The organism is Segatella maculosa OT 289, assembly GCF_000243015.1.
Classification (GTDB): Bacteria; Bacteroidota; Bacteroidia; order Bacteroidales; family Bacteroidaceae; genus Prevotella; species Prevotella maculosa.
Genome location: NZ_JH594507.1, coordinates 71,620 through 124,593, shown reverse-complemented (window position 1 = coordinate 124,593; position 52,974 = coordinate 71,620). Strand labels below are relative to the sequence as shown.

The following is a 52,974-nucleotide window of genomic DNA, read 5'->3' as shown; positions in this document are numbered from 1 at the left end:
ATAATTAATAATTAACAATCAATAATCATCATGCTCACGAATCCCGGTTGGTTGCTGTCCAAGACCTGGGCTTGGGGAGCCCGGCTTCCTTTTTCTCTATAATACAAAACAGGTCCGTGAGTACAAGAAGACGGTGGAAGGACGAACGCTTAAGGAATGCTCTGACCTTTACAAATGCCGAACATACGGCAGAATGGAATATCGTCTCCAGAAAGGAGGTGTTCCAGCCGCACCTTCCGGTACGGCTACCTTGTTACGACTTAGCCCCAATCACCGGTTTTGCCTTAGGCCGACCCTCGCGGTAACGGACTTCAGGCACCCCCGGCTTTCATGGCTTGACGGGCGGTGTGTACAAGGCCCGGGAACGTATTCACCGCGCCATGGCTGATGCGCGATTACTAGCGAATCCGGCTTCGCGGGGTCGGGTTGCAGACCCCGGTCCGAACTGGGACCGGCTTTCAGGATTGGACCGCATTTGCATGCGGCCGACTCGCTGTACCGGCCATTGTAACACGTGTGTAGCCCCGGACGTAAGGGCCGTGCTGATTTGACGTCGTCCCCACCTTCCTCACACCTTACGGTGGCAGTCTCCACGGAGTGCCCGGCATTACCCGATGGCAACCGAGAATAGGGGTTGCGCTCGTTATGGCACTTAAGCCGACACCTCACGGCACGAGCTGACGACAACCATGCAGCACCTTCACAGACGCCCCGAAGGGCCTCTTCATCTCTGAATCGTTCGTCTGCAATTCAAGCCCGGGTAAGGTTCCTCGCGTATCATCGAATTAAACCACATGTTCCTCCGCTTGTGCGGGCCCCCGTCAATTCCTTTGAGTTTCACCGTTGCCGGCGTACTCCCCAGGTGGGATGCTTAATGCTTTCGCTTGGTCACCAGACTGATACAGCCTGACAACGGGCATCCATCGTTTACCGTGCGGACTACCAGGGTATCTAATCCTGTTCGATACCCGCACTTTCGAGCTTCAGCGTCAGTCGTGCTCCCGCAAGCTGCCTTCGCAATCGGGGTTCTTCGTCATATCTAAGCATTTCACCGCTACACGACGAATTCCGCCTGCGTTGTGCACACTCAAGTGGACCAGTTCGCGCTGCAAGTCAGACGTTGAGCGTCTACATTTCACAACACGCTTAATCCACGGCCTACGCTCCCTTTAAACCCAATAAATCCGGATAACGCCCGGACCTTCCGTATTACCGCGGCTGCTGGCACGGAATTAGCCGGTCCTTATTCATGCGGTACCTGCAATGAAGGACACGTCCCTCACTTTATCCCCGCATAAAAGCAGTTTACAACCCATAGGGCCGTCATCCTGCACGCTACTTGGCTGGTTCAGGCTCGCGCCCATTGACCAATATTCCTCACTGCTGCCTCCCGTAGGAGTTTGGACCGTGTCTCAGTTCCAATGTGGGGGACCTTCCTCTCAGAACCCCTACTGATCGTTGCCTTGGTGGGCCGTTACCCCGCCAACAAGCTAATCAGACGCATCCCCATCCCTCACCGATGAAATCTTTCGTCGTCATCAGATGACTTCCGACGACTGCATAAGGTATTAGTCCGACTTTCGACGGGTTATCCCTTGGTCAGAGGCAGGTTGGATACGCGTTACTCACCCGTGCGCCGGTCGACACCTAAGAGAGCAAGCTCTCTCATCGTTTCCCCTCGACTTGCATGTGTTAAGCCTGTAGCTAGCGTTCATCCTGAGCCAGGATCAAACTCTCCATTGTAAAATAGAAATCATAAGGTAAATAGCCAAAGAATAAAAAGCACGAATACTCCTACTCTACCAATCTACCTCAAGTTAATCTGTCCAGAACGAATTCCTTCATTAGTATCGAAGTCTAAAGCAAAACCTTTCCAAAATAATTGAACGGCTCGTTTCTTCTACCCAAGGTACGCACCCAAAAAAGGCACGCACCTCGCTTCTTGTACTACTTCTCTGTTTATCTTAATCCTATCAAAGAACGCTATTTCATCTCGCTACCGAACAACATCAGGCTCGGAAAGCGAATGCAAAAGTAATACTATTATTAATTACAACCAAATCTTTTTAAAGAAAAGTTTAAATAATAATAGTATTTTTCTTTTTATATTACAATTCACATATTTTCAAAATTATACTTATATATATTAGACCTCCACACACATAACAACTCTTTCGAGGCAAGAAGATGACTTTGACAGATATAATACCCACGCAAAGGAAACATTCCTAATTGGTCATTATAAATGCTCGTATTCAAATATTCTAATAACCAATTTAGGATAAAGTTTAAACAACTAAATCGTTTGACAATAAGTAACTGAGAATGATTATAATAGTGATTGAAGATAATTACGAAGATCTTTCCAATGATAATAAGGGAAAACATCTGTGCGTAATGCAAGATGTGCCTCTTTTTCGTTATGGAGGACCTTCACCAAGATATCATTCTTTTTATTCTTATAGAAAACAAACTGAACGTTGCCTGCCATGGGTACAGCCTTGAAATCACTCCACACCTTATAGACTTCATAAGGATTACTAACACTGACATCAAAGTGCTCAAGTTTGATGAATGCCAGCAATGGAATGATATTGCCATCATGACCGAATCTCAAGGTGGCTGCAATATTTTTATTGGCAATTGCCTCATCGGCACTTTCTATGATATTCTTTACCAACGGCGCAGCTTTACCCGGACAAGCACCTTTTCCTTCTGCATGGTTGGCACCATCAACATAAAACTTATAGTTGATGACCTGCCACAGGTCGAACAACTCACGATTGGTCAGCACTTGAGGCAACTGAATAGCGGTATCAATGTCCTGCATGTCAACAACTATCCAATAGAGTCCCCACATGAGTTCGCTTGGATTTACTTTCTTCAACACGTAGTTGCTATCGCTAAAAAGTGACTGACACATGCGTTCGGGGCGCGTTTGGGCGAGTGAGAACTTGCGATATTCTTCCACCCAGGGGCCATGCTTGCCATCGGCAAATGCATTGGAAGCTTTCGACTGCCAGTTCAAATATCTCACATATTTTTCACTGGCTTCAAGGTGCATGTCAAGTCCTGGTGACAATCCTTTGAGCTCATCGCAGAAGGCTGCCATGCTCATTGCACACCGCAAGGACATGGTAGATCTTGCAGAAACCTTCTTTGCCTTTCGAAAAACTTCAGGGTAATGGGCATACATGCGATGTGCAATTCCACGATGCTGACGCTCACCTACTGACGTGAGGTCACCACCTCTGCCCTCTACCACAGGCCACAGTTCTTCGAGTTTGGCAAGCAAGTCACGCCCCAAGTCGGTCAGTGCCTGCTGCGCCTGTGCATCCTTGAGCAGGTCTATAATCCATTTGTAGTCTCTATCGCCCAAGAGAAAACGAGAACCATGTCGGCCATAGTGGCTGATATAGAATGGCTGATAGCCTTTCGGAGCAGGTGTCTGCAAATGTTCTTCTACAGGATAAGCCAGGTAGACTCCTCCTGCCTTGGCAGGGTTGGCATCAATCTCCTCGAAAGAAGTCTGAGCCCAAGCCCTACCAAGGGGCAGGAGAAGCATGATAAGCAGGTATATTTTAATAGTTTTCATTCTGTTTCAAAGTTGGGTTATTGGTGAGTTCGGTTTCTGGTATTGGGAATAAGATGTATTTATCATCAACATCTGCACCTTGCTGTTGGGCAGCCTTCCAATCCCAGTTCTTTCCTTTTGTAAACTTTCCGAATCGAATGAGATCCGTACGACGCACAAGTTCTGACGCCAATTCGCGCTGACGCTCTGCAAGAATGAAATCAAGCGTAAGCTGTGAGGCCGTAATGTCACCACTCACATCAGAACGAACACCTGACTTGGCATATCTGCCACTCATATAAGCACGCTCACGAATTTCGTTTACATAGTTGAGAGCATCTGCCATTGACCCACCTTGTGCACCGCGCAGGATTGCTTCTGCAGCAATAAGGTAAGCCTCACCGGTACGGAACATAGGGAAGTTGATAGAGGTATAAGCTTCACCTTGTGTCGGAAGCTGATTCTCCTTGGTAACATTGCGCCATTTGATATAGCCATAACCACAGGTGAATGTGCTTGTCATTGCGCCCTTGTTATCATAGGTTTCCTTCTTTTGATTAGGGAGTGCGGTCATGAACTGTGCACGCTTGTCCTTCTTCTGATTGCCCCACACATCGGTCTTGTCAAACAAAACATCATCAGAATCAAACGCATCTACAAGGGTTGCCTTGGCACGCACATTGCCCCAGCCACGTGAACCGACACCAGTCTTATAGAGTTCGTTCATCGGACCATTTACAAAAGCCTTAACATAGAAGTTGGTTCCTGCAGAGCTCTGCGCTTTCTGTCCGTCCTGACAAAGAGGCCAAATGATTTCAGAACACTGGTCATTATCAGCAAGGAAGATGTGACGATAGTCTGGAGCCAGTGGATAACCACCTTCATTGATGACTTTCTTGGCATAAGCAAGAGCATCAGTATAACGGTTTTCGCCTATCCATGTCTGTGCATTGAGATACATTCTCGATAGCAGGAACCATGCTGCTACCTGGTCTATTCTGCCATATTCATTCCTGTGTGGTGCCTTCAAATCAGCATCAATGGCTTTTAGTTCACTTTCAGCAAATTCAAAGATTTGTTTTCTCTGCCACTGCACAGGGATTTCCTTTACACCCGTGTTCTCGTCGATATAAGGAACATTACCAAAAAGGTCGCACAAGGTTGCATAGCAGTAAGCCCGAATGAAACGAGCCTCAGCGCGGTAACTTGCATATTCACCTGACATTTTATCCCAGAGCCCACGCTTTTTCAGCTTGTCCTCCGTGCATTCACGCAACACTTCATTGCAATAGGCAATACTCATGTAGAGGCGCTGATAGGTCCAGGTGACTACAGGAGCATTGGAAGCATCCCATGACAGATTGAGCATTTTGCGAAGACCATTGGAAGAAGAAGGCATGAGAAAATTGTCGGTGTTCAGTTCCTGGAGATAGAACAACAGACGCACATACCCTGAATAGCCTTCGTTTGCACCTTGCAAATCGCCATCTCCCCCATCACCACCTTTCTGACCAGTTAGAATCATTGAGCCGTAACACTTTGCAAGCATACCGGCATATCCGTCTGTTGTGCTGTAGACTTCTTCGCTAACAATCTGGTTATCATCAAGTGGCATGGTGTTAAGATCATTGAAACATGATGTAAATCCTAAACAAAATAGGATTGATATGACTGCGATAATTTTATTCTTATTCATAGTTATATATTCTTGGGTAATTAGAAATTCAGATTCACTGATAAAGAGAATGTGCGTGGACGCGGGTAGACATCACGGTCGATACCATTTGCCAACTCGGGATCGATACCCTTATAGCCTGTAAGCGTACAGACATTCTGTATGGCAAAAGCCAAACGGAGATCAGACTTATCGTTCCATAATTTCTTAAAGGTATATCCCAATGTAATGTTGTCTAAACGGAAGAAATCACCTTTTTCAAGGAAGTAATCTGAATAGAGCTGCTGTACATCAAAGCCCAAATCCCGAGTAGAAGGAAGAATGTTAGAGAAGCTTCCTTGATCACTATACACCTGCTGCAAATATTGGTCAGCACGAATATAGTTATAAACATAAGCTCCGAAAGCACCATGAGCATTCAAACCCAAATACCAGTTCTTATAGTTCACATGAGTATTAAAGCCTAAATATGCCTTGGGAAGTGCACTCTTGTCAGTAGCATAGCGAGTTTCTGTAGAGGATATTGAACCATCAGGCTGCACATATTTCCCCTCTAAAGGCTTACCGTTATTATCGTATGCCTGCTTGGCAAGATAGAAGGTATATGGACGCTTGTTTACCATGAACACTTGAACATATTTTCCTGTACCTGAGATTGCACCCGTTTGAACGAAGTTAGACTCAGAGTCAATGGTATTCAGTTTCGTAATCTTAGAAGTATTCCATGTGTAGTTCAGCCCTAAATCCCAAGTAAGATCTTTCGTACGGATAGGTTGTGTATTGATAGAAAACTCTATACCTTTATTGTTCATCTCGCCGATATTCGTAGTGAGAATAGAAGAGAAATTAGTTCCTGAAATAACGTTGATGGTATTCAAGAGGTCTGTTGTATGGCGCTTATACAAATCAACAGTTCCATAGATTCGGTTATCCAAGAAACCATAGTCAAAACCTACATTCCAAGTTGCTGTTGTTTCCCACTTGATATCCGTATCGTAAGCATTCGGACGATAAGTACGATACCATTTATCTCCAAAACGATAGCTTGCCTCAGGATAAGAAATTGTAAAAGTAGTCATGTAAGGATAGTCGTTGAGGATATCCTGTTGACCGGTTTCACCATAACTCAGACGCAGTTTCAAATTGCTCAAGACACGGTTGTCCTTGAGGAAATCCTCGCTGCTTACACGCCATGCCAATGCAACAGAAGGAAAGTAACCCCAACGATTGTCCTTAGCGAAACGTGATGATGCATCAGAACGCAAGGTGGCTGTCAGCATATACTTTTCATCATAGGTGTAGTTGACACGGCCATATAAAGAAAGCAAGTAATATTCAGACTCATAATGCGATGGAGAGAACAGTTCCTTACCTGTAGGTGAAAGTGTGGTATCATCGTATTTCTTCCAAAAATGCTGCCATCCATAACCCGCCATGGCACTGAAATCATGCTTCTTATCAAACACATGCCGATAGTTGGCATAGATGTCTAAAAGCGTGTTGCGCTTATTCTGCGTACCATCATAATCCAATCCTGTCCCATCCTTCATGTTTGAAGTGTACATCGGTCCTGCCTTATCTGAGACATCCTTTGTATAAATGCTTTTGAGAATATCAAAACCAAGGTTTGCATTCAACTGCAAGTCTTCAAAACCATGCATTTTATAGTTTACGGTGGCATTACCAATCGCACGGGATAGCTTATTGTTGAACTTCTGAAGTTCAAGTTGTGCCACAGGATTATCAGTCTGAATAGCCATTGGGGAACCGCCATTCATCCAAATAAAATATCCCAATCCAGGAGTGTTGCTGCCTCTTGCTCCAGTCATAACCGGACGCGTTGGGTCATACCGTAACGCATTATTTACAACATCGCCACTTACCATTGCATTATCTTCATACGAAGCCTTCAACTTCAAACCAACGGTGAGATGATTATCAAAGAATGTAGGATTAATACCACCATCAAACGTATAACGGCTATAGTGATTGGTTCTGATGATACCACTCTGGTTTGTATAACCTACAGAAACACGATACGGAGCCTTTTTCATCACATTGCCTGAAAGCGAAACATTGTGCTCTGTACCAATAGCCGTACGGAAGATTTCATCTTGCCAATCAGTATTTGCAGTACCAAACGAAACACCGGAAGGGACACCAGTTACTGTTGGCACAAAGCGACGAAACTCGTCAGCTGTCAGTGGAGTAAGACGCTTGGCAATAACGCCCACTGAAACATTTCCATTATAATTCACCTTTATACCGCCTTCACTTCCCTTCTTGGTGGTAATCACAATTACACCATTCGAAGCTCGTGAACCATAGATAGCCGTAGCTGAAGCATCTTTCAATACAGTGAATGTCTCTATATCATTAGGGTTGATACCACCCAAAACATTGCCTCCACCCTCTATCGTTGAATTATCAACAGGAACGCCATCAATAACAATCAATGGGTCGTTGCTTGCAGAAAGCGAAGCACCACTACGTATTCTGATAGTAGAACCTGCTCCGGGAGCACCCGAATTTGTGATAACATTCACACCAGCAATCTTCCCCACAAGAGCTTCCTGAGCAGTGTTCTGCACACCTTTATTAAGATCATCGCGATTGATTGCCGTTACAGAACCCGTAAGGTCCTTCTTTTTCACCTGACCATAACCAATCACTACGAGTTCGTTCAGCGTATTACTGTCTTCATTTAGTTTAAAGTTATAACTACGCTGATTACCTACCTTGAACTCCTGTTGGTTATAACCTACATAAGAGATTACGAGCGTTGCGCCATTAGGAACTTCCAATTGGAAATTACCATCCATGTCTGTAACGGTAGCAATAGTATTGCCTTTAACCATTACCGTAGCACCAATGAGAGGTTCACCGCTGGCGTCGGTGACATTTCCACTAATCTTCTTTCCATCTTGCACAGCTGCAGCCATTGAGGTTATACCGCCATGTGTATGGCTTGAGGCAAAAGTACCTACAGGAATAATAAGCAATCCTGCCATACATAGCAAATGGAAGACATGCACATTTTGCCAAATAGAATCCGATTTTTTCATCGTCATAAATTTAAGATATAAAATATTAATAGTATATTCAATTGTATTTAGGTTTCAGCTTTTTTCAAATAAATTAGCCGAAACAAAAATACATCAAATATGAATCGTTGTCAAGTGGTATTTGATAAAAAGTAAGTATATAAAGAATGTTCCTTTACTAAATATCAATAACTTATATATTCAGGCTATAAACAAAATAGTAACTTTAAAGTAAGTCTTACTTTTCATAAAAGTCTTACCTTTTCAATCAATTTTTCACGAGAAGCACCAATATGTGAACGCACTTTCTGTCGATAGTTATATACCGTTTGCTTCGAGTAACCAAGAAATGAAGCTATCCGAATACTATCGGTAATCCCCAAACGAACCAATGCATAAATCCTCAACTCAGGCGAAAGGATTTCACCTTCCTTGGGCAGGAACGTCGTTCCATCAGTGATGAGTCTATTGAAATCAGTAATAAAATCGGGAAACAACTTTAGGAAGATTGTATCGAAAAGACGATAAAGTTCCTTCTTATACTTCAATGCTACAGGTGATTCAAGAGTTACCAGCAGTTCATGAGTTTTACGCGTTTTCATTTTTGTAAGCAAACTAAGACGATAAGCCTCCAACTCATTAATATATATAGAACAAATATTAAAAAGCTGAGCAATATATTCTTCTTTGAGGTTATTATCTTCTTGAAGTTGTTCGTTTAACGAAGCAAGTTCTTTGTTCTTAGCCTCAATAAAGACATCATTCTCTTGCAATTTAATATTCTTTACTTCAAGTTCATTTCGCAAAATAGACAAGCTTCGGTTTCGTCTTAAAACAAGGATAACCATGATTACTAACACCAAAAGCAAAAAGCCAAGCGTTACAATATAAATGATGAATGTCGTACGTTTCTCTTCCACCACCTTATCATGAGCAGCTGTAATAATTGGAAGAAGGCCTGCCACATTGGTTAACCTACTCTTAGCCTTACTTTGCATAATATCATTCATGCAAACCGTCATATACCGGTAAGCACGGTCTATATCCCCTCTCTCATAAAGCATTCGGGAAAGGTCCTGGAGAGCAGTATAACTCTTGTTCCCCACCAATTTATCCAAAATTGCAGCCTTGGCAAGAAAACACATACTATTATTTTTATATCCCGCAGCAGCATATAACTCTGAAGCCACTGCACACGCTGAAGCATCATTCCAAACACTATCAGGATATTTCTTTTCATAACTGCGAAATAAGTTTATCGCTTGATTATACCGCCCATCTAAGCGCAGGATCATACTCTGATTGCATACAGACATCATCGTGTTTGGAATCTCATAGACAGCCATTGAATCCCTATACCGACGTTGCATAAGGCGATAAAACCTTTGTTCTTCGCTACTCCTCCCCTCTTTCAGCAAAGAAAAATAGATTCCATGAAGCATATTGTAATATTGTTTGCCATGTGTACGGATATAGCTTCTATCCATATTCCGCAGAACATTCAGCGCCTCATCATATCTTGCAAGCTTCTTATATGCATCGGCAATATCCAGCATGGAACTCTGTATCTTCTCATAATCACCCATCTTCTTTGCTAACAACCAACCTTCTTTTGCATAGATAAACATCGAATCAAGATTATACTTCTTGTATTGGCTGAAAAGGTCCACGCAAATCTCATACCGATTCTTGTCGTTCACTGCTTCATCAAACATCCTAAGCGACTTTTCTATTGATTTCCTCTGTTTACGGTCTATGTCACTTGATAATGCTATGGCCTCATCAAGTTTATACAACAATGATTGTAAATTATGCTCTTCACATTGCATTGGCAACGAGAACAAGCAAAATATCATAGCAATTAGAATTCTTTTCATCAGTACATCAAAGTTATTGGACGTAAGATACTTTTGGTATTACTTTCATCTACCTACAAATATAACAACATTTCCGCCAAACATCAAATCATCATGGCGCTATATGTCCCCAATTAATGATTTTTATATTCTAAAAAGCACAATGCATAAGCTTATTCCGAATAAGTACTGACTTCACCGATACCAACAACAACGACCTTATGTAGGAAGAAATATAGGAGAACAACAACTGTATCAAGACAGAGATGAAACAGATTGTAAAAGATGGGGCAGAGCGGACTGAAAATCATTCAAAGCTTGCACATTAGCGCAAAAGTAAGAAAAGTTTACTCATGCTTGTATTTCATGTAGAACGAGCAATGTTATTTGAGAGAAAAAAACATAGTTAAAAACTTGCAAATCGAGTGCAGAATTTTGTATCTTTACATTCAGCAAAAATATATTAAAAATTCCACGAAAAAAGAAAACTCAAATAGAAGTTTAAATAAATTAACAAATGAGACCATTGATAATCAACTTGTTAACGTTCCTAAGAACTATGAACAAGAACAAGAACAAAAAAAGACGACGAAAAGAGTAGAAAAAGTCGACGTCGACGACGACGTTGTTCTCGAAGAAAAGGAATACCTCTTCCAACCCCTCAGATACCTCCCCCCAACCCCTCCGAAGGAGGGGAGCACAAACCACTTACAAACCTAATATTCCTCCCCAGATATTGCTACAAACGAGCCCTAAAATACGGGCACAAAAGCGGCTTGCTTGCTCGATACCTCTCACTGTATTCACGGCGAGAGCAGACGCTGTATTACGTCCGCCATGCCCACAAGGTCGGTCTCCCTCCCTTTGGGAGGGTCGGGATAGGTTTTGGGGGAGGGACAGGGTTGATATTGAAGAGCCGAGATGGGTTTCTCCCCTCCTTTGGAGGTATTGGGAGAGATTTTCCGATAGGTGCCGGCTTACAATCTCAGACACTTTGCCGTACAATCTCAACCATTCCACGCATCAATCTCAGCCACTTTACAAGGCGATATAGCCTACACTGGCAGTGATGAATTCAAGTATGAGTGCATGTTGCGACTCAAGTTACCGTATAGTCTTTTCAATCTGATGGCTCCGATTGTCGTTACAACAAACCGTCCTTTACATCAGTGTTCAGCCTTATGTTAAATTTCACATTGATGTACATAAATGTCAGCTTCTTAATTATGATTTTACGAAATAATGACTATATTTGCAACATATACAAATAGCTGGTTTATGAAGAAAAAGGCACCTAAATTAAGTCGCAGGACTCTGAAGAAAGCTGTCAAGACCTTACGGTTCATTTCTTGGTTCTGCTTTATTGCGGCCGTCTTGCTTACCCGTATGGACTTGACGTTTGAAAATTTCATGATGACAGGTGCACTGCTTTTCATCAGCTTTGTTTCTTACATACTGAAAGTAGGTGCAAAGACCGAAATAGAACTTTTAGATATCGAAGAAGGGAAAGACTGTCCGTGGTGGTATGCGCCACTCACTCCTTGGTGGAATGGTGCACTGTAAGTCGGTTGTTATTTGATTCCACTCTTTCCTAAAAACTCTTCTTTGATTCGTTCCAAACACAAATCATCTGAAAACTCCAAACGACGGAAGATATTAAGCAACTCATTACTGATATTATCGAGTTGCAAATTCGTCCTCAGGACTTCAGTTGTTCGACCTTTGAGACGTTCTTTGTCAATATCCTAAAGAGACTTCAAAACAGAGATTCCCGTTGATCCGATCGAGAGACGCTCATTATTGAGATAGATTCTCAACATCACAGGATTCTTCCCTTCTTTGTTCACATAATTACTTCTAAGATAGAAGGTTGACTTAAAAGTTTACTTTATAAATATTTGTTTTTAATTGTAACCATAGTATGGATTTTGTGTATCTACACTACTCCAAAAGAAGGAAATGGTACAAAACAAAAATGTCATAACTCCTTGAAGTTATGATATTTATTGTTTTCTTTAGAAATCTCTACTATTATTTCAGAGTACTTAAAGCGGTGCGTACGAGATTCGAACTCGTGACCTCCTGCGTGACAGGCAGGCATTCTAACCAACTGAACTAACGCACCAAGGTGCTGATTGCGGCAAAATAAAGGCGGTGCGTACGAGATTCGAACTCGTGACCTCCTGCGTGACAGGCAGGCATTCTAACCAACTGAACTAACGCACCAAATGGCCTTGCGCTAAATTGCGAGTGCAAAAGTAATGATAATATTTTATTCCGCAAAACTTTTTATGCCCTTTTTTGGAAAAAATATTGCAGCAAATAGGCTTCCCGATACGTATCATTGGCATGTAGCCAATCTTTCAATACGGCACCATCTTCGAACCCCAAGGATCTGAAAAGTTTTAAGGAGACTTCGTTCTCCACGGAAACAACGCCATAGACTTGATGCAGATGGACCACTTCGCGGGCATAATCCAACGCAAGCCGCAAGGCTTCGGTGGCATACCCCCGGCGACGGTAACGCTCTTGAATAACTACACCCACTTCCGCCCTACTGTGCCGTGGGTCGAAATTCACCAAATCCACCATTCCGACGCAAGCTCCTTCGACATTCTCTATCATCAGTCTCACCTGTTTATCCGCATAAATATCACCCGTAGCATTGGCGATATAATCATGCAGAAGATAGCGGGAATATGGCACATTGACAACGCCCACACACCACGTTCCCGGGTCGTTCTCAATCTGATAAAGCACATCGAGGTCCTCTGGCTCCATGGCCCTTAGTCGTATTCTACCCTTCATAACATATCACTTCTTTTGCCGTAATCAGCGTTCCATGGCGATAAGTGCCCAACGAACAGCGGCCGTCGAAACGCAAAACCATGTCTTTTAGAATGAAAGCATAGTCGAAAGTCTCCGTGTCATAGACAATATAGGCGACTCCGCCACCTGCATCGGGCAAGAAATCTGGCATATCCGAAGGACTTCCTACCACGAACCGGGCTCTCAAATCATTGCTTTCCGACAGCTGACGACACTCATCCAACATTTTCTTCCTACCGATAAAAACATAGCTGGCCTCGTTTTTCTTATGTGAAGACAATCCAAAAGCATGCAAAACACCACTTATCATCTGCCCGACCAAGGCCGTAAAAGCTTTAAAAAAGATGGCCGCCTTCACGGGAATGCTAATCAAAGAGGCAGCGGTGTAGTGCTTACACATGAAAACGAGCATGGCCTTATAGAACACATGCACATAACGAAACGACGACTTCTCGGTACTCTCGCCCTTATAATGCAGGATATCAAGCGGTAAATACCAATTCTGCCATCCCTTTTGAAGCAGTTGATAACTCAACTCAATGTCTTCCCCATACATGAAATAATCCTCGTCCAATAACCCCGCCTGAAACAAGGCCTCACGGCGCAGCAAACAGAAAGCACCGCTGACTACTTCTATCTGCTGCGGACTGTCCCACGGCAGACCACCCATGTAATAATGTGCGAAACGGCTGCTTTCCGGAAAACGCTTGCATAGTCCCACCATCTTATAAAAGGCCGTCATGGGTGTCGGAATACCGCGTCTGCTTTCCATTGCTCGCTTTCCGTCAGCCTTAAGCATGCTAACACCTACGGCCCCAGCCTTGGAATGGTTTCCCATGAAAGCCAAAGCCTCCCTTAACACTTGCTCGCCAACAATGGTATCAGGGTTCAACAGCAACACATAGTCGCCCCTGCTCTGCCTGACGGCCATGTTGTTGGCACGGGCAAAACCCAGATTATGACTGCTTTGAACAAACCTGACACTGGGAAACAGGGGCTTTAAATAAGCTACACTACCATCTTTCGAATGATTGTCTACAACAATGACCTCGGCCTCAATGCCTTCAACAGCACGACATAAGGAGCACAGACACTGCTCCAGATAAAATTTCACGTTGTAGTTGACAATAATGACCGAGAGTTGCATAGTCCGTTCCAAGAGAAAGCGTTTCAACCGTTCGCAATCGCAGCGTACTCATCTTCACAACGCGCTTTCGTGGGAAGAATAAAGCATGCAGACAGAAAGAGAATGATACCCATGTAGCCAAAAGCCACATTCATAAACAAATAATAAAAAACGACATTGGCCAGCATCGGCAGCAAAATCATCTCCAAACGCACGAGCGAACAAATGAGAAACATGCGAAGATGAGTGTCGTTATCGTTCTTGACGGCATTCCGAATGCACCGGAACTTGAACAAACGCAGGGCAACCGGAATGACACAGATGGTCAGAATCTCCATCAACGAAGCAAAGATGAATTCCTGATTGGCATCGGCATGTCCTGTTCCTAAGATTTCAAACACATCGTTCTCATTGATGACAACCCACGATAACGCCATCATCAACGGCACAAGATAGCCAACGAGAAGAATCTTCTGTATGCGTTTCATTGCTTAAAAAATGCGTTTCATTGCTTAAAAGGAGTTCGGTTAATGATTGAACGACCGAGTGTCACCTCGTCGGTATACTCCAATTCGTCGCCTACGGAGATGCCCCGGGCTATCACACTGACTGCAACATCAAAACCAGCGAGCTTGCGTGAGATATAGAAATTGGTCGTATCGCCCTCCATCGTAGAGCTCAATGCAAGGATAACTTCCTTGATTTTCCCGCTTTTCACGCGCTCCACAAGCGACTCTACCGCGATGTCATTGGGGCCAATGCCGTCCATCGGCGAGATAATTCCACCCAAAACATGGTACAATCCATTGTATTGTTGGGTTTTTTCCACAGCCATCACGTCCTGAATGTTCTCCACCACACAAATCGTCGTGTCGTCTCTTCGAACGTCAGAACAGATGGGACACACCTCCGTATCACTGATATTGTGACACACTCGGCAGTATTTCACCTCATGTTTCAGTGTCGTGATGGCCCGACCGAACGCATCCACCTCTTCATCTTCACGTCGGAGCATATACAACACCAACCGCAAAGCCGACTTACGCCCTATACCCGGCAACTTGGAAAACTCGCTTACGGCCTTCTCCAACAATGCCGAGGGGTACTTGTCCGTCATAGATTCAGAGATAAACGCCTATTCCTACCTTCAAACCTATCGTGGAATATTGGCTGTGGTCCTTGAAACTTTGGTCGTAATAAATAGCCGGTTCGATGGTAACCGTGCCGCTGACGAAGAAAGCATAGCCCACTTCAACTCCCGGCATGAAGTCGTTATAGTTCTTAATGTGCACGAACTTAGTATTTGCACCAAGGAAAATACCATTCTGTTCAATATAATATCGTGCGCCGACACCAGTCATAAAACGATTTGGTGTCAAGGCATTCGAGTTCATTTGAAAGTCTATCAACCCCAGCAACATCAGGTCATCGGTGAAGAAGTAGCCCAACTTTCCCTGCACACCGAGGTTCAAATTGTCGGCTCCACTATAGCTCATGTTCAAGCCGGTCAGTGAAGCTCCAGCATAAAACTTGCCTTCTTCAAACTGCGCATGGGCGGTGATGGCCATCAACAAGGCTGCCACAAACAAGATAATTTTCTTTTTCATCGTTCTTTTTCTCTTATAAAACGCTAATTATATGAATTCTTCCAACAGAAGTAATGCTGCAAATTTAGTGATTTTATCACAGCCGACAAAATTTTGAATGGCTTTATTTATACACAAAGAAAGTTCCTCCATCGCTGCCGGCATACTTTTTCAACAAATCAAGAATATATCCCGCGTTGGCCTTTACCCGCTTTTCATCGCCGTCATAGCCATTGATGAGCACCAAAAGATGCGTCGTTTTATCCGTTATCTTCGTGCGTTCATGGTCACTGGTAGGCGTTCCTATGCCACCGATTTCATCGCGATAGACGGGCAATCCTTCAATATTGAGCAGTCCACGCCCTATTCCTTCGTAGGGTTCACCGGCTTTTCCGATGCCCAAGGTCAGCCTTTCGCCCACGATTTTATCGGCATCAAAGCCACCGATACTATAGCCGTAGGCCATCGAAGCAAAGTTGATCAAGTCCACCAAAGTGTCGATTTGATAGAGCGCTTTGCCCTGTAACAGCCTTCGAATCAAGGCTTCTGAGGCCGGACGATAGCGTGAAGGGTCTTTCCCTGAAGCCCGATATACACGACGGGTTGCCGCAATTCCGCTGATATTCTTCAACGTTTCGGTGGTGAGTTCCGTCCGAATTCGCTCGCCAAAAGCGTGGATTTCGTCCCACAAACCACCGTTATAGGCCGAGTTGACAACCTTTGCTTCCACACAAGCCCCAACAAATTCGGGGCAAACCTTCGCTATTTCTTTGCTTACTATGATTTCCATAACGACTACAAATGTAGGCAAAAAAATCAAGAAACATAGGCTTTCATTTCACAAAACAAGCCAAGTGCCTTATTATGTCCTAAACTTTATGGGCACAGCAAACCTGCAACGAACGGGCTGTCCGTCCTTGATAGCAGGCTTGAAACGCGGAAACTGTCGCCACACTTTCAAGGCTTCGATTTCAAAAGGCACATCGGTTCTACGAACCAATTGGGGACATGAGAGCGTGCCATCGGCCTCAACGACAAACTGAATGACCACTTTCCATTGCCCACATGACTCCTGAGCTACGGCCGGCCACCGCAAATGATCGATTAAGAACTTGAACATTGCCTGCTGACCTCCTGGAAATTCGGGCATTGTATCGCAGACTTCGTAAATCTGTCCACGTGTTTCTCGCCAGCCATTCAGCTTGAAAAAGAAGGAAGGGACAGCCATTCTGCACTCGCCATCTATGTGATATTGCTCCCAAGGATAGACCGAAACCAACGACGAAACAACGATTTCTTTCAATCGTTTTTGGGCAGATAGGGATAGTGAATCGGGCCACATGCGCATGATTTCTACTCTGCATGAGTCGGCCATTTGGCCCCAACCCGAAGGGAACAACCGTGCTTGCAGCACTATCGAATGGCCTTCCAACTCGGGAATATCGGCCAAAGGAATATGATTTTCGATGGAATCGGGGTGGAAAAGCTGCATGGGTGACAGTCCCGCAAGCTTCTCATTGCGAAACGTTCTCTGCTTTGTAACATTCCCATTCAGCACATCTGCCATCGTTTCTTGCACGTAATTGCGGTCGAAACCATCGTGCACATAGCGCACAAAGTCGCCTCTTCCGTAGCGCAAGGTGCCCGAAACCCACTTGGCAACCACGTGCCCATGCTTGAGATAGGCCTTGAAAATGCAATTGAAACTACGCTTGTCAAGCATCGCATAGCCATCATCTTTCTTCGAAACATAGCCCACACTGTCTAACAACAATTGCCCGTTTGCTATCGTCCAATAACCTTTAAAACCGTCCCAATTAGAGGTTCTGGCCCCTTTTTCCTTGTCAACAAGGCCCTGTAACGATTGAAACAACGTTTCATTCTGCACTATCGGCCGTGCTAACAACGCATAGGCGATGCCGTCAACATAAACAACATCCGCCTCTTGTGCTGTCGCAAAGCCCCGCAAGGTTAATGCCGTAAGCCATAAAACCAAAAGCAAACGTCGCCTCATAAACTTAAAATTTAAGGCCGTTGATACGCACCCATGAAACAAATGGCACCAAAACGATTGGTCACTACATAGAGAAACGGATGGTTGCAAAGCACAAAACGTTTCTTCAATTCCTTCTTCTTAGGCTGTTCAGTGGCACTAAGCACAGCGACTTCCACCGTAGTTTGGGCCTCAGCATGGGTGTGCTGCTCATTGAAATCAATCCGAACTTCCTGTTTGACCTCATCAACATAGGCCCGTTCTGCCACCATATTGGAGAGGTTGGCAAGCTTCATATCGAAAGCATCTTGCACGCCTAACTGCCTCAGAACGCCTTTCATGTCATTTTCTTTGGCTGCACTGAACTTCGGAAACCATAGGCTCACGTCGGCCAACTCCATCTGCTTCACAGCCTGTCGCCATGCCGTAGCATTCAAATTCGGCACAATCTGCCCCAACTTCTTCCCCATCTTAGGCAGCAATACATAGAGATTGAAGTCGCCTTTATACGGAATCTTGACTAACTGATAATCTTCTGTTTCCATATAATTGAGGTCGAATTGGCCCTTCATCAGCGGCACTTTGGCAGTCTTTCCCTGTTCGGTCGTGAACGTATGAGGCTGTGTTTCCGTTGGTTCGAACTCCTCTTTCCAAGCCCCATCAAATGTCAATGTGTTGCTAAGAATGAGCTTTTGAGCCTCTTTTCCCGCTTCAATCGTTGCAAAATAACTTTGTATCATGCGCTCTTCAAAGGCAGACAGCAACGCAACATCGGCCCCGACCACGAGCTTGTTGGCGCTTGTCAGCGTGGAAACCTCGTCATCAGGGCTTTCAGACTGGCTTTTCACCGTAGCTGCATCGGCCAACAACATCTTACGACATAGGCTGTCTGCCAGTCCTTCTCGGCCCAAAACACGACTGATTTGCTGTTGTGTCATGCCCTCGGCACCTGCATTCAGCATATTCAAAGCATAGCAAAGACCGAGCGGAGAAACCAAGAAGTTCTCTTGATCACGGTGCATTTCGTGGAGCAATTGAAAGGCCACACCATTCACCATACTGTCAATTTCGGCGCGTTCCGTGCCGTTTGCCTTGAACAAACCATACTTCCCGGCTGCCTCTTCTTGCAATGTCGGTGCCTTACATGCCACAAAAAGCACGGCCAAAGCCCCTATATACCACTTTGTTTTCATCATGCGTCGATAAGATTTTTATTTGAAAAATGTAAAAACTGTAGTTATCTTAATCATGTTCTCCTTTGCAAAGATAAAGCTTTTTTGTGCAGATTGACTCAAATGATGCCCTAAATTTGAAACTCATCTCTGATTTTAAAAAGAAAGGGGAAGCCTAAACTTGCAGACTTCCTATGGCGTATAAAAGTGCAAACTTAATGCTCTTTCGGTTTTTAGAGCCTGAAACAGGACCTCTCTTTTGTCAATTTTTATTCCCTATTTTTAATACTTCGAGAGGTGATGAAATAGAAATAAGGAAGCCCTAAAACGGACTCTCCTGCAATGGTTTTATGCTATTGAGGGTCGTTTCCCATCGCTTTCCGACGCAACATGCCCCATATTTGCATGCAAAATGAGCCTTATCGCGCATCAAAATAAGCCATTTGATGACCATAAGCCACCCACTTTCCACTCAAAAACCTATCATCTTTCAACACAGAATGCCGCAAAAAGGCGCCCATTTTTATCTATTTTTCATAACTATTTGGCAAACAACGATTTACAAACTACGCTCAAAACACACGTATTTCCGCCCAAAAGATTTTGAATTTTGAATAACGCAAGCACGCAAAGGCATTTGTAAAAGAAAATCGGAGAGCCCGAACCGTGAGTCAATAAAAATTTAATGGGGAAGAATAAGCTGACAAAAACTATTGCTAAATATTTGCTTTGTCGGCAAAAATGCACTATCTTTGCCTTGGAAACAAATAAAAACGATGATGGAGAAACAAATCGGATTAAACCCCACACAGTTGTATCTGCTGAAGCTGTTTGCCCAAAATGGATCAGAAAAAAGCCTGAATGAACTGAAAAAAGTGCTGGTGGAATACTACCAAAAGAAATTAAACAAGAAACTTAATGACCTTTGGAATGACGGAGTAATAACTCCCGAGAAGTTGGAAGAAATCAAACACATGCATCTTAGGACTCATACCAGCAATTGATGGAACATATTGTTCTTGACACTAATTGCCTTGTACTCTGTCTTCCAGAGAAGAGTGCTTATCATAAGGTGTGGCTATCTTTCCTGAAAGGAACATATAAGTTATGTGTATCCAATGAGATTATGGAGGAGTATGCCGAAATCGTCGGCAGGTTTTGGGGTAAGGACATTGCTGATTATGTAATGAAAGTTATTATCGGAAGTAGCAATACACATTTCTTTACGCCTTATTTCAAGTTCGGCCTCATTACAACCGACCCTGACGACAATAAGTTCGTGGACTGTGCCATTGCTGCGAACGCCCATTTCATCGTAACAGAAGACAAACATTTTGAGGTTTTGAAAGAAATAGACTTTCCACAAGTAGACATAATAGGTATTGATGCCTTTGTCGAACAACTCAATAAGCTTCCCACAGCGTCCAAATAAGCCCATACAAGTAGTCACTCACTCCCTTTGGGAGGGGCGGGTTGAGCGTCCTACTCATTCTTCCTATAACTCAAAATAGCCCAAGTGTCGAAGAACAGGGCAAAGACTGAAAGACCAAGTAGTTGGGGAAGAATGCTTTGGAAATCGCCCCCACGTACGAAGACCGTGCGAATGCCTTCGATGAAATAGGAAACGGGGTTGACGAAAGTGGTCAGATAGGCCCACCGGGGCATAGAGCGTACGGGCGTGAACAGGCCACTCATGAGCATCAACACCACCAAGAAAAACCACAAGACGAACATGGCTTGCTGCATGGTTTGGTTGTAATTGGAGATAACTAAGCCGAAACCACTGAAGCAAAAGGCCAAAAGCAGTGCCAAAAGATAGACCCATCCAAGGCTTCCCACACATGTAATGCCATACACAAGCCATGCAAGCACGAAGCAAATCGTCATCACTATCAATCCAAGAAACCAATAAGGAATGAGTTTAGCCATGATAAACGAGAACTTACCCACAGGTGTTACGTTGATGGCCTCAATGGTTCCGGTCTCCTTTTCGGCCACGATATTCAGTGCAGGTAGGGCACCACAAACCATCATCAACAAGATTCCCATAAGCGCAGGCACCATGAACAGTTTACTGTCAAGGTGCTTGTTGTAGAGATACAAGGTGGAAACGCGGTCGGTCAACGTAGAAAACAGGGCGTCAGCCGATACATGCTCGGTCACGATACGGTTCATATAAGCGGCCCCCATAGCCCCTTTCGTCCCGTTGACTGCATTCACGGCCACGAGAATTTGAGGCTGTTTGCCTTGCATTCTGTCGCGTTCAAAATGATCAGGAAGCTCGACAATGACATCTGCTTCAGACTGTTCGATGTCGTTCAAAGCGTCACTATACGATGCTTTCTCACCCTTGAAAACGAAGTAATGACTTGCTTCAATGCGATGAACCAATTGCTGTGAAAGTGTAGAACGGTCGTTATCGACAACCACAATCGCGATATTCTTCACCTCCATATTCATCACCCAAGGCATCACACACATGATGAAAACGGGGTAAATCAGCACCAACACCTTGAGAAAAGGATTGCGCTTCATCTGCAACAACTCCTTATATATAAGATAACGTAAGCGCATTTTATTCCAATCTTTTGTTAAACTTCAACAGAGCCGTCGTCAAGAAGACTACCGTCATGGCTGAAAGTATGATAACTTCTTGCGCAATATGACGGAAACCTACACCCATAATGAGTAGCTTGCGCATGGCGGAAATGAAATAACGAGGGGGCATCAAAGCCGAAACCCACTGTAAAACAGAAGGCATGCTCTCGATGGGGAACATCATACCACTTAGCAAACTGGTCGGCATAAGCAGCATGATTGCTGATGCTAAAAGGGCAACCATCTGCGTCTTTGCTACCGTACTGATGAGCAAACCCAACGATAATCCCAAGAGAATATAAATGGCTGAGACCAATAAAATGAGCCAAAGACTGCCGGCAATCGGCACATTCAACACATAACGCGACATGAGAAGGATACTCAACAGCACAGCAAATGCTAATACAAGATAGGGCACTGCTTTCGACAAAATGATAAGTAATGGGCGCACAGGAGACACCAACAAGACTTCCATTGTACCTCGTTCTTTCTCACGAACAATGCTGATACTCGTCATCATTGCACAGATTAACATGAGCAACATGCCCATGATTCCGGGCACAAAGTTGTAGGAACTCTTCATTTGGGGATTGTAAAGCATTTTTGAGGAGACACTATTTGGTACTTCAATCCGCATGACATTCATCAGCTGAGTACCCATGATTTGCGAGGCATAATTGCTGTATTGCTGTGCCATATTGGGGTCGGCACCATCTATAATAAGCTGCACTCCGCCATGTTTAGTGGCAAAATCGGGACTGAAAACCACGGCCATATCGGCCTTTTGATTGCGAATGAGACGTTCTGCTTCAGCGGGTGTGTGAACCCAAACCGTCACATTGAAGTATTCAGATTGGTCGAGTGCCTCGACAATACGTTGCGTCTGATGATCGAGTTGTGAGGCAACAACCACCGTACGCACATTGCGCACATCGGTAGAAATGGCGAAACCGAAGAGCAACATCTGCACGACAGGCATGCCAAAGAGTATCAACATCGTACGCACATCACGTGTGATATGCTTAGTTTCCTTGATGATAAATGACCAAAACTCTTTCATGTCTAATCACTTTGTCGGGTAGATTGGCGTGCTAAAAGCGTGAACACACTGTTCATATCGGGCTGATTGAAGCGTGTTTTCAATTCATTGGGTGTGCCGATTGCACTGATTTTACCATCTACCATGATGGAGATACGGTCGCAATACTCGGCTTCATCCATATAATGCGTGGTTACAAAAACCGTTATACCTCGTTGAGCTGCCTCGTAAATCAGCTCCCAAAACTGTCGCCGAGTGGCTGGATCTACACCACCAGTTGGCTCATCCAAGAAGACAATATCGGGCTCGTGGAAGATGCTTACCGAGAAAGCAAGCTTCTGTTTCCAGCCTAAAGGGAGCGATGAAACAATGTCATTGGCGTGGTCGGTGAACTGCAAACGTTGTAGCATTCGGTTGAGTTTAGACTCTATCTCTGCCGATGCCATTCCGTAAATATGGCCGAACAGACGGATATTCTCTGCCACCGTGAGGTCTTCATAGAGCGAGAACTTTTGGCTCATATAGCCGATATGTCGCTTGATTTGCTCGTATTCCGTCGACACATCAAAGCCTGCTACAGTCGCATGTCCATCTGTGGGCTGACTAAGTCCTGTCAGAATGTGCATCGCCGTGGTCTTTCCTGCTCCATTGGCTCCCAAGAATCCGAAGATTTCTCCACGGTGAACACTGAACGAAATATCATCAACGGCATGGAAATCCCCAAAGGCTTTCACTAAATGCTGCACTTGAATAACATTTTCTTCGACCTTTTCCGATGTACTTTCTTCATGATGTTGAAGTGCGGGAGGATTGAAAACATCTTTGAACTTCTCTAATATCTCATCGGGACTCCCCACTCCTTTCAACCTTCCTTCATGGAGGAATGCAACACGATTACAGCGCTTCACCTCTTCTATATAGGGTGTTGCAGCAAGGATAGTGATACTTTGACGCAAAGTTTCAAGCATATCCCAAAACTCTTTACGGCTTACAGGATCTACACCTGTGGTAGGTTCGTCAAGAAAAAGGACGGAAGGACGATGCACTAAAGCGCAACATAGCGCCAGCTTTTGCTTCATTCCGCCCGACAAAGCGCCTGCCTTTCGTGTCTTAAACCGTTCGATCTGCGAGTAGATAGGGGCTATCAAGGCATATCCTTCTGCCACGGTTGTAGAGAAAAGTGTGGCAAAAAACTGCAGATTTTCTTCTACTGTGAGATCCTGATAAAGTGAGAACCGACCGGGCATATAGCCAACTCGCCGGCGAATAGCCTTCATTCCCGTCACCACATCAAAGCCATCAACAGTGGCACTTCCTTCATCCGCCAACAGCAAAGTGGTCAGAATGCGGAACAGTGTAGTCTTCCCTGCCCCGTCAGGTCCGATGAGTCCGAAGATTTCTCCACGATTTACATCGAATGAAACGTCTTGTAAAGCCTGCACTTCATAGCGTTTGGACAGGTGACTAACGGAAATTGACTTCTCCATACATACCGATTTTAATCTTCCCGTCATTCTTTACGGCTACCTTCATGGCATAAACCAAGTCGGCACGCTCATCATCCGTGAGAATTGTCTTGGGCGTAAACTCACTCTTGGAGGCTATCCATGCGATTATACCCGGATAGCTTCGCTTCTCATTGCCATAGTCTGCAAAGACCGTTACTCGCTGTCCTAAACGCACTTGTTGCAATTGTCGGCTCGTGATATAGGCACGCAAGAAGAGCCGTTCTGTGTCGGCCACCTTGAAAAGCGGTTTTCCTATAACAGCGAACTCACCGGGTTCAGCATACTTCTCCAATACAAAGCCACTGATAGGTGAGGCAATATGGCACTTACGCAGCTGGTCTACGACTTGCAATTTCTCTACATCTGCCGTCCCCATTTGGGCTGTCAAGCTACGCGTAGAGGTTCCCAATGTCGCACTTTGTGCCGCTAATTGGCGCTGCAACACAAGCAGTTGGCTACGCGAATCGTCTAATATCTTGCGATTAGCTGCCCCATCTTTCACGAGTTGGGTATAGCGGTCGACCTCTTGTTGTGCCTTGGCAACCTGCTGACGTAAGGCTGCAATCTGTGTAGCAGTATTCGGTTTCTGTGCCTGATAGACCATTCTGACGGCACCGATTTGTCGGGCTTTCAAGTAGAGCGGAACGGTATCGATGCACCCAACCTCTACTCCTGCCATGACTTTTCCGCCTTCCTGCACGTCAAAGCGCAACAATTTACCTGTCTGTTCGGCCGAAACGGTCACCTCGGTAGCCTCAAATGTGCCCGTTGCGTCGAATGTGTTATCTTTATCGCCACATGCCACCAAGAGCAAGGCTACAAACAAAATGTTCTTTTTCATAACAGATTGTATTTTATGATTATTGATTGATGTTCGTTCGGAGGGCATAAAATGCCTCTATTAACCGGATTTCATGCGTTGAACGCTGCTGGCGTGCCTTTGAAACCGCATTGATATCGCGCAGCATCTCATTGACGCTCTCCGTTCCCAGACGTACTTTCTTCTCGCTTTTGTCGCGGATTTGCTCACGAAGTCTGACGATTTCGTTATCGTGGACAAGCTGTTTCTTCAGCATGGCGATGTTGCCTTCGGTACTTTCCACCTCTAAACTGTTATTGAAAAGAAAGGTGGCACGCTCGGATTCCACCTGCTGTCGATCTACATCAAGCCTGCGAAGGTCGTTCTTCCGCGTGTAGAGTGCGCCGATATTCCAACTGAATGTGATACCACCGGCCAGCATTCCGTTCTTCATCAAATCGGTTACTTTTGTGTGATATGCGCCCATTCCAAAAGCTTTCAGCGTGGGCATGAGACGTGAATCGAGTTGTTTGCGTTGCGCATTCAATAGCCCTTCACGCGCTTGATAATAGGAAAGCTCTGGCCGAAGCACCTCCCTTGACGACGTTTCCAAGGCAGTGGGCATCTCCAACCGGGTGTCATTACCTAACGATTGACCAACGAACAGCCCCAACATCTTCAGATATGAAAGTCTTGAAGCCAGCTGCGTGTCGAGCAACTGTAAGGAATTCTCCTGCTCAACTGCCACGACATCGACATCACTTTGGTTGGCAACACCCGCTTTCAGCATAGCTTCTACGGTCTTACGGCTTAGAGTTAAGTCCTCTTGCAACAAGCGTGTGTGCTTGATTTGCGCATCCAATAGCAAGATACCGAAGTAGAGTTGTTCCACCCGGCGGTTCAAATCATAGAGCGAAACGGCTAACTGTCGATGTTGAACTTCGGCCTGTGCCCGCACCATCTGGCGCTGTGTACGGGTCTGACCACCGTCATAGAGGTTCTGATTGAGCATCACCATGCCCGAAGCCATCGTATTCTTGGTGTCTATTCCCAGCTGTTTCATCGGCCCGCTTACGTCCAACAAATCTGTAAATGCAATGCCGCTGACCGACACAGCAACTTGAGGAAGCCACGACTTCGCAGCATTCTCAAGCGTAAAATCACGTGTGAGTTCGATTAAACGATACTGACTCACGACGGGATAATTGGCTTCAGCCCGCTGTTTACAAGCCTCCAACGTGAGCGATTGTGCCCACAACTGCAAGGGCAGAACGCAACAGCATATCAATAATTTCTTTTTCATTGTTCTGTCATTTAGTTGCTGCAAAGATAGGACAAAACACATCATGATGTGTTATCCTTTTATAGTGAATAATGTTCTTTTCGTAAGATTCGAGGCAAAAAAGTGCTCTAAAAAGCAAAAATCATTATCTTTGCATCATATTTCAACCCAAAAAGAGATGCAAGACAAGCCCGTTTCACTCACTTTCGACCGCTTCAAGGCACTCGTCGAAGCCTACAAAAGCAACACACCCAGCAATATTGTCATCACAAAAGACTTCTCTGTGGTCACCGATTTGAGGTATGTTCTCCAAGCAGTACTACAAGTTGGCTCGATATTTCAGCTGCAAGACTATCGCTGCGGCCTGATACGTTCGGGCAAAGCTACGGTTCGTTTCAATCTTCTTGATAAGGAATTGACTGCCGGAACCCTTGTTTTTCTCACACCGGGTACGATAGTTCAACCCCTCAAAGCATCAAAAGACTTCAACTTAACGGGCATAGCTTGCTCGCCGGATTTCCTGCATTTAGCTTTAAACAACGACTTTCCTGCGACATTCAATAGGCCGATGACCGACGCACAGAAGCTACTTTCGTCCACCGAAAGCAGCTTTATTCAGCGTCTTTTCGGACTTCTCCATGAAACGGTTTCGCAACCGGAACATAGCCAACAAGTCATTAAAAGCATCATTCGCACGATTATCTATCAATATGATTTTCATTTTTCGGTTGTCAAAGAGACTACTACGGAACATTCCAACAATCGAAATATCTTCGAACGCTTCATTTATTTGGTGAACAATCACTGCAAACAAGAGCATCAAATGGCTTTCTATGCCGAGAAAATGTGCCTTACCGACCGCTATCTCGGTACGGTTGTGAAAGCCGTAAGCGGGCAGACGGGCAAGGAATGGATAGACCGTGCGCTGATTACCTCGGCCAAAGTGATGCTCAAACACAGTGACCGCACCGTCATACAAATAGCAGATGAGCTCAATTTTCCTACCGTTAGCTTCTTCTGTAAATACTTCAAAAGGCTCACAAACCTTACGCCCAATCAATTCAGACAAACTGTACCGTGAAAAAACTTTAGCCGAATTTCGGGCTTATTCAATAGAAAAATCGTATTTTTGTCGCTAAAGAACTATTCATTATGACAGAAGATAAACTGAGAAAGATGCGCGAACTGGTTGATACACTCAACGAAGCGGCTGATGCATACTATAACGGACAAGGCGAACGCATGTCGGATTATGAGTGGGATGCCATGTTCGACCAACTGAAACAACTGGAAATCGAGACCGGACAGCAGCTGCCTGACTCGCCAACCAACCGTGTGTCGGAAGACAATATCACGGGACAAAAGGAGGAACATGAGTTCCCTGCGCTCTCATTGGCCAAGACCAAGCAACCCGAAGAGCTGGTGAAATGGGCGGAAGGTCGCCCAATTTGGCTCAGTTGGAAGCTGGACGGACTGACCCTTGTCGTCACATTTGATAACGGGAAACTGACGAAAGTGGTGACAAGGGGCAATGGACACGTGGGCACAAACATTACACATCTGGCCCCAGCCATAGCGGGAATACCGCGCGAAATCAAGGCGGTGGGCCACGTAGTTGTGCGTGGTGAGTGCGTCATCAGCTATGAAGACTTTGAACAATTCAACATGGAAAGCGACGAAGAATACGCAAATCCGCGCAATTTGGCATCGGGTTCGCTCACCTTGAAAGACGTGGACGAAGTGCGACAGCGCCATCTTCGGTGGATTCCCTTTACGTTAGTCTATACCGAAGAGGCCGTCGACTCATGGGGAGCACGCATGGATTGGCTCGAAATGAACGGCATGAAGGCTGTGGAGCGTGAGCAAATCGCACAGCCAACGCTACAGAACATTGAGCGGGTGATAGCCCGATGGACGGAGAAAGTGACTGATAAAGAAAATCCATATCCTGTAGATGGGCTCGTTATCACCTATGACGACACGGCCTTTGCACAGACGGGAAGCGTCACAGGTCATCATGCCACGCGTGCAGGTTACGCTTTTAAGTGGCAGGACGAGCATGCCGACACGACGTTAGATCACATCGAATGGAGCTGTGCGGCCAGCACCATCTCGCCCGTGGCAGTCTTTTCGCCTGTCGAACTGGAGGGGACGACTGTGAAACGCGCCTCACTCTGCAACATCAGCGAGTGCGAACGGCTCGGCATCGGCAGCCGAGGAACACGACTGCGTGTCATCAAAGCCAACAAAATCATACCGAAAGTAATCCGCGTCGACGAGAAAATCGGCGAATTGGAGATACCGGATTGCTGTCCTGTTTGCGGTGCACTGACACGCATTTCCATCAGTCCTGCCAGCGCAACCAAGACGCTTCATTGCACCAACGCCAAGTGTCCGGCCAAGCAACTGCGTAAGTTCGCCCGCTTCGTGAGCAAGGAAGGCGTCAATATCGACGGCATTTCAGAACAGACAGTGGCCAAGTTCATCAACTTAGGTTGGGTGAAAGAATATGCCGACTTGTACAGATTGAAAGACCATGCCATGGAGATTGCAGCGATGGAAGGCTTCGGCGAGAAGAGTGCGCGCAATCTATTGCGTTCTATTGAGAAGGCCCGCGATGTGGAAGCACGGCGTTTTCTCTATGCTTTGAGCATTCCATTGTGCGGTCAAGACGTGTGCAAACGCTTGTTGGGTGCCTATCCTCTGCGCGAAATCATCGACATTGCCAGCGGTAAAAGTGACAAAATAGTGCCCGGAGGTGATACTCCTTTCGCACTCATTGCGGGCATCGGACTGGAAAAGAGTAACCGCATTGTGGAATGGTTTCATGACGAAGAGAACCTGATGATGGTTGAAAAGCTGCTCGGGCAGGTGCGCGTGAGCCAAGAAAGTAATGAGCCAAGCGGCGAGAAGTGCAAAGGATTGACTTTCGTTGTGACCGGCGACGTGACGCGATATAAGAACCGCAACGAGCTGAAAGCCTATATCGAGGGCCAAGGGGGCAAGGTGACGGGCAGCGTAAGCAAGTCGACCAACTACCTTATCAACAACGATGTGGCCTCCGTAAGCACCAAAAACCAAAAGGCACGGCAGTTGGGTATTCCCGTTATCTCCGAGTCGGAATTCATCGAACGCTTTGGAAGCGAATAGCAAGTATGCCCCATCTGGCTTGCCCAATCGCAGAAAAAGCATTACTTTTGCAGGCATGAGAATAGACATTATAAGCGTCCTCCCGGAGATGATTGAGGGATTTGTAGGCGAATCCATATTGGCACGGGCACAGAAAAAAGGCTTGGTAGAAATCAAACTTCACAATCTTCGCGACTACTCACGCGACAAATGGCGTCGCGTTGATGACTATCCTTACGGCGGAAGCGCGGGCATGGTGATGCAGTGCGAGCCGATTGACCGCTGTATCTCGGCCCTGAAAGCCGAGCACGACTATGATGAAGTAATCTATACCAGCCCCGATGGCGAGCCATTCAACCAGCACATAGCCAACGATCTCTCGCTGAAAGGCAATCTGATTATCCTTTGTGGCCACTATAAAGGCATCGACCAACGCGTGCGCGACCACTTGATTACACGCGAAATCAGTATCGGGGACTACGTACTCACGGGCGGAGAACTGGCAGCTGCAGTGATGACAGATGCCATCGTTCGCCTTATTCCCGGCACAATCAGCGACGAACAGAGTGCACTAAGCGACTGTTTCCAAGACGATATGCTGGCTGCACCCATCTATACGCGCCCTGCCGACTACAAGGGCTGGAAAGTTCCCGACATTCTGCTAAGCGGAAACGAGGCAAAAGTGCGCCAATGGGAGTTCGAACAAGCCATAGAACGTACCAAACGACTGCGTCCCGACCTGCTGAAATAGCAGACTTACAGAAGCCTAACAGCCATTTTTCCACCACATCACGCTTTATAAAACACATCAATACGGCCATAATGGCGATGTAGGGACGCACGGCCCGTGCGTCCGCCTCATCGGAATGGAAACATAAACACAGGGTTATTTGAGCGGACGCACAAGCTGTGTGTCCCTACATTATTTGAACTGATATTCAACGACTTACACCTTGCATTTTAATTCTACCCATTTTACCACACAATCTCAGCCATATTGCACGCTAAAATGGCTGAGATTGCGCGGTAAAATAGGTGAAGTCAGAAGACAAGATGGCTGAAAAGAAAAGCCGGACATCACTGCCCGGCCTGTTTATATCCAAAATGATGAACCTTCATTTAGAAGTTCTCAGCTGCAACTTGGAAGAAACTCTTCGGATGGTTGCAGACCGGACAAACCTCAGGGGCTGATTTTCCGATATGAATGTGGCCACAATTGCGGCATTGCCAAATGCGGTCGCCGTCTTTGGAGAACACAATGCCCTCTTCAATGTTCTGCAACAGTTTGCGATAACGCTCTTCGTGACGCTTCTCAATGGCCCCAACGCCACGGAATTTAACAGCAAGTTCAGGGAAACCGTCCTCGATTGCCTGCTTAGCCATGGCGTCATACATGTCGGTCCACTCGTAGTTTTCGCCCGCAGCTGCGTCGGCAAGGTTTGTAGTTGTCGTGGGAATGTCTCCCTCGTGCAAGAACTTGAACCACAGTTTTGCATGCTCTTTCTCGTTAAGAGCAGTCTCTGTGAAGAGCTCTGCAATCTGCTCATAGCCGTCTTTCTTGGCCTTTGAGGCATAATAAAGATACTTGGTATGCGCCTGACTCTCGCCTGCAAAGGCCGTCATTAAGTTCTGTTCAGTCTTCGTTCCCTTCAATGCTTTGGGGTCGAATGCCTTAAACTTTTCAGCTTTGGCATGACATACGGGGCACGATTCGGGTGCTTCCGTTCCCTCATGAATGTACCCACAAACGGTACAGATGAATTTCTTTTTCATAATGTTCTTGTATTAATGTTTTTGTTTTTGTTGATGCAAAGTTAGTTCTTTCTTTTCAGATTTGCAAAAGATGGAACCTATATTCCGATAGAAGAAATCTATAATATCCATTCTGAACCTTTATCCATCGGCGTCCGAGGCTTTTTGAGAAACAAAAAAATGAGGATTATTTGATATTCCATGGCTTCTTCTGCCCGAAAACATCAAAAAAAGCGTATCTTTGCAATAAAATCTTATACCACAGGAGGAATTATGACCCTGCAACAATTGGAATATATCATGGCCGTTTACCGCCACAAGCACTTTGCCAAGGCGGCCGAGGCCTGCAATGTGACCCAACCTACGCTCAGTTCGATGATACAAAAGCTCGAGGAAGAGCTGGGCGTAAAGATCTTCGACCGTAAACGCCAACCTGTTCTACCCACACCTATCGGGCAAAACGTCATCGACCAAGGATGGGAAATCCTGCAACATGCCAAGCAACTCAAGGAGTCTGTGGAAGAAGAAAAGCATTCCTTGCGCGGCACTTTCCATGTAGGTATTCTGCCAACGATAGCACCTTATCTCATACCGCGCTTCTTCCCGCAACTCATGCAACGCCATCCTGAGTTGGATATCCGTATCCGTGAGATGCAAACCCACGAAATAAAGCAAGCGCTTCTGCATGGAGATATCGACGTAGGTATACTGGCTAAGCTCGACGGAATGGACGACTTTGAGACCTCACATTTGTTTTTCGAGCAGTTCTTCGGCTATGTAGCGAAAGGTGACCCCCTATATATAAATAAGGTGATACACACAAGCGACCTGAAAGGAGAATATCTTTGGATGCTCGATGAAGGCCATTGTTTCAGAGACCAATTGGTGAAATTCTGTCAACTTCAAGGGGCCAAGCAGAGTCAGAAGGCTTATTCATTGGGCAGTATCGAGACCTTCATGCGTATGGTTGAAAGCGGAAAGGGCATGACCTTCATTCCTGAACTGGCCATTTTCCAGTTGGCCGACAGCCAGAAAGAGCTTGTCAGGCCGTTTGCCATACCTATCCCGACGCGTGATATCGTGGTCATCAATAACAAAGATTTCGTGCGTGCGACCGTTCGCCGACTGCTTATCGAAGAGATTCAAAAGGCCGTTCCCGTTGATATGCTAAAGCTGAAACAGGTTCAACAGCGCGTATAATAGCCCCGGAAATAAGAAATCTTCATGTAAATAGCCGTCAGTTTTCACTGTCGGCTATATTTTTCCTCATTAATGAGGAAAATTTTCTCCTAATTTGACAACTATTTAAGTATTATTTACTATATTTGCAGCATAAACAAATGAACAATCTATGAAGCGACCAACCTATACAAAGCTGAAAAACGCATGGAAATCATTTGTCGATAGGCTTTCTTTTCGACAAAAGGTAACGATAACAACGCTTTGCGGGGTTGCTTTCGGATTGGTGATTCTATTCATGTATCTGCTCCGTATGCATACATATATCGTGGGAGATGACCCGGCTGCCTGCATCAACTGCCACATTATGTCACCCTATTATGCCACATGGTCGCACTCATCTCACGGTCGTGATGTTACTTGTAATGATTGTCATGTGCCCAATAATAATATAGTTTCGCATTACTTCTTCAAAGGCAAGGACGGAATGAAGCATGTTGCTTACTTTGTTACCCACAGCGAGCGGCAGGCTATTGAGGCTGAAGATGCATCGGCAGAAGTAATCATGGACAATTGCATTCGTTGCCACAAGCAACTCAATCAAGAGTTCGTCAAAACCGGACGCATTGACTACATGATGGCCAAGCGCGGCGAAGGGAAAGTCTGTTGGGACTGTCACCGCGACGTGCCTCACATGGGAATGAACTCGCTTTCTTCCACTCCGGGAGCCGAATTTGTAGAGCCGATGCCACCTGACCCCGTTCCGGCATGGCTGCAAAAGGCCTTGGGACACACGCCTTATGAAGGTTCAAAATAGGGAATATAACGGTCTAATCGTATCATCTCACCTCATCTAACGAAATAAATAATCAAACTTAATAGCTATGGCAAAACAACTAAAGAAATGGCAAGGCTGGCTACTCTTCGGAGGAGCCATGGTTGTTGTGTTCATTCTGGGCCTCATCTGCTCTTCACTCTTGGAAAGAAGAGCCGAAGTTGCCAGTATATTCAACAATCGCCGCACGCCAATGACAGACTCTATCGTAGCCCAAAACGAGAAATTCGCAGCGGATTTTCCACGTGAATACCAATCATGGGCCATGACGGAAGATACCACTTTCGAGAGCAAATACAATGGCTCACAGGAGAAAAGCATTCTGGAGAGATTTCCCGAAATCGTTGTTATATGGGACGGTTATGCTTTCTCAAGGGACTACAACACCCCACGCGGGCACCGTCATTGCATTGAAGACCTGCGCAAGATACTGCGTACAGGCTCTCCGGGCGTTGATGGTCAGAAGGATCTTCAGCCCGGAACGTGCTGGACCTGTAAGGGGCCTGACGTTCCTCGACTGATGCGCGAGAAAGGAACTAATGCTTTCTATGCAGCAAAATGGAGTGATTGGGGCGGTGAAGTGATGAACTCCGTGGGCTGTTCCGACTGCCATGATGCCCGAACGATGGATCTTCGGCCAGCCCGACCAGCTTTGTATGAGGCATGGGCACGCGTAGGCAAGGATGTCAAGAAGGCCGGACATCAAGAAATGAGAAGCTTGGTCTGTGCACAATGCCACACCGAATACTACTTTGAAAAAGAGAATGGTAACTATCTGCATTTTCCACAAGAGAAAGGACTCACATGTGAGGCGGCCGAAGAATACTATGACAGTATCGGTTTCTACGACTATATCCACCCGCTCTCTCATGCTAAGATTTTGAAGGCCCAACACCCGGGTTACGAAATGTTCAAACAGGGAATCCATGGCCAACGCGGCCTTTCTTGTGCTGATTGCCACATGCCTTATATTTCTGAAGGTGGCGTTAAATATACCGATCATCATATCATGAGTCCGTTAGCTCATATCAACCGCACTTGTCAAACTTGCCATCGACAAGACGCAGAGACCCTTCGCCAGAACGTATATGAGCGTCAGCAGAAAGTCTATGACTTTGCCGTTAAGGTCAACAAAGAATTGGCTAACGCGCACATCTATGCCAAGTTTGCATGGGACAAGGGTGCTACAGAGGCTGAAATGAAGCAATGCTTGAGTGACATTCGCAAGAGTCAGTGGCGTTGGGACTATGCGTTGGCAAGCCATGGAGCAGCTTTCCATGCGCCACAAGAGGTGATGCGGCTCCTGGCCAATTCAATGATGTATGCCAAAGATGCCCAATTGCAGGCTACACGTGTCGCTGCAAAGCATGGCTTCACAGGCCAGATACCTCTCCCCGACATCTCAACTCGCGAGAAAGCAGCTAAATATGTAGGGCTTGACATGAAGACTCTGCATGCGCAGAAGCAGGATTTCCTTAACACTGTCGTTCCGAAATGGATTGAAACGGCACGCAAGAACAAACGTTTTATCACACAACCCATGTAAGGACAACAACAGAAATAACTCCAAAGGGGCATTGAAGATATTTGCTTCGATGCCTCTTTTATGATGAAAAATTATGTAGAAAAAACCTTGGACCATGAAAGAAGGGACGGCCATTGTCATCGGATTGACTTTGGTTGGTCTGCTTCTTCAACTCACGATAGGGCCGTTAGACTGGGCTTTATTCCTTTGGCCGGCTAATGGAATAACGCTCATCGTCCTTATCATTGCCCTTCTTCTCTTTTATCTTCTTCGCAAACGTGTCTACTTCTTCAGTTTCATGGCAACGATGCAGGCAGCCATTCCGTCTATCATCGCTGCGGCATTGCTGACACTCATTATGGGGCTGACCCGGCAAGTTGCTTCAGACAAGCCTGCAGGAGACCTCATAGGACTGAGCAAGATGCTGAATTTCTGGCCGTTCATCCTTGTTTATTTCTGGATGACAATGATTATAGGAGAAGTCACCATCAAGCAGATAGCCCACTTTGCATGGCGCAGACTACCCGTCAGCACAAGTCATTTAGGACTTTTCATCGCCCTTACGTGTGCAACATTAGGCAATGCCGACATGCAGAGACTCAAGATGTATTGTGAGAAAGGGCAGCCCGAATGGCGAGGACTTGATGCCTACAACAACGTACATGAACTACCTGTTGCCATTCAACTCAACCGCTTCACGATTGATGAATACCCACCCAAGCTCATGGTGATTGACAAAACAGGGAAACCGATGCCCTATAACAAACCCGAAGTGCTGCTCATCGACGACTCGTTTAAGCAAGGAATAATAGCAGGGTGGACCATACAGATTGATAAAAAGATAGAAGATGCCGTCCCGACTGACCTTGCCAATATGATAAAGAACATGCCCATGCAGATGCGAGGCATGGTTCGCATGGACTCACTTGGCATGGCCATCAAGAAAGGAGGCTATATCAAGAGCCATCAAACAGGTGCAGCCTGCGCCCTTTCCGTCACAGCAAGAAAAGCGGGAGCCGTAAAAAAGGGTTGGATAACCTGTGGAAGTTATCTATTCCCGTTAGAGACCTTGAAGCTCGACAATGGCAAATCGCTTGTCATGGCAAGCCGCGAACCGAAGCGTTATGCCTCGAATGTGAATATCTATACCCAAGACGGAAAGAACATATTGACCGAGATTGAGGTCAACAAGCCCTACGCTGTTAACGGTTGGAAGATTTATCAGCTCAGCTACAACGAGCAGATGGGCAAATGGAGCAACGTCAGCGTGTTTGAGTTGGTGAGCGACCCATGGCTCAACGTCGTCTATGTAGGCATCTATCTATTATTAATCGGCGCAGTAGGAATGTTCTTCACTGCCGGCAAGAGAAAGGAAAACTAAACCATGACTTGGAGTTATTTTATCATCTTTGCGATTATATCGGTTATCTGTTGGGCTGTCGGAGCCACCGCTGCTTGGAAAGAAAAGAAGGCCATGGCCTATGCACTGACGGGCATCGGACTAACCGTTTTCTTTGCATACATATTATTCATGTGGATAAGTCTGGAGCGTCCGCCACTCCGCACAATGGGCGAAACACGGCTGTGGTATAGCTTTTTCCTACCATTGGCAGGTCTCATTGTCTACAGTCGCTGGCATTATAAATGGATACTCTCGTTCAGCACACTGTTGGCCACCGTCTTTGTGTGCATCAACCTCTTCAAACCCGAAATCCATTCCAAGACCTTAATGCCCGCACTGCAGAGTCCTTGGTTCGCGCCCCACGTCATTGTCTACATGATGTCCTATGCCCTGCTCGGGGCAGCCATGGTAATGGCCATTTATCTGCTGTTCATCAAGAAGAGCGATGCCACCGAAGAGGAACTTGATATCACCGACAATCTCGTTTACGTCGGTATGGCTTTCGTCACGCTCGGCATGCTCATGGGTGCACTGTGGGCCAAGGAGGCTTGGGGACACTACTGGGCTTGGGACCCGAAAGAGACTTGGGCCGCCATCACATGGCTTTCTTATCTGGCCTATATTCACTATCGCCGCTATAAACCCACCCATCCTAAGCCCGCTCTCGCCATGCTCATCGCGTGTTTCTGCCTGTTGCAAATGTGCTGGTGGGGCATCAACTATCTGCCTTCGGCACAAGGTGTGAGCGTGCATACGTACAGTATGGAGTGAGAAACGCAAGCACTGATGTAGAGACGCACGGCTCGTACGCTCGCCCAATGCCATGAGCAAGTGAACGAGTTGGCAGTTAACAAACTATTGGAGCGGACGCACGAGCCGTGCGTCCCTACATGCCTCGCAGCTTAAGAACGGAGACCCTATAAGGAAGACCCTACCTTTCATATAAGGAACACTCGACCTTTCATATAAGGAAGACCTTACCTTTCCTTATATGAAAGGTGGAGGACTACCAATAGTAATCCTCTTGTACTTCCGATAGTAGTCCAATCGCACTACTGATAGTAATCCTTTTGTACTTCCAATAGAAGTCCTATCGTACCTCCATTGGAAGTCCTTTTGGACCTCCAATAGGAGTCCTGTCGTATAGATAGTATCTGTCCTCTCCTATAGATACTATCTATCCTCTTGTATACATAGTATCTATCCTCTTGTATAGATACTATCTATCCAACCCTATACATACTATCTATCCTAAAGGACACTAAGTATAAGTCCTCGACAACTTTAAGTATAGGTCCTCAAGGAGTCTAAGTATAACTCCTCAACACCTTTAAGTATAAGTCCTCTTTACCTTCCCGTACACCGGACATTCAGGGCATTAAGGCAGTAGCTTCCGAACATCAAAGGAGCCGCTACGGAGCCTCCCGATGTGTCATGCTATCACGCAGAGGAAAGAAAAACATCGTTTTGCTTTGCCGTTCCGAGCGTTTACCGTATCTTTGCAATGAAATACAAAACCGAAAAAGATGAATCTTAAAATCAGACTATCCGTGATGAACTTCCTTGAGTTTGCTGTCTGGGGAGCTTACCTCACCTGTATGGGTATTTACTTGGGAAACATGGGCATGGGCCAACACATCGGAGCGTTCTTCGCCATGCAAGGTATCGTCTCTATTTTCATGCCCGCCATCATGGGTATCATTGCCGACCGGTGGATTCCGGCACAACGTCTGTTGGGTTTCTGCCATTTATTCGCGGGTCTATTCATGTTTGGTGCAGCTTGGTATGGCCAGCGAACAGGCGCAGGGGCTGAGTTCGGCATTCTGTTCCTGCTCTATTCATTGAGCGTTGCTTTCTATATGCCAACACTGGCTTTGAGTAACTCCGTAGCTTATTCGGCACTCAGTCAGGCAGGCATGGACACCGTGAAAGACTTTCCGCCTATCCGTGTCTTCGGAACGATAGGGTTCATCTGCACCATGTGGTTCGTCGATATCATGGGGTATAAGAGCAATCATATGCAATTCGTTGTGAGCAGTGTCTTGAGTCTGCTGCTATTTCTTTATACTTTCAGCCTGCCCAACTGCAAAACCAATGGCAAGGGAAAGAAAACCAATCTTGCCGATGCCTTTGGTTTAAAAGCCTTTGCACTGTTCAAGCAAAAGAAGATGGCCATCTTCTTCATCTTCTCGATGTTGCTCGGCGTCAGTCTGCAAATCACCAACGGCTTTGCCACCCCGTTCATCGAAAGTTTCAAAGACATACCCGAATATGCAGACACGCTCGGCGTGAAATATCCTGTCATTCTCTACTCTATTTCGCAAATCAGCGAGACACTTTGCATCTTGATGATACCATTCTTCATGAAGCGTTACGGCATCAAGAACGTCATGCTCATTGCGATGTTTGCTTGGGTGATGCGTTTCGTACTGCTTGGAACGGGTAATCCCGGTAGCGGTGTGTGGATGTTTATCGCTTCGATGGTTATTTATGGCGTAGCCTTCGACTTTTTCAATATCTCTGGTTCACTCTTCGTCGACCAATCTACAGACCCTGCAATCCGATCAAGTGCACAGGGCCTGTTCATGCTGATGACAAACGGTATCGGAGCAACGGTAGGAGCGTTTGCCGCACAGGCTGTTGTCACCAGTCATACCGTAGGGCAGACGACAAACTGGGCTGCTTGCTGGTTCACCTTTGCTGGCTATGCGCTCCTTGTGGGCGTAAGTTTCGCGCTGATGTTCCGACCCGGCACTAAACAACAGAAGAATTATGATTAAAACAAGACTGAAATTCTATAACGTTTCAGAGATTGTCGGTGGCATGGACATCGGGCTTCTCGTGCTGACCGATGAAGCCATGACACGCCAACTCTCTATCACTTGCGACAAGAATATGGTCAAAGCGTTCAGTCTTCGCATGAATCACGCGCCGGGAGTAGAAAGATTGCTTCCTGAAGCATTGGGAAGACTGCTGAGACAAGAGGGACATCACTTTGAAATCCACATTCATAGCATTGTAGACGGTATCTATAAAACCCTACTGATAGATACAGATACACTTGAAACCGTTGATATCCGCGTCAGCGATGCCGTGCTCTTTGCGCAGACAAACGACTTCCCTATCTATATCGAAGAGGAGTTAATGAGCAACCAAAGCACGCCTTTCGATGCCGAACAACCCAACAGACTATCGCTTCCCATCAATGCTTTGAGCAACAAGATGCTAAAGATGGCCCTCGAAAAAAGCATCAATATCGAGGATTACAAAATGGCTGAGTATCTGAATGAAGAACTAAAACGGCGTAAAAACAAAACGGAATGAAAGAGGAGAGATATTTCTATGTGCCCAATGCCGACCGAAACAACGAACTCCCGCCGGAAGAAACGACCCACGCATTGCGTGTGCTTCGATTGCAAAACGGCGACGATATGTTCCTGATGGACGGTCGGGGGAACTTCTATCACGCCGAAGTCAGCTTGGCAACCCATAAGAAATGCCTCTATCATATCAAGGAAACGCTGCCACAAGAGAAGACTTGGCGGGGCCATATTCACCTTGCCATCGCGCCTACCAAGCACATAGACCGTATGGAATGGCTGGCCGAGAAAGCCACAGAAGTGGGCTTTGACGAGATAACTTTCCTGCATTGTGCATTTTCCGAACGTAAGGCGCTGCGTACAGACCGCATAGAAAAGATTGTCATATCGGCTGCCAAGCAAAGCCGAAAACCTTGGATTCCCGTGGTCAATGAACTCGAAAGCTTCAAAACCTTCATTCAACAACCACGCGAAGGACGCAAGTTCATCGCCCATTGCTATGAAGAAATCGAAAAGAAAGACTTTTTCGATGACCTTATGAACGGCCCTAATGAGAGGATAACAGTGCTCGTTGGGCCCGAAGGCGACTTTTCCATTGATGAAGTCAAGTTTGCCATGGCGCAAGGTTATGAGAGTGTCTCACTCGGACGAAGTCGTCTGCGCACAGAAACAGCTGGTTTGATAGCTGTCACCATGGCACAAATATCCCTAAGATGATGAAAAAACTAAGTTATATATTTGTCGGTTTCATGCTATTCTATATGGCTTCATGTTCCGACAACACCTATCTAAACGCCATTCCCGCTGAAAGTACGGCACTCATTTCGATAGATCCGGTCAAGATGAGCGGTATCAACAACGTGGCGGTGCTCAAAACGCTGCTCCATGTCACCAATATGGACAAGAGCGGCATTGATGCCAGCCACAAGATATTCCTTTTTACCGCGCCCGATGGTAACTTAGGACTATGTGCCAAGGTGAAAGATGCCGACGACCTCAACGAGACTTTCAAGCAACTTTCAGGCAAAGGCCTGTCCACTGCACCCATCAAGCGACGTGGTTTCCGTTTTGCTGTATTGAAAGACGTGTGGGTAGCCGGTTGGAACGAGCAAGCCATTCTCGTGATGGGGCCTGTCACGCCCGATGCCCAAGCTGCCCTTCAACAGCAAATCTCCCAATATCTGAAACAAGACGAGGCAGACGGGGTTACAAATAGCAGGCTTTATGCCAAGCTCGACTCCATAGATGCGCCCATGGCCATGGTGGCACAAGCCGCAGCCTTGCCCGAACAGTTTGTCGTGCCTTTCACTTTGGGAGCCCCGAAAGATGCAGATGCCTCGCAAGTGATGGTTGCTGCAGAGATAACCACAAAGAAACAACTGATGCAGGTCAATGGAACAACCTTCTCTTTCAACAAACGCATAAACAAGGCACTGCAAGATGCTCGCCAAGTGTTCCGTCCGATAAGCGGAAAATACATCGCGTGCTACCCCAAAGACGCCGTGCTTGGCATATTCATGAACGTTGACGGCCGTCAATTCCTGCCCATCATGCAAGCCAACAAGAGTTTGCAAGCCCTGCTCACAGGCATCAACACGGCCATCGACATGGACAATATCCTGCGAAGTGTGCATGGTGAGCTGGTGATTGCCACGCTTTCCGATGCCACCGACAGGCTTTCCATGGGCATGACTGCCGAACTAATCCATAAAAGATGGACGAAAGACGTTGCCTATTGGAAGGAAAGTTGTCCCAAAGGCGGTAGAATAGAGGATTGGGGGCCGGACATTTGGCATTATACAAGCGACAAAACAAATTTCTATTTCGGTGTAACGGCTAACCTTCAGTTCTTCTGTAGCAGCAAACAAGACGAGGAAAGCACGATGCTTATGCCCGTGAAAGACCCTTTGTCCACCGAAGTTGCCGACTTAATCAAAGGGAAAAAACTGGCATTAGTGGTCAACCTCCGAGCCATGCAAGGCGAAAAAGCGGGGGCCGTGATGCAAATGTTGCGTCCGATATTCGGCAACATCGACACGATTGTCTATACATTAAAATAACGAAATTGGAAACCATAACATTCAATTCGGTCGTTCCGCAGGTCTTTTCTTCCACAGTTCAGCAACTCAAATCGGAGATTTGGAACACGGAAGTCACTTTCCGGAAAGGCCAGCTCTATCTTATTGAGGCCGATTCAGGTAAAGGTAAAAGCACCTTTTGCAGCTATGTCGTTGGTTATCGCCGTGATTACAGTGGAACCGTGCTGTTCGACGCAAACGATACGATGCACTATAAAGTCAAAGATTGGATAGACGTGCGCCGACAGCACGTCAGTTACCTCTTTCAGGAGCTTCGGCTCTTTCCCGAACTCACGGCTTTGGAAAACGTAGAAATCAAAAACAAGCTCACAGGCTTCAAAAGTCGCAAGCAAATCATCGAATGGTTCGACAGGTTGGGCATTGCCGATAAGCTTCAATCCAAGGTCGGTCGCATGTCTTTCGGCCAACAACAGCGCGTAGCCATGCTGCGTGCGCTCGTGCAACCCTTCGATTTTATCCTTGCCGACGAGCCCATCAGCCACCTTGACGACACCAACTCGGCTGCCATGGCTGACATTATGCTGGCCGAAGCCAAGGCCCAAGGGGCCGGAGTCATCGTGACCAGCATCGGAAAACACATGAAACTTGAATACGAAAAGACTTTGAAACTATGACTTTGGTTTGGAAATTACTACGCCAACACATCAGTATTCCGCAGTTTGCAGGCTTCTTTTTTGCCAATCTCTTCGGCATGTTGATTGTCCTTTTGGGCTTTCAGTTCTACCAAGATGTCGTTCCCATGTTCACCGCCGAAGACAGTTTCATGAAGAACGACTTCCTTATCGTCAACAAAAAGATAGGAACTGCGAGCACTATCAGCGGCCGCAGCAACACGTTTTCCAATGCCGAGATCGACGATTTCGGCTGTCAACCGTTCGTAGGTCGTATCGGTTGGTTCACAGCAACAGCCTATAAGGCCGACGCCAACATGAGCGTGAACGGGACAAGCGTGCTGAACAATGGTGAAATCAACTTCGAAAGCATTCCCGATGTCTTTGTCGATGCGAAGAAAAGTAACTGGAAATACCGGCCCGGCGACACTACAGTACCAATCATTTTGCCGCGTATCTACTTGACAATGTACAACTTCGGGTTCGCACAAAGCCATTCGTTGCCGAAGATAAGCGAGGGACTTGTGGGCATGATCGACTTTCGTATATTCGTTCATGGGCACAACAAGGAAGGCCGTTTCAACGGGAAAGTCATCGGATTTTCCAACCGTTTGAGTTCAATTCTCGTTCCCCAGGCCTTCATGGATTGGAGCAATGCGACCTATTCTCAAGGAGAAACGCACGAACCCACACGCCTTATCATGCAAATAAATAACCCCGGCGACAGGCGATTCACCACATATCTCGACCGAAAAGGATATGAAATAGAGAACGACAAGCTGAATGCTGAGAAGACAACCTACTTTCTTCGCATGATGATAACAATGGTGATGCTTGTCGGTTTGGTCATTTCTGCGTTGAGTTTCTACATGCTTATGCTGAGCATCTACCTGCTCGTGCAGAAAAATTCGGGCAAACTTGAAAATCTGCTACTCATCGGTTATAAGCCCACAGAGGTGGCCCGGCCCTATCAACTGCTGACCATCGGCCTCAACTTTGCCGTTTTTCTCATGGCACTTACAATCCTTTTCTTTGTCCGCCAAGTCTACATGGACATCATAGAAGCCCTCTTTCCCGACATCGAAGACGGCTCGATGCTCCCTGCCTTGGCCGTAGGTGTCGCCTTGTTTTTCCTTGTCAGCCTCTCTAATCTTGCCATCATCCGAAACAAGATTGTGAGGATTTGGAAACGAAAAGAATAAGCCTCCGAAGCCAAGTGGCTATCACACTTTGCAATCTCACCCATTTTGCACGCTAATCTCAGTCATATTACCGTGCAAAATGGGTGAGATTGCGCAGTGATATGGGTGAGCTTGGAACGCAAGATGTAAGTAGTTGATTTTCAATGTGCATGCGCTTGGTTCTCAAACCGGTCTGGTGGGCGTGCAAGTGCCTTGGTTCTTGTATGTGTATATTATGCTTTGAGCGGACGCACAGACCGTGCGGTCCCACAAACTTATAGCGTTTTCCTGACAAACGCAGGCGGAGTACGCGAGGAATGTAGGGACGCATAGTTCGTGCGTCCGCTCGAACAGCCATATACCTGTATTCACCTTTCAAAGCCATTCAAAAGCAATGGATTGACTACTTCCGCCAAATTGATAGTTGATAGGATTGAAATGGCGGTACAGGCTCCTTGCTCTTGGGCACTAAAATGAACTGAAATAACGGGCAGAAAACTTGCGGAATAGCAAAACGATGACTATATTTGCAAAAGAAACATCATCAAACAAATCCTTACGGAACAGACATGAGACACGAAAACTGGCGAATAAGCGTGACAGGAAAAGCGAAACTAACGAGTGTTTTGCTGATGATGCTGTTACTGAGCGTGTCGGTAAGCTGCTGTAAACAGCGGGAGAAGCCTTCAGTCTCGGGCAACAAGGCCGATACAATCGTAACAGAAAAGAAAGATTTGCTGCAATTATATGATAAGCAAATCAGAGCCTATTATGAAGAACTTTCAGACGTGGGTATGGATGGTATTGAGGTCATGCCATGTAAAAGTCAAGTTGAATATACAGACATCGCCATTGAACTCATCTATGAAGCGCTGAAGAGAACGGGCTTCAGAACGGTTGACAACGAGACTGCCCGAAAAGCAATCCTGAAATACTACGGTGTAGACATTTCTCAAAACAACACAACCTTAGCAGAACAAGGTTTTCTTACTTATATCTTTAAGAATGGAAACCCTACCGAACGAAAAAGGCAAAACATTGCAATGAATTCTGCTTTCTATGAGAAACCAAGCTATTTCTGGAATAAAATCATTTATGTTCCAAATTATAATTACATTTTTCCCCACCCTACTATTAATGAAGTTGTAGATATTAAAGGACTACCCGATATCTTCGAAGAAGACTATGATGTGAGATTGTTTAAGACGGGAAAGCTCTATTATGACCTAAGTCGCAAAGAATCATATTATGAAAATGAATTTATTTTTCATGATAACAAGAAAGCATTTGCATGGCTGAAAAACCATGAATGGGGATTTCTTACCAACCTATTACAAAAATATGGCTATGACAAAAATGAGGAGATTAATAGGTTGCTGCTTAACTGGATGATAATGGAATATGCCACTGTGGCGAAATCACACATCCTTAATGAGACCTTCGCTATCAAGAAAAAGACAAAATGGCCACATGTAGAAATCAGAGAAGGACTGCTGAAAAGTATTCTGAAGCTACCTGCAAAAACAGAAAACATCAAAATAAGTTCACTCATGAATACCTATATCAAATACATGATGAATGAGGACGGAGAAGATATACCAGATTGGGCAACAGAATTTAATAAGGAAGAACGCTATAAAGTTGCAGCATACTTGTGTTATTATCAATATAGATTTTGCAAAAAGTTTGGCGTAGAAGAGACAGAACTTCTTGGACAAGCTCTCTATAATGACACAGCATTCAGAGACTATATAGCTGATGAAAACTATTTCAATCTGCAAGGATTTCAAGAACTCTGCAATAAAGTTTATGAAGAAGTTGATATCAGTGAGAAACTCAAAAAAGCTTATCATGAATAAAAAGACATCACTCTTACTTGCCTTTCTGTTCTTAATATTAGCATTAGGACACAGCCAAACAGCAGTGAAGAGGCAGGATCATTATAGTTTGGCGATAGCAGCGATAAAAACAAACAAGCTTTCGGAACTTGACGCACAGCTCAAACACATCAGCAATCTCGACTCTCTGATAGAGAGGGGTGAGGATATATCGTACACCTTGCTTGGCTATGCATGTCTTTACAATAACAAAGCGGCCATACAAAAGCTCATTGCACGAAAGGCCAGTATCAACGATGCCTATTCTGATGAGATTTATATCTACGATGCACTCAACATGGCTATCGACAAAGGGGATTATGCCTTGGCAAAATATTTCATCTCTTTGGGTGCAAAAGTAAACCAGCCCTACGACGAAGAGGGACTGTGCCCACTGGCCTTAAGCTGCATGCAGAATAATTATCCCATAGCCAACCTGCTACTGAACCACGGGGCTAAAGCTGACGGAGTTGGTGATCTTGGTGGAAATTACATCACCTATCCGCTCATCATTGCCGTGGAAAAACGAAACAAAGCCATCGTGCAACTGCTGCTGAAACATGGTGCTAAAAAGAATGTGAAAGATTCGGAAGGTTTCACACCACTTTCATTGGCACGAAAATTAGGATATACAGAAATCATAAGACTCCTGGAAAACAAAAACAAATAAAAGGCAGAAATCGTCTAAAACAAAAGAACATAAGGTGCAAAAACAGTATTTTCCATTCGCATTTTGAACGAGAGAAGAATAAAAAGGAATTTATTTCAACATTTATTAAAATTTTAACACTGAATTCAAACAACATTGGTAAAATTTAACTAAATTTGCATCATCAAAGTATTAACTGGGTTTATCCCCTCAAATTATTCATTAATCTTCAGTTAAAAGCCATGCAAAAAAGATTGCATTTTTTACTAGTTTTGCTGTTGTTCTTCACGACATCACTGATGGCACAAGTTACAACATCGAGCATTAATGGCAAAGTTGTCGCTGCAGGTGAGCACGTCATCGGAGCCACAGTCACTGCCGTTCACACGCCATCAGGGACGACTTACACCGCCGTTACCAATACCGACGGTCGCTATACCATTCAAGGTATGCGCGTAGGCGGCCCTTACAAGGTGACCATCTCCTACATCGGCTTCAAGGATGAGACGCGTTCTAACCTCTATCTTACATTGGGTGAGCCAACAGTCATCAATACCGATTTGAAAGAAGATGCCAAAATGCTGGGCGAAGTCACCGTGACAGGCATCGCAGGTAAAGGCGGTATGGGTGCTGCATCAAACTTCTCGCAGAAGCAGATTGACAATACACCGACCATCAACCGCAATGTATACGACGTAGCTAAGCTGTCACCGCTCGTGAACACATCTAAGTTGGGAGGCATTTCCATAGCGGGCTCTAACAACCGCTACAATTCTTTCCAGATAGATGGTATGGTTAGCAACGATGTGTTCGGACTTGCCAGCTCAGGAACCAATGGAGGACAAACCGGAACCAATCCTATTGCAATGGATGCCATAGAACAAATCCAAGTTGTTGCATCACCTTTTGATGTAAGGCAGGGCGGTTTTACAGGCGGAGGCATCAATGCCATTACGAAATCAGGTACCAATACGTTCCATGCTTCAGCTTATACCTACTACACCGACGAGAATCTTTATTCGAAATGGAGTCAGGTGCTGGACAAAGAAGCTAAACTTGGCAAGCAATCCACCAAGACCTATGGTGCTTCTTTGTCAGGTGCATTTGTGAAAGACAAGGTATTCTTCTTTACGAACATAGAATTGAAGAAGAACACCTATCCAACCTCTATCTATCCGGGCTATATTCCCGAGTACATCACAGACGCTGACGCCAAATTGATTGCAGATACCTATTATAGATATACGAAAATAAGAGACAGCTATGGAGCGAGAGACATCGATTCACGCTCAATATCGGCCTTGTCGCGCTTGGATTGGAACATTGACAACAATAACAAGTTCACTTTCCGCTATCAATTGAACAGTTCATACAAGGACGTTTATGGTGTAAACTCCAAGACTTATACGTTCAATAACAGCGGTTACCGAATGAACAACCGCACGAACTCTTTTGTAGCAGAGTTGAATTCAAGGCTCAACGATGTTCTTTTCAACGAAGCTCGCATAGGTGCATCTTTCATTCGCGACCATCGTGGGGTCAAATATGCTGGACCCAATGTCACAATCGAGGGTCTTGGACACAAAGGCGGCATGAAGGCTTATATCGGAACTGACTTTTCTTCGGGTGCAAACCACCTCTATCAAGACATTTATACCATAGAGGATAACCTGAACTGGTCGCTGGGTAACCACAATATCACCTTTGGAACGCACAATGAATTCTACAATATGCAGAATTTGTTCATTCAAGCTAACACCGGTGCCTACTATTATAAGACGCTTGCCGACTTCGTTAACGACAGAGCTTGGAAGTATACATATAACTATTCCGATGTAGCTTTGACAGGAAAGACTGACTGGGCCGGCACAGTAGAGGCTGCTCAATTCGCATTCTATGTTCAAGATAAATGGGATCTCAATAATAATCTGAATCTCACCTATGGTTTACGTCTTGATATCCCGACCGGATTGAATTCTCCGACCTCTAATCCTGAATTCAACAGAAGTGCTTATGCCATTGAAAACGACGTTCGGGTAGGCGAAATTCCATCAACGAAGTTCATGTGGTCTCCCCGCGTTGGCTTCCGTTGGTACACAAATGACAGCCATAACATGTTGCTTCGTGGCGGTGTCGGCCTTTTCACGGGTAGAGTTCCTTTCGTTTGGCTGTCAAATGCATGGAACAATACCGGTATGGAGATGAAAGGTACCACGCTACGGACGGCAGGTCACATTCCCTCCTTGCAACACTATGGCACAAACGCCTATGGTGCAGCGATGTCAGCACCACCGGGTAGCGCATCAAAACCAACCATCAATACCATCAGTAAGAAGTTCAAATATCCGCAAGTGCTTCGTGCAAACTTGGCTATGGAGACCATTCTGCCCGGCGATATCAAGATGACACTTGAAGGACTCTATTCAAAGACGCTCAATAATGTTTGGTTTGACAACCTTGCACTGAAAGCTGACGGCACTTCTTATGCTGTTGATGCAACCACTCCGGCCTCGGCAACCCGCCATTTCAAGACAAATGCAGGAGATTATTACGCTATCATCAACCTAAGAAACACCAATAAGGGCTACAGTTATAGTGCAAGTGCCAAGCTCGAAAAGAGTTTTGCATGGGGTCTTGACCTGATGGCAAGCTATACATTCGGGCATTCTTATTCTGTAAATGATGGAACTTCGTCTGTTGCATACTCCAATTGGAAATACAATTACTGTGTAGATCCTACCGACAGAAACGAATTGGCAAAGTCAATGTTTGACGTTCCTCACCGCGTTTTGGCCGTAGCTTCCTACACATCTCCGAAATATTGCAATGGTCGTTTCGCCACAAACGTCTCCATTACCTACAATGGTAACTCGGGACAGCACTATAGTTTGACCATGGATGAGAAGGCCGACTTCAATGGAGACTCGCAATTTGGCAACACTCTGCTTTATATTCCGACCGAAGCTGAGCTTGCTAAGATGAAATTTGCTACAGAAGCCGACCGAAAAGCCTTTGGAGAATGGATCAACAGACATGACTTTGCAAAAAACAATAGAGGGAAATATTCAAAGCGGAACGCTGCAACGGCACCTTGGGAAAACCGCTTTGACGTTCATTTTGCCCAAAGTTTCTTCTATTTGAAAGAACGTGGCAGCAAGATTGAATTGACTTTCGATATCGAAAACTTTGCAAATCTGCTGAACCACAACTGGGGAACCAGTTATGAACTCGCATATAACGAGACTATTCTCAAAGTTACGAAAATGACTGCAAGCGGAACAAACTACGTTCCGACCTATACTTATCTCGGCTATGGCCCAAGAAAGAGTGACATCTTCAGCCGTTGGCACATGCAGATAGGTTTACGTGCGACGTTCTAAAGCCCGAATAACACGTTGATTCACATATAAAAAAAGGTAATCTCTGCGAAGATTACCTTTTTTTTATTAACTTTGCCCACCAAACGAACACCATACGATTATGATCATAGATTTCAATGACATTGAAGAAACAAGGATCAAGGGCTTCAAAGGCGGGCAAGGAGAACTCCTGACCCGCAACTATGCCGACGAAAAAGTGAGGATAATGAAAAGCATTTTGAGGCCAGGAGCAAGCAGCGGACCACACACGCATGAGGGAAATTGCGAAATAATGTATATCCTCAAAGGCGAACTCACCTATCATTACGACGGAAAAACGGAAGTGGCACGGGCCGGACAAGTACACTATTGCCCCACGACACACCGTCATTATTTCGAGAATCTCACTGCCGAAGACGTTGAATACTTGGCCATTGTTCCCGAACATCACTAAATATCCACCCACATGAGCATTGTCATTGGAATAGACGTAGGCATCAGTACGACTAAAATTGTAGGCATTGATGAGCAGGGTATCGTCATGAGTCCGTTCAGAATAAAGGCAACCGACCCCATTACTTCTCTCTACGGAGCCTTTGGAAAGTATCTTCATGACAACAAAATCAAACTCGAAGAGGTCGAACAAATCATGTTGACGGGTGTAGGAGCAGCCTATATCGACGAAAACATCTATGGTAGACCCACCGGAAAAGCGCAGGAATTCATTGCCGACGGCTTGGGAGCACGCTATGAAAGTAACCTCGATCGAATGATTGTCGTCAGTATGGGCACAGGAACAAGCCTCGTGAAATGCGACGGAAGCGACATCAGACACATCGGCGGCATCGGTATTGGTGGTGGAACACTTCAAGGCCTCAGCCGTATCATGCTAAAAACCGACGACATCAGGCAAGTAGCAACCTTGGCCATGGATGGCGATATCTCGAAGATTAATCTGCTTATCGGTGACATCAGCGCCAAACCTCTTCCGGGTTTGCCCATGACGGCAACTGCCAGCCTGTTCAGTAACGCCAAAACCAATGCCACGCGCGAGGATATCGCCATCGGACTCATTTATATGGTGCTTCAGGCTGTGGGGTCTGCAACTATCCTCAGCAGTTTGGAAAGCGGAATCAAAGACTTTGTCCTCATTGGGAACCTCACCCTGTTGCCCCAATGCAAGGAGGTTTATCCCGCTATGGAGAAACTTTACGGCGTACATTTCCGCATTCCGAAGTACAGCGAGTTCTGTACAGCCATCGGAGCAGCCCTTTCCTATATTCAAAAACGATAGGAAACGGCCTACATTCCCGTTCATAAAACAAGATAATGACAAAGAAATTCATTCTCTCCCTACTCTTACTTGTAACTTCATTCCTATCACTTTCAGCCCAACCCAAACGCGAAGTGAGGGCCGTTTGGCTTACAACTATCGGCGGACTTGACTGGCCTCACAACTATGCCCGGCAGGGTTTGGCCATCGAAAAGCAGCAACAAGAGCTCCGAACCATACTCGACAAGCTGCAAAAAGCAGGCGTAAATACGGTGCTACTTCAGGCACGTATACGCGGAACCGTCATCTATCCATCGGACAAAGAGCCTTGGGATGGTTGCCTAAGTGGGCTTCCCGGAACCGCTCCGGGCTATGATGCGCTCGGCTTTGCCATCGAAGAATGCCACAAAAGAGGCATGGAACTGCATGCATGGGTGGTCACTATTCCTGTCGGAAAATGGAATGGTTTGGGCTGCAAACGGCTCAGACAACGCTTTCCCCACCTGATTGTAAAGATCGGAGAAGACGGATATATGAACCCCGAAAAGCCACAAACGGCCGATTATCTGGCTGAAATCTGCCGGGAAATTACCGAACGTTACGACATTGACGGCATTCATTTGGACTACATTCGCTATCCCGAAACGTGGAAAATCAAGGTCAGTTCCGACCAAGGACGGGCCAACATCACGAGCATTGTCGCCAAAATCCACGACGCGGTCAAGCCCGTCAAGCCTTGGATAAAGATGAGTTGCTCGCCCATTGGAAAGGCCGACGACCTCACACGTTATTGGAGTCACGGCTGGAATGCGCGTAAAACGGTACTGCAAGACGCCCAACAATGGCTCAAAGACGGCCTGATGGACGCCCTTTTCCCCATGATGTATTTCAAAGATAACAATTTCTATCCGTTTGCTATCGATTGGAAAGAGCAGTCCGAGGGCAAGATTGTCGTGCCGGGGCTGGGCATTTACTTCATGTCGCCACGCGAAAAGAACTGGGATTTGGGCGATATTACACGCGAAATGCATGTTGCGCGCCAATACGGTATGGGACATGCCTACTTTCGCAGCCGGTTTTTCACCGATAATCTCAAGGGCATCTATGACATCGCAGCTGAAGATATCGACAAAAATCCAGCTTTGGTGCCGGCCATGACATGGGCCGAAACCGACAAACCGCAGGCCCCTACCCTTTTGTCTGCACAGAACGGCAGGCTCGAATGGCTGACCCGGCAAGGCCTCACCTATAATATATACAGCAGCAAGACATGGCCTGTCGACATATCCCGGTCGGAAAACCTGATGCTTTCACGTCAGGAAATCGGCAATCTGGCGATTCCCGACGATGATTCGCGCTATTATGCCGTCACAGCCATGGACAGATTTGGCAATGAAAGCAGTCCTACACAAAGCCAAAACAAAGAGAAATCCGCCGAAAGCAAACTCATTCCTAACGATGGAACGCAGGCCCGACTGCCCGAATGGGCGCTCCGGAACGACGGCATCATCATGCTGGCTGGCATAACGGGCAATCTTCTCCGAAAACTGCAGCAGAAAGGAGACTCCGTCGACATCAAATCCGTTCCCAATGGCTTCTATCAGCTGCGCAGCCTCAACCGAACAGGTATCAGCCACTGCTTAGGCTACCTTATGATAAAAAGATTTTAGCCGAAAGATTTGGTTAATCTGCAAAAACAACCTATCTTTGCAATAACAGAGCTACAGCTCATTATAAACACAAAGAGGAAAGCTATCGGGGGTTGTTCCGGTTCGATCGGGATACTCATCAAATAATATCGAAAACCGAGAAAGCTTCTCTTGTCAATGGCGGGCCACATAAACTTCGACGAAGCCAAGCTTTCGGGCCGGTGGATTACAAAGACGGAGAGCGCTCAACTATTGAAATGCTCGGAGTTTCATCACATCATCGGGCAACCCCTTTCTTCTTTTTCATCAATAAAAAACAAGAAACAACCTCATGTTTAGTGGTATTGTAGAAGAAATGGCTACACTTGTAGCCATCCGGAAAGAGAAAGAAAACATCGACTTTACGCTGAAATGCTCGTTTACCGACGAACTTCAAATCGACCAAAGCATCGCCCACAACGGCGTTTGCCTTACGGTTGTGAGCCTTGATGGCGACACCTACACGGTAACGGCAATGAAAGAAACGCTCGATCGCTCCAATCTTGGCCTGCTGAAAGCGGGAGATTGCGTCAACATCGAGCGTTCGATGCTGATGAACGGCCGCTTGGACGGCCACATTGTTCAAGGGCATGTGGACCGCACAGCCACGTGTATTGCCATGCGAGATGCTGGTGGAAGTACCTATTTCACGTTTGAATACCCCTTCGATAAGGCCATGGTCAAGAAGGGATACTTCACGGTTGACAAGGGATCGGTGACCGTTAACGGGGTTTCACTGACCGTTTGTGAACCGACGGACAACACGTTTACCGTTGCAATTATCCCTTACACGCGTGCCAATACCAACTTCCGCGACATACAACCGGGCAGCATTGTCAACCTCGAATTCGACATTCTCGGGAAGTATATCGCGCGGTTGCAGCAGCTATAAGGCCTCTTCAAGTCCCTCAAAAGGCAGAAATGGAGAGCCCACCCCTAACCCCTCCCAAAGGAGGGGAATGCGAACTTGCGGGCAAAACAGAGGAGATGAGGAGCCCACCCCTAACCCCTCCC

Annotated in this window: 42 protein-coding genes, 2 tRNA genes, 1 rRNA gene and 2 pseudogenes; 25 read left to right on the top strand and 22 right to left on the bottom strand. The window is 45.9% G+C overall.

Features of this window, described 5'->3' with window-relative positions:
- Positions 1 to 211 precede the first annotated feature (211 nt).
- The 5 genes from HMPREF9944_RS09950 to HMPREF9944_RS09930 form a co-directional block, all read right to left on the bottom strand.
- A 16S ribosomal RNA gene (locus HMPREF9944_RS09950) occupies positions 212 to 1,743 on the bottom strand.
- A 586-nt stretch (positions 1,744 to 2,329) separates the two neighbouring features.
- The gene (locus HMPREF9944_RS09945) at positions 2,330 to 3,595 is read right to left on the bottom strand and encodes a histidine phosphatase family protein (RefSeq protein WP_044113628.1); all 1,266 of its coding nucleotides are present in this window, start codon (positions 3,593 to 3,595) and stop codon (positions 2,330 to 2,332) included.
- Positions 3,582 to 5,270: a RagB/SusD family nutrient uptake outer membrane protein gene (locus HMPREF9944_RS09940; protein ID WP_008566107.1), complete on the bottom strand. Its 1,689-nt coding sequence runs from the start codon at positions 5,268 to 5,270 to the stop codon at positions 3,582 to 3,584. Before HMPREF9944_RS09940 ends, HMPREF9944_RS09945 begins: the two co-directional genes overlap by 14 nt.
- Before the next feature lie 20 nt (positions 5,271 to 5,290).
- Positions 5,291 to 8,191 carry a SusC/RagA family TonB-linked outer membrane protein gene (locus tag HMPREF9944_RS09935; RefSeq protein WP_155814674.1) on the bottom strand — a complete coding sequence of 967 codons (2,901 nt, stop codon included), beginning with the start codon at positions 8,189 to 8,191 and terminating at the stop codon, positions 5,291 to 5,293.
- A gap of 347 nt (positions 8,192 to 8,538) precedes the next feature.
- Positions 8,539 to 10,170 (bottom strand): DUF6377 domain-containing protein, encoded by a 1,632-nt coding sequence (locus HMPREF9944_RS09930; protein ID WP_008566104.1) that lies wholly within the window; start codon positions 10,168 to 10,170, stop codon positions 8,539 to 8,541.
- Between the two features lie 1,257 nt (positions 10,171 to 11,427).
- On the opposite strand from HMPREF9944_RS09930, the gene HMPREF9944_RS09920 reads away from it, so the two are divergent.
- Positions 11,428 to 11,712: a hypothetical protein gene (locus tag HMPREF9944_RS09920; RefSeq protein WP_008566101.1), complete on the top strand. Its 285-nt coding sequence runs from the start codon at positions 11,428 to 11,430 to the stop codon at positions 11,710 to 11,712.
- A gap of 23 nt (positions 11,713 to 11,735) precedes the next feature.
- Here the strand turns inward: HMPREF9944_RS09920 and HMPREF9944_RS13365 are convergent.
- The 11 genes and pseudogenes from HMPREF9944_RS13365 to HMPREF9944_RS09870 all read right to left on the bottom strand — a co-directional run.
- A pseudogene (locus tag HMPREF9944_RS13365) lies at positions 11,736 to 12,029 on the bottom strand (Arm DNA-binding domain-containing protein); the annotation flags it as partial.
- A gap of 171 nt (positions 12,030 to 12,200) precedes the next feature.
- A tRNA-Asp gene (locus HMPREF9944_RS09915) sits at positions 12,201 to 12,274 on the bottom strand.
- Between the two features lie 27 nt (positions 12,275 to 12,301).
- Positions 12,302 to 12,375, bottom strand: a tRNA-Asp gene (locus tag HMPREF9944_RS09910).
- A gap of 63 nt (positions 12,376 to 12,438) precedes the next feature.
- The gene (locus tag HMPREF9944_RS09905) at positions 12,439 to 12,957 is read right to left on the bottom strand and encodes a GNAT family N-acetyltransferase (RefSeq protein WP_008566100.1); all 519 of its coding nucleotides are present in this window, start codon (positions 12,955 to 12,957) and stop codon (positions 12,439 to 12,441) included.
- On the bottom strand, positions 12,947 to 14,125 hold the full coding sequence (locus tag HMPREF9944_RS09900) for a glycosyltransferase family 2 protein (RefSeq protein WP_008566099.1): 1,179 nt from the start codon (positions 14,123 to 14,125) through the stop codon (positions 12,947 to 12,949). The genes HMPREF9944_RS09905 and HMPREF9944_RS09900 overlap by 11 nt, the downstream gene beginning before the upstream one ends.
- Positions 14,126 to 14,148: 23 nt before the next feature.
- Entirely contained in the window at positions 14,149 to 14,592 is a 444-nt protein-coding gene (locus HMPREF9944_RS09895) for a hypothetical protein (protein WP_008566098.1), read from the bottom strand.
- Positions 14,593 to 14,609: 17 nt separating this feature from the next.
- On the bottom strand, positions 14,610 to 15,221 hold the full coding sequence (gene recR / locus HMPREF9944_RS09890) for a recombination mediator RecR (RefSeq protein ID WP_008566097.1): 612 nt from the start codon (positions 15,219 to 15,221) through the stop codon (positions 14,610 to 14,612).
- A 4-nt stretch (positions 15,222 to 15,225) separates the two neighbouring features.
- Positions 15,226 to 15,711 (bottom strand): outer membrane beta-barrel protein, encoded by a 486-nt coding sequence (locus HMPREF9944_RS09885; protein WP_008566096.1) that lies wholly within the window; start codon positions 15,709 to 15,711, stop codon positions 15,226 to 15,228.
- Positions 15,712 to 15,814: 103 nt separating this feature from the next.
- A complete protein-coding gene (locus HMPREF9944_RS09880) occupies positions 15,815 to 16,480 on the bottom strand; it encodes a B3/B4 domain-containing protein (RefSeq protein WP_008566094.1) in 666 nt (221 codons plus the stop codon).
- Between the two features lie 72 nt (positions 16,481 to 16,552).
- On the bottom strand, positions 16,553 to 17,704 hold the full coding sequence (locus HMPREF9944_RS09875; RefSeq protein ID WP_008566093.1) for an energy transducer TonB: 1,152 nt from the start codon (positions 17,702 to 17,704) through the stop codon (positions 16,553 to 16,555).
- Positions 17,705 to 17,715: 11 nt separating this feature from the next.
- The gene (locus HMPREF9944_RS09870) at positions 17,716 to 18,879 is read right to left on the bottom strand and encodes a serpin family protein (RefSeq protein WP_008566092.1); all 1,164 of its coding nucleotides are present in this window, start codon (positions 18,877 to 18,879) and stop codon (positions 17,716 to 17,718) included.
- A gap of 752 nt (positions 18,880 to 19,631) precedes the next feature.
- On the opposite strand from HMPREF9944_RS09870, the gene HMPREF9944_RS09865 reads away from it, so the two are divergent.
- Positions 19,632 to 19,859 (top strand): hypothetical protein, encoded by a 228-nt coding sequence (locus HMPREF9944_RS09865; RefSeq protein ID WP_008566091.1) that lies wholly within the window; start codon positions 19,632 to 19,634, stop codon positions 19,857 to 19,859.
- Entirely contained in the window at positions 19,859 to 20,287 is a 429-nt protein-coding gene (locus tag HMPREF9944_RS09860; RefSeq protein ID WP_008566090.1) for a putative toxin-antitoxin system toxin component, PIN family, read from the top strand. The genes HMPREF9944_RS09865 and HMPREF9944_RS09860 overlap by 1 nt, the downstream gene beginning before the upstream one ends.
- Before the next feature lie 50 nt (positions 20,288 to 20,337).
- Here HMPREF9944_RS09860 and HMPREF9944_RS09855 read toward each other — a convergent pair whose 3' ends face one another.
- Genes HMPREF9944_RS09855 through HMPREF9944_RS09835 form a run of 5 tightly spaced genes read right to left on the bottom strand, consistent with a single transcriptional unit; the run spans position 20,338 to position 26,102 of the window.
- The gene (locus HMPREF9944_RS09855) at positions 20,338 to 21,429 is read right to left on the bottom strand and encodes an ABC transporter permease (protein WP_008566089.1); all 1,092 of its coding nucleotides are present in this window, start codon (positions 21,427 to 21,429) and stop codon (positions 20,338 to 20,340) included.
- Between the two features lies 1 nt (position 21,430).
- Positions 21,431 to 22,513 (bottom strand): ABC transporter permease, encoded by a 1,083-nt coding sequence (locus HMPREF9944_RS09850; protein WP_008566088.1) that lies wholly within the window; start codon positions 22,511 to 22,513, stop codon positions 21,431 to 21,433.
- A gap of 2 nt (positions 22,514 to 22,515) precedes the next feature.
- Positions 22,516 to 23,979: an ATP-binding cassette domain-containing protein gene (locus HMPREF9944_RS09845; RefSeq protein ID WP_008566086.1), complete on the bottom strand. Its 1,464-nt coding sequence runs from the start codon at positions 23,977 to 23,979 to the stop codon at positions 22,516 to 22,518.
- The gene (locus tag HMPREF9944_RS09840; protein ID WP_008566085.1) at positions 23,957 to 24,841 is read right to left on the bottom strand and encodes an HlyD family secretion protein; all 885 of its coding nucleotides are present in this window, start codon (positions 24,839 to 24,841) and stop codon (positions 23,957 to 23,959) included. Before HMPREF9944_RS09840 ends, HMPREF9944_RS09845 begins: the two co-directional genes overlap by 23 nt.
- Positions 24,842 to 24,860: 19 nt before the next feature.
- Positions 24,861 to 26,102 (bottom strand): TolC family protein, encoded by a 1,242-nt coding sequence (locus tag HMPREF9944_RS09835; RefSeq protein ID WP_044113625.1) that lies wholly within the window; start codon positions 26,100 to 26,102, stop codon positions 24,861 to 24,863.
- Positions 26,103 to 26,259: 157 nt separating this feature from the next.
- Between HMPREF9944_RS09835 and HMPREF9944_RS09830 the strand changes: the two genes are divergently transcribed.
- The 3 genes from HMPREF9944_RS09830 to trmD all read left to right on the top strand — a co-directional run bounded on the left by HMPREF9944_RS09830 (position 26,260) and on the right by trmD (position 29,961).
- Positions 26,260 to 27,162 carry a helix-turn-helix domain-containing protein gene (locus HMPREF9944_RS09830; RefSeq protein ID WP_008566082.1) on the top strand — a complete coding sequence of 301 codons (903 nt, stop codon included), beginning with the start codon at positions 26,260 to 26,262 and terminating at the stop codon, positions 27,160 to 27,162.
- A gap of 71 nt (positions 27,163 to 27,233) precedes the next feature.
- Complete coding sequence (gene ligA, locus HMPREF9944_RS09825) at positions 27,234 to 29,231, top strand: NAD-dependent DNA ligase LigA (protein WP_008566081.1); 1,998 nt, start codon at positions 27,234 to 27,236, stop codon at positions 29,229 to 29,231.
- A 55-nt stretch (positions 29,232 to 29,286) separates the two neighbouring features.
- A complete protein-coding gene (trmD, locus tag HMPREF9944_RS09820) occupies positions 29,287 to 29,961 on the top strand; it encodes a tRNA (guanosine(37)-N1)-methyltransferase TrmD (protein ID WP_008566080.1) in 675 nt (224 codons plus the stop codon).
- A 368-nt stretch (positions 29,962 to 30,329) separates the two neighbouring features.
- Here trmD and rbr read toward each other — a convergent pair whose 3' ends face one another.
- A complete protein-coding gene (gene rbr, locus HMPREF9944_RS09815) occupies positions 30,330 to 30,983 on the bottom strand; it encodes a rubrerythrin (protein ID WP_008566079.1) in 654 nt (217 codons plus the stop codon).
- A 252-nt stretch (positions 30,984 to 31,235) separates the two neighbouring features.
- On the opposite strand from rbr, the gene HMPREF9944_RS09810 reads away from it, so the two are divergent.
- From HMPREF9944_RS09810 to HMPREF9944_RS09725, 19 genes and pseudogenes are all read left to right on the top strand, one after another.
- Positions 31,236 to 32,162 (top strand): hydrogen peroxide-inducible genes activator, encoded by a 927-nt coding sequence (locus HMPREF9944_RS09810; protein WP_008566078.1) that lies wholly within the window; start codon positions 31,236 to 31,238, stop codon positions 32,160 to 32,162.
- A gap of 151 nt (positions 32,163 to 32,313) precedes the next feature.
- Positions 32,314 to 32,958, top strand: a complete 645-nt coding sequence (nrfH, locus tag HMPREF9944_RS09805) for a cytochrome c nitrite reductase small subunit (RefSeq protein ID WP_008566077.1) — start codon at positions 32,314 to 32,316, stop codon at positions 32,956 to 32,958.
- Positions 32,959 to 33,025: 67 nt separating this feature from the next.
- Positions 33,026 to 34,522 (top strand): ammonia-forming cytochrome c nitrite reductase, encoded by a 1,497-nt coding sequence (gene nrfA / locus HMPREF9944_RS09800; RefSeq protein WP_008566076.1) that lies wholly within the window; start codon positions 33,026 to 33,028, stop codon positions 34,520 to 34,522.
- Positions 34,523 to 34,616: 94 nt separating this feature from the next.
- Positions 34,617 to 35,882, top strand: coding sequence for a cytochrome c biogenesis protein ResB (locus HMPREF9944_RS09795; RefSeq protein WP_008566075.1), 1,266 nt, complete (start codon positions 34,617 to 34,619; stop codon positions 35,880 to 35,882).
- Positions 35,883 to 35,885: 3 nt separating this feature from the next.
- On the top strand, positions 35,886 to 36,674 hold the full coding sequence (gene ccsA / locus HMPREF9944_RS09790; RefSeq protein WP_008566073.1) for a cytochrome c biogenesis protein CcsA: 789 nt from the start codon (positions 35,886 to 35,888) through the stop codon (positions 36,672 to 36,674).
- 257 nt (positions 36,675 to 36,931) lie between these two features.
- Positions 36,932 to 36,988 (top strand): annotated as a pseudogene (locus HMPREF9944_RS13530) (sortase B protein-sorting domain-containing protein); the annotation flags it as partial.
- Between the two features lie 441 nt (positions 36,989 to 37,429).
- Positions 37,430 to 38,683, top strand: coding sequence for an MFS transporter (locus tag HMPREF9944_RS09785; protein WP_008566072.1), 1,254 nt, complete (start codon positions 37,430 to 37,432; stop codon positions 38,681 to 38,683).
- A complete protein-coding gene (locus HMPREF9944_RS09780; RefSeq protein ID WP_008566071.1) occupies positions 38,676 to 39,227 on the top strand; it encodes a bifunctional nuclease domain-containing protein in 552 nt (183 codons plus the stop codon). The genes HMPREF9944_RS09785 and HMPREF9944_RS09780 overlap by 8 nt, the downstream gene beginning before the upstream one ends.
- Positions 39,224 to 39,940 carry a 16S rRNA (uracil(1498)-N(3))-methyltransferase gene (locus HMPREF9944_RS09775; RefSeq protein WP_008566070.1) on the top strand — a complete coding sequence of 239 codons (717 nt, stop codon included), beginning with the start codon at positions 39,224 to 39,226 and terminating at the stop codon, positions 39,938 to 39,940. The genes HMPREF9944_RS09780 and HMPREF9944_RS09775 overlap by 4 nt, the downstream gene beginning before the upstream one ends.
- Positions 39,937 to 41,283, top strand: a complete 1,347-nt coding sequence (locus HMPREF9944_RS09770) for a DUF4836 family protein (protein ID WP_008566069.1) — start codon at positions 39,937 to 39,939, stop codon at positions 41,281 to 41,283. Before HMPREF9944_RS09775 ends, HMPREF9944_RS09770 begins: the two co-directional genes overlap by 4 nt.
- 5 nt (positions 41,284 to 41,288) lie before the next feature.
- Positions 41,289 to 41,936, top strand: coding sequence for an ATP-binding cassette domain-containing protein (locus HMPREF9944_RS09765; RefSeq protein WP_008566068.1), 648 nt, complete (start codon positions 41,289 to 41,291; stop codon positions 41,934 to 41,936).
- A complete protein-coding gene (locus tag HMPREF9944_RS09760; protein ID WP_008566067.1) occupies positions 41,933 to 43,135 on the top strand; it encodes a hypothetical protein in 1,203 nt (400 codons plus the stop codon). Before HMPREF9944_RS09765 ends, HMPREF9944_RS09760 begins: the two co-directional genes overlap by 4 nt.
- Before the next feature lie 548 nt (positions 43,136 to 43,683).
- Positions 43,684 to 44,973 (top strand): hypothetical protein, encoded by a 1,290-nt coding sequence (locus HMPREF9944_RS09755; protein ID WP_008566066.1) that lies wholly within the window; start codon positions 43,684 to 43,686, stop codon positions 44,971 to 44,973.
- Positions 44,966 to 45,661, top strand: coding sequence for an ankyrin repeat domain-containing protein (locus tag HMPREF9944_RS09750; RefSeq protein ID WP_244861149.1), 696 nt, complete (start codon positions 44,966 to 44,968; stop codon positions 45,659 to 45,661). The genes HMPREF9944_RS09755 and HMPREF9944_RS09750 overlap by 8 nt, the downstream gene beginning before the upstream one ends.
- 221 nt (positions 45,662 to 45,882) lie before the next feature.
- The gene (locus tag HMPREF9944_RS09745) at positions 45,883 to 49,020 is read left to right on the top strand and encodes a TonB-dependent receptor (RefSeq protein WP_044113623.1); all 3,138 of its coding nucleotides are present in this window, start codon (positions 45,883 to 45,885) and stop codon (positions 49,018 to 49,020) included.
- 100 nt (positions 49,021 to 49,120) lie between these two features.
- Complete coding sequence (locus tag HMPREF9944_RS09740; protein ID WP_008566063.1) at positions 49,121 to 49,453, top strand: cupin domain-containing protein; 333 nt, start codon at positions 49,121 to 49,123, stop codon at positions 49,451 to 49,453.
- Between the two features lie 12 nt (positions 49,454 to 49,465).
- The gene (coaW, locus tag HMPREF9944_RS09735) at positions 49,466 to 50,293 is read left to right on the top strand and encodes a type II pantothenate kinase (RefSeq protein ID WP_008566062.1); all 828 of its coding nucleotides are present in this window, start codon (positions 49,466 to 49,468) and stop codon (positions 50,291 to 50,293) included.
- A gap of 35 nt (positions 50,294 to 50,328) precedes the next feature.
- On the top strand, positions 50,329 to 51,942 hold the full coding sequence (locus HMPREF9944_RS09730) for a glycoside hydrolase family 10 protein (protein WP_008566060.1): 1,614 nt from the start codon (positions 50,329 to 50,331) through the stop codon (positions 51,940 to 51,942).
- Positions 51,943 to 52,252: 310 nt separating this feature from the next.
- On the top strand, positions 52,253 to 52,852 hold the full coding sequence (locus HMPREF9944_RS09725; protein ID WP_008566059.1) for a riboflavin synthase: 600 nt from the start codon (positions 52,253 to 52,255) through the stop codon (positions 52,850 to 52,852).
- The last annotated feature ends 122 nt before the right edge of the window (positions 52,853 to 52,974 follow it).

Bases quoted from the DNA above. Each gene is read 5' to 3' on its own strand.
- nrfA (WP_008566076.1), top strand. From the start codon at position 33,026: ATGGCAAAACAACTAAAGAAATGGCAAGGCTGGCTACTCTTCGGAGGA.
- HMPREF9944_RS09880 (WP_008566094.1), bottom strand. From the start codon at position 16,480: ATGGAAATCATAGTAAGCAAAGAAATAGCGAAGGTTTGCCCCGAATTT.
- trmD (WP_008566080.1), top strand. From the start codon at position 29,287: ATGAGAATAGACATTATAAGCGTCCTCCCGGAGATGATTGAGGGATTT.
- HMPREF9944_RS09855 (WP_008566089.1), bottom strand. From the start codon at position 21,429: ATGCGCTTACGTTATCTTATATATAAGGAGTTGTTGCAGATGAAGCGC.
- HMPREF9944_RS09835 (WP_044113625.1), bottom strand. From the start codon at position 26,102: ATGAAAAAGAAATTATTGATATGCTGTTGCGTTCTGCCCTTGCAGTTG.
- ligA (WP_008566081.1), top strand. From the start codon at position 27,234: ATGACAGAAGATAAACTGAGAAAGATGCGCGAACTGGTTGATACACTC.
- HMPREF9944_RS09795 (WP_008566075.1), top strand. From the start codon at position 34,617: ATGAAAGAAGGGACGGCCATTGTCATCGGATTGACTTTGGTTGGTCTG.
- HMPREF9944_RS09870 (WP_008566092.1), bottom strand. From the start codon at position 18,879: ATGATGAAAACAAAGTGGTATATAGGGGCTTTGGCCGTGCTTTTTGTG.
- HMPREF9944_RS09840 (WP_008566085.1), bottom strand. From the start codon at position 24,841: ATGAAAAAGAACATTTTGTTTGTAGCCTTGCTCTTGGTGGCATGTGGC.
- coaW (WP_008566062.1), top strand. From the start codon at position 49,466: ATGAGCATTGTCATTGGAATAGACGTAGGCATCAGTACGACTAAAATT.
- HMPREF9944_RS09775 (WP_008566070.1), top strand. From the start codon at position 39,224: ATGAAAGAGGAGAGATATTTCTATGTGCCCAATGCCGACCGAAACAAC.
- HMPREF9944_RS09945 (WP_044113628.1), bottom strand. From the start codon at position 3,595: ATGAAAACTATTAAAATATACCTGCTTATCATGCTTCTCCTGCCCCTT.
- ccsA (WP_008566073.1), top strand. From the start codon at position 35,886: ATGACTTGGAGTTATTTTATCATCTTTGCGATTATATCGGTTATCTGT.
- HMPREF9944_RS09930 (WP_008566104.1), bottom strand. From the start codon at position 10,170: ATGAAAAGAATTCTAATTGCTATGATATTTTGCTTGTTCTCGTTGCCA.
- HMPREF9944_RS09905 (WP_008566100.1), bottom strand. From the start codon at position 12,957: ATGAAGGGTAGAATACGACTAAGGGCCATGGAGCCAGAGGACCTCGAT.
- HMPREF9944_RS09900 (WP_008566099.1), bottom strand. From the start codon at position 14,125: ATGCAACTCTCGGTCATTATTGTCAACTACAACGTGAAATTTTATCTG.
- HMPREF9944_RS09740 (WP_008566063.1), top strand. From the start codon at position 49,121: ATGATCATAGATTTCAATGACATTGAAGAAACAAGGATCAAGGGCTTC.
- HMPREF9944_RS09860 (WP_008566090.1), top strand. From the start codon at position 19,859: ATGGAACATATTGTTCTTGACACTAATTGCCTTGTACTCTGTCTTCCA.
- HMPREF9944_RS09830 (WP_008566082.1), top strand. From the start codon at position 26,260: ATGCAAGACAAGCCCGTTTCACTCACTTTCGACCGCTTCAAGGCACTC.
- HMPREF9944_RS09760 (WP_008566067.1), top strand. From the start codon at position 41,933: ATGACTTTGGTTTGGAAATTACTACGCCAACACATCAGTATTCCGCAG.
- HMPREF9944_RS09730 (WP_008566060.1), top strand. From the start codon at position 50,329: ATGACAAAGAAATTCATTCTCTCCCTACTCTTACTTGTAACTTCATTC.
- HMPREF9944_RS09940 (WP_008566107.1), bottom strand. From the start codon at position 5,270: ATGAATAAGAATAAAATTATCGCAGTCATATCAATCCTATTTTGTTTA.
- HMPREF9944_RS09725 (WP_008566059.1), top strand. From the start codon at position 52,253: ATGTTTAGTGGTATTGTAGAAGAAATGGCTACACTTGTAGCCATCCGG.
- nrfH (WP_008566077.1), top strand. From the start codon at position 32,314: ATGAAGCGACCAACCTATACAAAGCTGAAAAACGCATGGAAATCATTT.
- HMPREF9944_RS09780 (WP_008566071.1), top strand. From the start codon at position 38,676: ATGATTAAAACAAGACTGAAATTCTATAACGTTTCAGAGATTGTCGGT.
- HMPREF9944_RS09920 (WP_008566101.1), top strand. From the start codon at position 11,428: ATGAAGAAAAAGGCACCTAAATTAAGTCGCAGGACTCTGAAGAAAGCT.
- HMPREF9944_RS09935 (WP_155814674.1), bottom strand. From the start codon at position 8,191: ATGGCTGCAGCTGTGCAAGATGGAAAGAAGATTAGTGGAAATGTCACC.
- HMPREF9944_RS09750 (WP_244861149.1), top strand. From the start codon at position 44,966: ATGAATAAAAAGACATCACTCTTACTTGCCTTTCTGTTCTTAATATTA.
- HMPREF9944_RS09785 (WP_008566072.1), top strand. From the start codon at position 37,430: ATGAATCTTAAAATCAGACTATCCGTGATGAACTTCCTTGAGTTTGCT.
- rbr (WP_008566079.1), bottom strand. From the start codon at position 30,983: ATGAAAAAGAAATTCATCTGTACCGTTTGTGGGTACATTCATGAGGGA.
- HMPREF9944_RS09850 (WP_008566088.1), bottom strand. From the start codon at position 22,513: ATGAAAGAGTTTTGGTCATTTATCATCAAGGAAACTAAGCATATCACA.
- HMPREF9944_RS09885 (WP_008566096.1), bottom strand. From the start codon at position 15,711: ATGAAAAAGAAAATTATCTTGTTTGTGGCAGCCTTGTTGATGGCCATC.
- HMPREF9944_RS09875 (WP_008566093.1), bottom strand. From the start codon at position 17,704: ATGAGGCGACGTTTGCTTTTGGTTTTATGGCTTACGGCATTAACCTTG.
- HMPREF9944_RS09845 (WP_008566086.1), bottom strand. From the start codon at position 23,979: ATGGAGAAGTCAATTTCCGTTAGTCACCTGTCCAAACGCTATGAAGTG.
- HMPREF9944_RS09865 (WP_008566091.1), top strand. From the start codon at position 19,632: ATGATGGAGAAACAAATCGGATTAAACCCCACACAGTTGTATCTGCTG.
- recR (WP_008566097.1), bottom strand. From the start codon at position 15,221: ATGACGGACAAGTACCCCTCGGCATTGTTGGAGAAGGCCGTAAGCGAG.
- HMPREF9944_RS09810 (WP_008566078.1), top strand. From the start codon at position 31,236: ATGACCCTGCAACAATTGGAATATATCATGGCCGTTTACCGCCACAAG.
- HMPREF9944_RS09895 (WP_008566098.1), bottom strand. From the start codon at position 14,592: ATGAAACGCATACAGAAGATTCTTCTCGTTGGCTATCTTGTGCCGTTG.
- HMPREF9944_RS09745 (WP_044113623.1), top strand. From the start codon at position 45,883: ATGCAAAAAAGATTGCATTTTTTACTAGTTTTGCTGTTGTTCTTCACG.
- HMPREF9944_RS09770 (WP_008566069.1), top strand. From the start codon at position 39,937: ATGATGAAAAAACTAAGTTATATATTTGTCGGTTTCATGCTATTCTAT.
- HMPREF9944_RS09755 (WP_008566066.1), top strand. From the start codon at position 43,684: ATGAGACACGAAAACTGGCGAATAAGCGTGACAGGAAAAGCGAAACTA.